Origin of the sequence: Actinosynnema sp. NPDC002837 (assembly GCF_040295345.1) — a bacterium.
Taxonomy (GTDB): Bacteria; Actinomycetota; Actinomycetes; order Mycobacteriales; family Pseudonocardiaceae; genus Actinosynnema.
Genome location: NZ_JBEOVG010000050.1, coordinates 1 through 57,671, shown reverse-complemented (window position 1 = coordinate 57,671; position 57,671 = coordinate 1). Strand labels below are relative to the sequence as shown.

37 protein-coding genes (1 of these 37 running past the window's edge) are annotated in these 57,671 nt (G+C 73.3%); 17 read left to right on the top strand and 20 right to left on the bottom strand.

What is annotated here, in order from left to right:
* The coding region annotated (locus tag ABTZ99_RS28445; RefSeq protein WP_499615435.1) for an SDR family NAD(P)-dependent oxidoreductase crosses the window boundary (this coding region is incomplete at its 3' end): on the bottom strand, nucleotides 1-11,281 show 11,281 of its 18,928 nt. 7,647 nt of the annotated region lie to the left of the window's left edge.
* A gap of 482 nt (nucleotides 11,282-11,763) precedes the next feature.
* On the opposite strand from ABTZ99_RS28445, the gene ABTZ99_RS28440 reads away from it, so the two are divergent.
* The 3 genes from ABTZ99_RS28440 (at nucleotide 11,764) to ABTZ99_RS28430 (ending at nucleotide 13,826) form a co-directional block, all read left to right on the top strand.
* A complete protein-coding gene (locus ABTZ99_RS28440) occupies nucleotides 11,764-12,672 on the top strand; it encodes a hypothetical protein (RefSeq protein WP_498780076.1) in 909 nt (302 codons plus the stop codon).
* Nucleotides 12,673-12,750: 78 nt separating this feature from the next.
* Nucleotides 12,751-13,152, top strand: a complete 402-nt coding sequence (locus tag ABTZ99_RS28435; RefSeq protein WP_498780078.1) for a hypothetical protein — start codon at nucleotides 12,751-12,753, stop codon at nucleotides 13,150-13,152.
* A gap of 125 nt (nucleotides 13,153-13,277) precedes the next feature.
* Nucleotides 13,278-13,826 carry a carboxymuconolactone decarboxylase family protein gene (locus ABTZ99_RS28430; RefSeq protein WP_498780080.1) on the top strand — a complete coding sequence of 183 codons (549 nt, stop codon included), beginning with the start codon at nucleotides 13,278-13,280 and terminating at the stop codon, nucleotides 13,824-13,826.
* Here the strand turns inward: ABTZ99_RS28430 and ABTZ99_RS28425 are convergent.
* From ABTZ99_RS28425 to ABTZ99_RS28400, 6 genes are all read right to left on the bottom strand, one after another.
* A complete protein-coding gene (locus ABTZ99_RS28425) occupies nucleotides 13,808-15,211 on the bottom strand; it encodes an amino acid permease (RefSeq protein ID WP_499615433.1) in 1,404 nt (467 codons plus the stop codon). The two genes, ABTZ99_RS28430 and ABTZ99_RS28425, sit on opposite strands and share 19 nt — an antisense overlap.
* A 105-nt stretch (nucleotides 15,212-15,316) precedes the next feature.
* Entirely contained in the window at nucleotides 15,317-16,237 is a 921-nt protein-coding gene (locus ABTZ99_RS28420) for a hypothetical protein (protein ID WP_498780083.1), read from the bottom strand.
* 32 nt (nucleotides 16,238-16,269) lie between these two features.
* The gene (locus ABTZ99_RS28415; RefSeq protein ID WP_499615430.1) at nucleotides 16,270-17,403 is read right to left on the bottom strand and encodes an NAD(P)/FAD-dependent oxidoreductase; all 1,134 of its coding nucleotides are present in this window, start codon (nucleotides 17,401-17,403) and stop codon (nucleotides 16,270-16,272) included.
* A gap of 84 nt (nucleotides 17,404-17,487) precedes the next feature.
* Complete coding sequence (locus ABTZ99_RS28410; RefSeq protein WP_499615427.1) at nucleotides 17,488-17,949, bottom strand: LIC_13387 family protein; 462 nt, start codon at nucleotides 17,947-17,949, stop codon at nucleotides 17,488-17,490.
* 111 nt (nucleotides 17,950-18,060) lie between these two features.
* Nucleotides 18,061-19,080 carry a S66 peptidase family protein gene (locus ABTZ99_RS28405; RefSeq protein WP_499615424.1) on the bottom strand — a complete coding sequence of 340 codons (1,020 nt, stop codon included), beginning with the start codon at nucleotides 19,078-19,080 and terminating at the stop codon, nucleotides 18,061-18,063.
* Between the two features lie 116 nt (nucleotides 19,081-19,196).
* Nucleotides 19,197-19,772, bottom strand: a complete 576-nt coding sequence (locus ABTZ99_RS28400; protein WP_499615421.1) for a TetR/AcrR family transcriptional regulator — start codon at nucleotides 19,770-19,772, stop codon at nucleotides 19,197-19,199.
* Nucleotides 19,773-19,898: 126 nt separating this feature from the next.
* Here ABTZ99_RS28400 and ABTZ99_RS28395 point away from each other — a divergent pair, with 126 nt between their 5' ends.
* The 5 genes from ABTZ99_RS28395 to ABTZ99_RS28375 all read left to right on the top strand — a co-directional run bounded on the left by ABTZ99_RS28395 (nucleotide 19,899) and on the right by ABTZ99_RS28375 (nucleotide 25,548).
* The gene (locus ABTZ99_RS28395) at nucleotides 19,899-21,143 is read left to right on the top strand and encodes a hypothetical protein (protein ID WP_499615419.1); all 1,245 of its coding nucleotides are present in this window, start codon (nucleotides 19,899-19,901) and stop codon (nucleotides 21,141-21,143) included.
* Nucleotides 21,144-21,514: 371 nt separating this feature from the next.
* A complete protein-coding gene (locus ABTZ99_RS28390) occupies nucleotides 21,515-22,675 on the top strand; it encodes a glycoside hydrolase family 3 N-terminal domain-containing protein (RefSeq protein ID WP_499615437.1) in 1,161 nt (386 codons plus the stop codon).
* A gap of 59 nt (nucleotides 22,676-22,734) precedes the next feature.
* The gene (locus ABTZ99_RS28385) at nucleotides 22,735-23,496 is read left to right on the top strand and encodes an SGNH/GDSL hydrolase family protein (protein WP_498780092.1); all 762 of its coding nucleotides are present in this window, start codon (nucleotides 22,735-22,737) and stop codon (nucleotides 23,494-23,496) included.
* Between the two features lie 82 nt (nucleotides 23,497-23,578).
* Nucleotides 23,579-24,784, top strand: coding sequence for a hypothetical protein (locus ABTZ99_RS28380; protein ID WP_499615417.1), 1,206 nt, complete (start codon nucleotides 23,579-23,581; stop codon nucleotides 24,782-24,784).
* A 47-nt stretch (nucleotides 24,785-24,831) separates the two neighbouring features.
* Nucleotides 24,832-25,548 carry a gamma carbonic anhydrase family protein gene (locus tag ABTZ99_RS28375; protein WP_499615414.1) on the top strand — a complete coding sequence of 239 codons (717 nt, stop codon included), beginning with the start codon at nucleotides 24,832-24,834 and terminating at the stop codon, nucleotides 25,546-25,548.
* 172 nt (nucleotides 25,549-25,720) lie between these two features.
* On the opposite strand, the gene ABTZ99_RS28370 is transcribed toward ABTZ99_RS28375, so the two are convergent.
* The 5 genes from ABTZ99_RS28370 to ABTZ99_RS28350 all read right to left on the bottom strand — a co-directional run bounded on the left by ABTZ99_RS28370 (nucleotide 25,721) and on the right by ABTZ99_RS28350 (nucleotide 35,646).
* A complete protein-coding gene (locus ABTZ99_RS28370; protein ID WP_499615411.1) occupies nucleotides 25,721-26,695 on the bottom strand; it encodes a S1 family peptidase in 975 nt (324 codons plus the stop codon).
* Nucleotides 26,679-28,004: a hypothetical protein gene (locus ABTZ99_RS28365; protein WP_499615408.1), complete on the bottom strand. Its 1,326-nt coding sequence runs from the start codon at nucleotides 28,002-28,004 to the stop codon at nucleotides 26,679-26,681. Before ABTZ99_RS28365 ends, ABTZ99_RS28370 begins: the two co-directional genes overlap by 17 nt.
* A complete protein-coding gene (locus ABTZ99_RS28360) occupies nucleotides 28,001-33,145 on the bottom strand; it encodes a peptidoglycan-binding protein (protein ID WP_499615406.1) in 5,145 nt (1,714 codons plus the stop codon). The genes ABTZ99_RS28365 and ABTZ99_RS28360 overlap by 4 nt, the downstream gene beginning before the upstream one ends.
* Nucleotides 33,142-35,112, bottom strand: coding sequence for a CHAT domain-containing protein (locus tag ABTZ99_RS28355; protein ID WP_498780101.1), 1,971 nt, complete (start codon nucleotides 35,110-35,112; stop codon nucleotides 33,142-33,144). Before ABTZ99_RS28355 ends, ABTZ99_RS28360 begins: the two co-directional genes overlap by 4 nt.
* 165 nt (nucleotides 35,113-35,277) lie before the next feature.
* Nucleotides 35,278-35,646, bottom strand: a complete 369-nt coding sequence (locus ABTZ99_RS28350; RefSeq protein ID WP_499615403.1) for a hypothetical protein — start codon at nucleotides 35,644-35,646, stop codon at nucleotides 35,278-35,280.
* 156 nt (nucleotides 35,647-35,802) lie between these two features.
* Here ABTZ99_RS28350 and ABTZ99_RS28345 point away from each other — a divergent pair, with 156 nt between their 5' ends.
* Nucleotides 35,803-41,040 (top strand): NACHT domain-containing protein, encoded by a 5,238-nt coding sequence (locus ABTZ99_RS28345; RefSeq protein WP_499615400.1) that lies wholly within the window; start codon nucleotides 35,803-35,805, stop codon nucleotides 41,038-41,040.
* Here the strand turns inward: ABTZ99_RS28345 and ABTZ99_RS28340 are convergent.
* The 4 genes from ABTZ99_RS28340 to ABTZ99_RS28325 are packed head-to-tail and all read right to left on the bottom strand — an operon-like array spanning nucleotide 41,031 to nucleotide 46,211.
* Nucleotides 41,031-42,260, bottom strand: coding sequence for a cupin domain-containing protein (locus tag ABTZ99_RS28340; protein WP_498780106.1), 1,230 nt, complete (start codon nucleotides 42,258-42,260; stop codon nucleotides 41,031-41,033). The two genes, ABTZ99_RS28345 and ABTZ99_RS28340, sit on opposite strands and share 10 nt — an antisense overlap.
* A 24-nt stretch (nucleotides 42,261-42,284) precedes the next feature.
* A complete protein-coding gene (locus ABTZ99_RS28335) occupies nucleotides 42,285-43,421 on the bottom strand; it encodes a cupin domain-containing protein (protein ID WP_498780107.1) in 1,137 nt (378 codons plus the stop codon).
* A 5-nt stretch (nucleotides 43,422-43,426) separates the two neighbouring features.
* Nucleotides 43,427-45,220, bottom strand: coding sequence for a GMC family oxidoreductase (locus ABTZ99_RS28330; RefSeq protein WP_499615397.1), 1,794 nt, complete (start codon nucleotides 45,218-45,220; stop codon nucleotides 43,427-43,429).
* 4 nt (nucleotides 45,221-45,224) lie between these two features.
* Nucleotides 45,225-46,211 (bottom strand): gluconate 2-dehydrogenase subunit 3 family protein, encoded by a 987-nt coding sequence (locus ABTZ99_RS28325; protein WP_499615395.1) that lies wholly within the window; start codon nucleotides 46,209-46,211, stop codon nucleotides 45,225-45,227.
* A gap of 266 nt (nucleotides 46,212-46,477) precedes the next feature.
* Between ABTZ99_RS28325 and ABTZ99_RS28320 the strand changes: the two genes are divergently transcribed.
* Both ABTZ99_RS28320 and ABTZ99_RS28315 read left to right on the top strand, forming a co-directional pair.
* Complete coding sequence (locus tag ABTZ99_RS28320) at nucleotides 46,478-47,578, top strand: serine/threonine-protein kinase (RefSeq protein ID WP_498780112.1); 1,101 nt, start codon at nucleotides 46,478-46,480, stop codon at nucleotides 47,576-47,578.
* Between the two features lie 35 nt (nucleotides 47,579-47,613).
* The gene (locus tag ABTZ99_RS28315; RefSeq protein WP_499615393.1) at nucleotides 47,614-48,714 is read left to right on the top strand and encodes a hypothetical protein; all 1,101 of its coding nucleotides are present in this window, start codon (nucleotides 47,614-47,616) and stop codon (nucleotides 48,712-48,714) included.
* A 6-nt stretch (nucleotides 48,715-48,720) separates the two neighbouring features.
* Here the strand turns inward: ABTZ99_RS28315 and ABTZ99_RS28310 are convergent, their stop codons facing one another.
* Complete coding sequence (locus ABTZ99_RS28310) at nucleotides 48,721-49,224, bottom strand: inclusion body family protein (protein ID WP_498780117.1); 504 nt, start codon at nucleotides 49,222-49,224, stop codon at nucleotides 48,721-48,723.
* Nucleotides 49,225-49,488: 264 nt separating this feature from the next.
* Complete coding sequence (locus ABTZ99_RS28305; RefSeq protein WP_499615391.1) at nucleotides 49,489-50,094, bottom strand: TetR/AcrR family transcriptional regulator; 606 nt, start codon at nucleotides 50,092-50,094, stop codon at nucleotides 49,489-49,491.
* Nucleotides 50,095-50,158: 64 nt separating this feature from the next.
* Here ABTZ99_RS28305 and ABTZ99_RS28300 point away from each other — a divergent pair, with 64 nt between their 5' ends.
* Nucleotides 50,159-51,058, top strand: coding sequence for an oxidoreductase (locus tag ABTZ99_RS28300; RefSeq protein WP_499615389.1), 900 nt, complete (start codon nucleotides 50,159-50,161; stop codon nucleotides 51,056-51,058).
* Here ABTZ99_RS28300 and ABTZ99_RS28295 read toward each other — a convergent pair.
* Both ABTZ99_RS28295 and ABTZ99_RS28290 read right to left on the bottom strand, forming a co-directional pair.
* Entirely contained in the window at nucleotides 51,055-51,675 is a 621-nt protein-coding gene (locus ABTZ99_RS28295) for a GyrI-like domain-containing protein (protein ID WP_498780121.1), read from the bottom strand. The genes ABTZ99_RS28300 and ABTZ99_RS28295 overlap by 4 nt on opposite strands.
* Nucleotides 51,672-52,235, bottom strand: a complete 564-nt coding sequence (locus ABTZ99_RS28290) for a PadR family transcriptional regulator (protein ID WP_499615387.1) — start codon at nucleotides 52,233-52,235, stop codon at nucleotides 51,672-51,674. Before ABTZ99_RS28290 ends, ABTZ99_RS28295 begins: the two co-directional genes overlap by 4 nt.
* Nucleotides 52,236-52,355: 120 nt before the next feature.
* Between ABTZ99_RS28290 and ABTZ99_RS28285 the strand changes: the two genes are divergently transcribed.
* The 5 genes from ABTZ99_RS28285 to ABTZ99_RS28265 all read left to right on the top strand — a co-directional run bounded on the left by ABTZ99_RS28285 (nucleotide 52,356) and on the right by ABTZ99_RS28265 (nucleotide 57,398).
* Entirely contained in the window at nucleotides 52,356-53,153 is a 798-nt protein-coding gene (locus ABTZ99_RS28285) for a hypothetical protein (protein ID WP_499615384.1), read from the top strand.
* A complete protein-coding gene (locus tag ABTZ99_RS28280) occupies nucleotides 53,141-53,578 on the top strand; it encodes a PPOX class F420-dependent oxidoreductase (RefSeq protein WP_498780126.1) in 438 nt (145 codons plus the stop codon). Before ABTZ99_RS28285 ends, ABTZ99_RS28280 begins: the two co-directional genes overlap by 13 nt.
* 88 nt (nucleotides 53,579-53,666) lie before the next feature.
* Nucleotides 53,667-54,500 carry a vWA domain-containing protein gene (locus ABTZ99_RS28275; RefSeq protein ID WP_498780127.1) on the top strand — a complete coding sequence of 278 codons (834 nt, stop codon included), beginning with the start codon at nucleotides 53,667-53,669 and terminating at the stop codon, nucleotides 54,498-54,500.
* A gap of 8 nt (nucleotides 54,501-54,508) precedes the next feature.
* Nucleotides 54,509-55,294, top strand: coding sequence for a protein phosphatase 2C domain-containing protein (locus tag ABTZ99_RS28270; RefSeq protein ID WP_499615380.1), 786 nt, complete (start codon nucleotides 54,509-54,511; stop codon nucleotides 55,292-55,294).
* Nucleotides 55,257-57,398, top strand: coding sequence for a protein kinase family protein (locus ABTZ99_RS28265; RefSeq protein ID WP_499615378.1), 2,142 nt, complete (start codon nucleotides 55,257-55,259; stop codon nucleotides 57,396-57,398). The genes ABTZ99_RS28270 and ABTZ99_RS28265 overlap by 38 nt, the downstream gene beginning before the upstream one ends.
* The last annotated feature ends 273 nt before the right edge of the window (nucleotides 57,399-57,671 follow it).

Sequence of the window (57,671 nt, the reverse complement as noted above, 5' to 3'; positions counted from 1 at the left end):
TCAGCACCACGTCCACCCGCGGGAACCGCTGCTCGAACTCCAACGTCCGCGACGACGCGATGTGGTCATCGGCCACACCCAAGCCACGCAACACGTCCCACTTGCCCGGACTCGCCGTCGCGAACACCTCCGCGCCCAGGTGCCGCGCCAGCTGGATCGCGGCCGTGCCGACACCACCCGCGCCGGAGTGGATCAACACCCGATCGCCCGGCCGGACGCGGCCGAGGTCCACCAGCCCGTGCCACGCGGTCAGGAACGCCACCGGCACCGCTGCGGCCTGCGCGAAGGACCAGCCGTCCGGGACCGGCGCGAGCACCCGCCCGTCGGCGACCGCCCGCGGCCCGAACGTGCCGGACGCGAGACCGAGCACCCGGTCGCCCACCCGCCACCGCGTGACGCCCGGCCCGACTTCGAGGACCGTCCCGGCCGCCTCGCCGCCCAACAGCGCCGGGTCCGGGTACATCCCCAACGCGACGAGCACGTCCCGGAAGTTCACCCCCGCCGCACGCACCCCGAGCCGCACCTGGCCCGGCTCCAACGGCACCTCGGCCACCTCGGCGAACGTGAGGTCGTCCAGGCTGCCGGTACCCGACTCGACCAGCCGCCACGGACCGTCGACCGACGCCGGCCGCGACGTGGACGACACCTGGCGGGGCGCCAGGACCGCGTCACCGCGGATCGCCAGCTCCACCTCGTCGCCCGCCACGGCCGCCGCCTCCGCCGCCCGCGCCACCGTCGCGTCGCCGTCCAGCTCCACCGCCACGAACCGGCCGGGGTGCTCGGCCGCGGCGCTGCGGACCAACCCCCGGACCGCCGCCCCCGCCGGGTCGTCCGCCCGGGTCGGCACCACCAGGCGCGTCCGGTCGTCGGTCGCCAGGAACTCCTGCACCAGGCCGAGCGCCCGTCGGGTGAGGTCGTGCACGGACTCGGGGTCGGCCGAACCGGTGAGCAGCGGCGCGAGGCGGACGGGCACGGGGGCGGACTCCACCACCGGCACCCATTCGGTGCGCAGCAGCGTGGTCGCCGATGCGGCTGCGGGTCGCACGGTCAGCGCGTCGATCGTGGCCACCGGTGCGCCCGCGAGGTCGGTCACCCTGACCGCGTAGGTGTCGGAGCCGGTGCGGGACAGGTGGACGCGGGCGGCCGAGACGCCCGTCGTGTGCACGGCGATGCCGGTGAACGAGAAGGGCAGGCGGAGGCGGTCGTCCGGGTGCAGCAGGATCACCGGTTGCAGCGCGGCGTCGAGCAGTGCCGGGTGCAGGCCGAACCTGGCGCCGTCCGGCACCTGGATCTCGGCGAACAGCTCGTCGTCACCGCGCCACAACGCCCGCACGCCTCGGAACGCCGGGCCGTACGCGTAACCGAGGTCGGCGAGGTAGTCGTAGAAGCCGTCCGGGTCGACCTGTTCTCCCGTGGGCTCCCACGCCGAAGTGGACGCGGCCTGCGCGCGGTCGAGCGTGCCGGAGGCGTGGCGGACCCACTCGCCGTCGACGCGGGAGTGCACGGTGACCGGTCGGCGATCCGCGTGGTCGGGCGCGCCCACGGACACCTGGACGTGCGCCGGGCGTTCGGTCACGGTGAGCGGCACGTGCAGCACGAGGTCCGCGACGACCGGGCAGCCCAGCGCCCGTCCCGCTTCGCCGGCCAGTTCCGCGAACGCCGTGCCGGGCAGCAGCACGGCCCCGTTGACGGCGTGGTCGGCCAGCCACGGGTGCGTCCGGGTCGAGAGGCGGCCGGTGAGCACCGCACCCTGGTCGTCCGGCAGGTCCACCGACGCGTCCAGCAAGGGGTGGCCCAGCGTGGGCCCGCCGGTGCCCGGCAGGAGCCAGTAGCGCGTGCGCTGGAACGGGTAGGTCGGCAGCGCGATCCGCCCCGCGGTCGGCTTGGGCAGCGGGTAGCCGTGCACGACCAGGGTGGCCAGGGCGCCGCGGAAGTCGCTCCGCTCGCGCCGGAGCGTGCCGGTGGCGACCCTGACGTCCAACGTGGGCACCAGCACCGGATGCGGGCTCACCTCGATGAACACGTCATGCCCGGCCTGCGTCAGCGCATCGACCGCTCGGTCGAACCGCACCGGTTCACGCAGGTTCCGGTACCAGTAGGCGGCATCGACGGTCTCCACCAAGCCGTCCGCCACTGTGGAGTAGAACGGGATCCGGGCCGGTGCGGGGTCGATGACGGCCAGGTCGGCGAGCAGTCGTTCCCGGACCGCCTCGACCTGGGCCGAGTGCGCCGCGTAGTCCACCGGGATCCGCCGGGCGTGCACGCCCTCCCGCTCGCACAGCTCCAGCAGCTCGTCCAACGCACCGGGCTCGCCCGACACCACCACCGCGGACGCCGAGTTCACCACCGCGACGCTCAGCCTGGCACCCCACCCCGACAACAGCTCCGAGTCCGGCGGCAACGACACCGACACCATCCCGCCTCGACCGCTGATCGCGACCAAAGCCTTGCTGCGCAACGCAACCACCCGCGCCGCGTCCTCCAACGACAGCGCCCCGGCCACATACGCCGCCGCGATCTCACCCTGCGAATGCCCCACCACGGCGTCCGGCTCGACGCCGCGAGACCGCCACAACGCCGCCAGCGAGACCATCATCGCGAACAACGCGGGCTGCACCACGTCCACGCGATCCAACGACCCGCCGCTCAACACCTCGACCAACGACCACTCGACGTGCGGCGCCAACGCCCGCTCACACGCGTCCACCGCCTCCCGGAACACCGGCTCGGACGCGTAGAGGTCACGCCCCATCCCGACCCACTGCGCACCTTGGCCGGGGAACACGAACACCGACTTGCCCAACACCGACGCCGAGCCCGTCACCAACCCCGGATGCTCCCGACCCTCCGCCAACGCACCCAGACCAGCCGGGTCCAACACCACCGCACGGTGATCGAACCGCGCCCGACCAGCCAGGACGCGTCCGATCTCGTCGTGGTCCCCGGGGTGTTCGGCGACGAAGTCCCGCAGCCGCCGAGCCTGGTCGCGCAGCGCCTCCGGCGTCTTGGCCGACAGCAGCCACAGCTGCTCGGCCTCCACCGGCCGCGCGTCCTCCGGAGCCTGCTCGATGATCGTGTGCGCGTTCGTGCCGCTGATGCCGAACGCGGACACCGCCGCCCGCCGAGGGCGTTCGGCGTCGGGCCAGGCGACGGACTCGGTCAGCAGCCGGACGTTCCCGGCCTCCCAGTCCACGTGCGGCGTCGGCTCGTCCACGTGCAGCGTCTTCGGCAGCACGCCGTGCCGCAGAGCCATCACCATCTTGATCACGCCGGCCGCGCCCGCCGCCGCCTGCGTGTGACCGATGTTCGACTTCACCGACCCCAGCCACAAGGGTTCGGACCGATCCCGGCCGTAGGTCGCCAGGAGCGCCTGCGCCTCGATCGGATCACCCAGCGTGGTGCCCGTGCCGTGCGCCTCCACCGCGTCCACATCGGACGGTGACAGCCCGGCGTTCGCCAAGGCCTGCCGGATCACCTGCTCCTGGGACGGCCCGTTCGGCGCGGTCAACCCGTTCGACGCGCCGTCCTGGTTGACGGCGGTCCCCCGCACGACGGCCAGCACGTGGTGGCCGTTGCGCCGGGCGTCGGACAGTCGTTCCACCAGCAGCAGGCCCGCGCCCTCGGCCCACCCGGCGCCGTCGGCGGCGGCGGCGAAGGACTTGCTGCGGCCGTCCGGCGCGCTCGCGCCCTGCCGGGACATCTCGGTGAACAACGACGGCGTGGCGTTGACCGTGACCCCGCCGGCCAGCGCGAGATCGCACTCGCCCGACCGCAGCGCCTGCGCGGCCAGGTGCAGCGCGACCAGCGACGACGAGCACCCGGTGTCCAGCGACAGCGCCGCGCCGACCAGGCCGAGCAGGTAGGAGAGCCGGCCGGAGCCGATGCTGGTCGCCGTCCCGGTGACCTGGTAGCCCTCCAGGTCGTCCGGGATCGACCCGGCGGCGTACCCGGTGGACCAGATGCCGGTGAACACGCCCGTCCGACTGCCCTGCAACGACGTCGGGTCGATCCCCGCGTGCTCGAACGCCTCCCACGCCGTCTCCAACAACACCCGCTGCTGCGGATCCATCGCCAACGCCTCACGCGGCGAGATCCCGAAGAACCCCGCGTCGAACCCGCCCGCGTCGGTCAGGAACCCGCCGTGCCGGGTGGACGACGTGCGCGGCCGGGCCGACGTGGGGTCGAACAGGCCGTCCAGGTCCCAGCCCCGGTCCCCGGGGAACCCGCCGATGGCGTCGACGCCCTCGGACACCAACCGCCACAGGTCGTCCGGCGACTCGACGCCACCGGGGAACCGGCAGCCCATGCCGACGATCGCGATCGGCTCGTCGGTCGCCGCCGCGGCCGTGGTGGCACGAGCCGCGCGCTCACCGCGCAGGTGTGCGGCGAGCCGTTCGGGCGTGGGGTGGTCGAAGACCACGGTGGACGGCAGCCGCCTGCCCAGGGCGGTGGTGAGGCGGTTGCGCAGTTCGACGGCGGTCAGCGAGTCGAAGCCGAGTTCCCGGAACGCCCGCCGGGTGTCGACGGCCTCCGGCGAGGCGTGGCCCAGCACGGCCGCCGTGTGGGTGGTGACCACGTCGAGCACGTCGAGCACGTCGACGTCGGACGTCACGCCCGGCTCGACCGGTTCCTCCCGGCCCTGGGCCTCGGGCAGGTCGGCGAGCAGCCTGCTCGGCCGCGCGCGGGTGTAGGCGGGGGCGAACTCCGCCCAGTCGACCGGGGTGACCACGGCGTGCGGCACGTCCTGGTCGAGCACGTCGCGCAACGCCGCCAGCGCACGCCCGGACGGCATCTCGCCCAGGCCGAGCAGCCGCCGCTGCCGCTGCACGGACTCCAGCGAGGCCATGCCGCCCTCGGCCCAGATGCCCCAGGCCACCGACGTGGTCGCCCGGCCCTCGGCGCGGTGCCGGGCGGCGAGGGCGTCGAGGAACGCGTTGCCCGCCGCGTAGGCCGCGCCGTGCCCGTCGCCCCAGACGCCGGCCGTCGACGAGAACAGCACGAACGCGTCGAGGTCGGGCAGCAGGTCGGCCAGGTGCGTCGCGCCGGCGACCTTGGCGGTGATCACGTCGGCGAAACCGGCCACGTCGTCGTCGGCCAGCCGACCGGACCTGATCACGCCTGCCGCGTGGAACACCGACCGCACGTCGCCGACCTCGTCCAGCAACGCCGCCAGCGCCGCCCGGTCCGCCACGTCGCACGCGGCCACCGTGACCCGCGTGCCGGCGGCGGCCAGCTCGTCGCGCAGCCCGGTCGCGCCGGGGGCGTCCGGCCCGCCGCGGCTGACCAGCACCACGTGCTCGGCGCCCTGGCCGGCGAGCCAGCGGGCCACCTGAGCGCCGAGCGCGCCCGTGCCGCCGGTGATCAGGGTGGTGCCCTCGGGCCGCCACGCCCGGACCGCCGGGGTGGGCCGGGCCCGGCGCAGCCTGCGCGCGAAGACGCCCTCGGCGCGGATCGACACCTGGTCTTCCCGTCCGACGATCGCGGCGAGCAGGCGGCGCACGCCCGACGCGTCCGGGGTCGCCGGGACGTCGACGAGCCCGCCCCACCGGTCGGGGAACTCCAGCGCGGCCGACGTGCCCAGTCCCCACACCAGCGCCTGTCGCGGGCGATCGTCGAACGCGCCGCTCGTCACGCACCACAGCGGGGCGTCGAGGTCCCGCACGGCGGCCAACGTCCGCGCCAGGCCGACCGGCACGGCCGGGTGGTCCGGGTGCGGCGACTCGTCCAGCGCCAGGAACGACAGCACGCCGTCGACCCGCTGCGCCGTCTCGACCACCTCGACGCCGCTGTCCCGCAACGCCTCCACCGCCGCGTCGACCCACGGGTGCCCGCCGTCGGGCCGCAGCACCAGCCACCGCCCGGCCGGAGCCGAGGTGGGCGTGACGGGCGTCCACGTGACCTCGTACCGCCACGGGTCCGCGGTGGGCGCGGTGGACGTGAGCCAGTACGGCTCGTGCTGGAAGGCGTAGGTCGGCACGTCCGCGCGACCGGCCGGCGGCAGCGCGGGAGTCCAGTCGACGTCCACGCCCGCGACGAACAGCCGGCCGGCCGCCGCGAGGAACTCCCCGGGCCCGCCCCGGTCTCGGCGCAGCGTGCCGGTGGCGACCGTGACGTCCAGGGTGGGCACCAGCACCGGGTGCGGGCTGACCTCTACGAACACGTCGTGCCCGGCGTCCGTCAACGCCTGGACGGCACGGTCGAACCGCACCGGCTCCCGCAGGTTCCGGTACCAGTACCCGGCATCGACGGTCCCGACCAGCCCTTCGGTCACCGTGGAGTAGAACGGGATCCGCGCCGGCCGCGGGCCGATGTCCGCGAGGTCGGCGAGCAACCGCTCCCGAACCGCCTCCACCTGTGCCGAGTGCGCCGCGTAGTCCACCGGGATCCGCCGGGCGTGCACGCCCTCCCGTTCACACAGCTCCAGCAGCTCGTCCAACGCGCCCGGTTCACCCGACACGACCACCGTGGACGCCGAGTTCACCACGGCGACCGTCAGCCGATCACCCCAGTGTGACAACAACCCGGAATCCGGCGGCAACGACACCGACACCATGCCGCCGAGACCGGAGATCGCGACCAAAGCCTTGCTGCGCAACGCAACCACCCGCGCCGCGTCCTCCAACGACAGCGCCCCGGCGACCTGCGCCGCCGCGATCTCACCCTGCGAGTGCCCCACCACCGCGGCCGGCTCGACACCGAACGACCGCCACAGCGCGGCCAACGACACCATCACCGCGAACAACGCGGGCTGCACCACATCCACCCGGTCCAGCGCCCCGCCGTTCAACACCTCGACCAACGACCAGTCGACGTGCGGCGCGAGCGCCCTCTCGCACGCGTCGACCGCATCCCGGAACACCGGCTCCGACGCATACAGGTCACGGCCCATGCCGACCCACTGCGCGCCCTGACCCGGGAACACGAACACCAGGTCGCCGGTGGTGGCCGGCGGGGCGGGCGGTGGCGGGGCAGCGAGCAGTTCGGCCCGATCCGCGCCGACCAGCACGGCGCGGTGGCGGAACCGGGCACGGGTGGCCAGCTCACCGGCGATCGCGGCGACCGGCACGTCCGGGTGCGTGAGCGCGTGCTCGCGCAGCCGTTCGACCTGGGCGTGCAGTGCCGCCTCGGTCTTCGCGCTCACCAGCCACGGCACCGTCCGGACTTCGCCGACCCGCGGCACGACGGCGTCCGGCGCCTGCTGGAGCACGAGGTGGGCGTTCGTGCCGCTGATCCCGAACGCCGAGACGGCCGCGCGCCGGGGACGTTCGGTGTCGGGCCAGGTGGCGGACTCGGTGAGGAGCCGGATGTCGCCTGCCGTCCAGTCCACGTGCGGCGTCGGCTCGTCCACGTGCAACGTCCGCGGCAGCACACCGTGCCGCAAGGCCATCACCATCTTGATCACACCCGCGACACCCGCCGCGGCTTGCGTGTGGCCGATGTTCGACTTCACCGAACCCAACCACAACGGCACCGAACGATCCTGACCATAAGTCGCCAGAAGCGCCTGCGCCTCGATCGGATCACCCAACGTGGTGCCGGTCCCGTGCGCCTCCACCGCGTCCACATCGGACGGTGCCAGCCCGGCGTTCGCCAGTGCCTGCCGGATCACGCGTTCCTGAGACGGCCCGTTCGGCGCGGTCAACCCGTTCGACGCACCGTCCTGGTTCACCGCCGAACCGGCCACCACCGCCAACACCCGATGACCACGCCGACGCGCGTCCGACAACCGCTCCAACAGCACCAGACCCGCGCCCTCGCCCCAGCTCGTGCCGTCGGCGGAAGCGGAGAACGGCTTGCTGCGGCCGTCCGGCGCGAGCCCGCGCTGCCGCGAGAACTCGGTGAAGATGACCGGCGTCGCCATCACCGTCACGCCACCGGCCAACGCCAGGTCGCACTCGCCGGCCCGCAGCGCCTGCGCCGCCAGGTGGATCGCCACCAGGGACGACGAGCACGCGGTGTCGATCGACAGCGCCGGTCCGCGCAGACCCAGGTGGTAGGCGACGCGGCCGGACGTCACGCTCGTCGCCGTGCCGGTGACCAGGTAGCCCTCGACGTCCTCGGGCACCGGCGCGCCGACCGCGTACCCGGAGGACCAGATGCCGGTGAACACGCCGGTGCGGCTGCCGTGCAACGAGGTCGGGTCGATGCCCGCGTGCTCGAACGTCTCCCACGCCGTCTCCAGCACCAGGCGCTGCTGCGGGTCCATCGCCACGGCCTCGCGCGGCGAGATCCCGAAGAACGCGGCGTCGAACCCGCCCGCGTCGGCCAGGAACCCGCCCTTGGCCACGGCGCTCGTGCCGCCGCTGCGCAGCTCCGGGTCGTGCAGCCGGGCGAGGTCCCAGCCGCGGTCGGCCGGGAAGTCGCCGATCGCGTCCACCTCGGCGGTGACCAGGCGCCACAGGTCGTCCGGCGACGCCACGCCGCCGGGGAACCGGCACCCCATCCCCACGATGACGATCGGGTCGTCGTCCACCGCCGCCACGACGTCCGGCACGTCCGCGACACCGTCACCCAGGTGCGCCACCAGTTCCGCGGGCGTCGGGTAGTCGTAGATCAGGCCGGACGGCAGCCGCAGGCCGAGCGCGCTGTTGATGCGGTCGCGCAGCGCGACACCCATCACGGAGTCGAAACCCAGGTCCTTGAACGTCAGCGTCGGGTCGATCTCGGCCGCGTCGGCGTGCCCGAGGACCGCGGCGATGGCGGCGGTGACCTGGTCGGCCGGATCGGCGGTCGGTCCGGCCGGCGCTTCGGGCGTGACGTCGCCGAGCCAGTGCCGCCGGCGTTGGAACGCGTAGGTCGGCAGGTCGGCAGGCTCCACCCCCGCCGGGAACGCGGGCGTGAAGTCGACGTGCCCGCCCGCCACGAACACCCGGCCCAACGCGGCCAGGAACTCCGCCCGGCCGCCCTCGTCGCGGCGGAGGGTGCCGGTGGCCACCGGGACGTCCAGGGTCGGCGCCAGCACCGGGTGCGGGCTCACCTCGACGAGCACGTCGTGGCCGTCGGCGGCCAGCGCGGCGGTGGCCAGGTCGAAGCGGACCGGCTCGCGCAGGTTGCGGTACCAGTAGTCGGCGTCGAGGCCGGCGGTGTCGAGCGGCCCGCCGGTGACCGCCGAGTAGAACGGCACGTCGCCGCGCCGCGGTCGCACGTCGGCGAGGTCGTCCAGCAGCCGTCGCCGAATGGCGGACACCTGCGCCGAATGGGCGGCGTAATCCACCGGAATGGCGCGCGCCCGAATGCCGGCCGCCTCGCACGCCGCCGACAACTCGGCCAGCGCGGCGGGCGTGCCGGACACCACGACCGAGCCGGGCGCATTTACCACCGCAACTGTCAACTGACCATTCCACCGCGCCACGAATTGCTCGGCCTCATCGACCGGAAGTGTGACGGAAATCATTCCGCCCTGTCCGGCCAATGAGACCAGCGCGCGGCTGCGCAATGCCACGACGCGCGCCGCGTCGGCCAACGACAATGCGCCGGCCACGTGCGCGGCGGCGATTTCGCCTTGGGAATGGCCGACCACCGCGTCCGGTTCCACGCCGTGGGAGCGCCACAGCGCGGCCAGCGACACCATCACCGAGAAGAGCGCCGGCTGCACCACGTCGACCCGGTCCAGCGCGTCGCCGTGCAGGACGTCCACCAGCGACCAGTCGGTGTGGGGCGCGAGCGCGGCGGCGCAGGCGTCGATGCGCTCGCGGAACACCGGCTCGGTCGCGTACAGCTCGCGGCCCATGCCGACCCACTGCGCGCCCTGACCGGGGAAGACGAACGCGGTCCGGCCCAGGTCGGCGGCCCGGCCGGTGACCAGGTCCGGCGCCGGGCGGCCCTCGGCGAGCGCATTGAGCGGTGCTCGGCCGAGGAGCACGGCGCGGTGCGCGAAATGCGTGCGGGTGGTCGCCAACGCGTGGCCGACCTCGGCGGACGTCAGGTCGGGGTGGGCGGCGAGGTGGTCGCGCAATCGCCCGGCCTGCGCCCGCAGCGCCTGCTCGGTGCGGCCCGACAGCACCCACGGCACCACGCCCGACGCCGGTCCGGACTCGGCCCGCTCCCGGTCCGGGGGTTGGGCGAGGACCACGTGCGCGTTCGTGCCGCCCATGCCGAAGGCCGACACGCCCGCGATCAACGGCCGGTCGGCGCGCGGCCACGGGGTCAGCTCGGTCTGGACCCGCAGCTTCAGCGCGTCGAACGGGATGTCGGGGTTGGGCGTGACGTGGTTCAGGCTGGCGGGCAGGGCGCGGTGGCGGATGCTCAGCACGGTCTTGAGCAGGCCGACGATGCCCGCCGCCCCCTCCAGGTGGCCGACGTTGGTCTTCGCCGAGCCGACGAGCAGCTCGGTGGTGCGCCCGGCGTGCGCGGCGCCGAGGCCCGCGGCTTCGACCGGGTCGCCGACCGGGGTGCCGGTGCCGTGCAGCTCGACGTACTGCACGTCGTCGGGGCGGACGTCCGCGCCGGCCAGGGCGTCGGCGATGACCTGGGCCTGGGCGTCGGCGCTCGGCGTGGTCAGGCTGCGGGTCGGTCCGTCGTTGTTCACCGCGCTGCCGAGGATCACCGCGTGCACCGGGTCGCCGTCCGCGAGCGCCCTGGCCAGCGGCTTGAGCACGACCACGCCGCCGCCCTCGCCGCGGGCGAACCCGTTGGCGCGGGCGTCGAAGGTGTGGCTGCGACCGTCCGGTGACAGCCCGCCGAACTCGATCCCGCTCGTCTCGCGACCGGCGGCGAGGTTGAGGTTCACCCCGCCCGCCAGGGCGAGCGCCGTCTCGCCGCGCCGCAGGCTCTCGACCGCCAGGTGCACCGCGACCAGCGCGGACGACTGCGCCGCGTCCACGGTCAGGCTCGGCCCGCGCACGCCGAGGAAGTGCGACACGCGGTTGGCGATGACGCCCCGGTTCGTGCCGGTCATCGTGTGCGGGGTGACGTGGGCCGGGTAGCTCAGCGTGGTGTAGTCGTCCCAGGTCGCGCCGATGAACACGCCCGTGCGGCCACCGGTGAGCGTGCCGGGGACGATCCGCGCGTCCTCCAGGGCTTCCCACGCCAGCTCCAGGGCCAGCCGCTGCTGCGGGTCCATCGCGGCGGCCTCGCGGGGCGAGACGCCGAAGAAGGCCGCGTCGAAGGCGTCGACCCGGTCCAGGAAGCCCGCGGGCAGGTCGCCCGCCCGGCCGGGCGGCGGCGGGGTGATCGCGTCCAGGCCGTCGCGCAGCAGCCGCCAGAACGCCGCGGTGTCCGGCGCGCCGGGCAACCGGCAGGACATTCCGACGATCGCGATCCGGTCGTCCCCACGAGACATTTCCCCACCCATCGGGTCACCCTGTTCCGCTCGCGAGAATTCGAGACGGTTCCCGGACGAAAGCAATGCGGCCCGCGACCACCGCAACGTCGCGCAGTTGTTCCCCGGCGGCGGAGAAAGGACGACCCGAACGTACCTCGGTTCCGCACGGCCCGGCTACCGGCGCATAGCGCTTCCGTCGACCACGCATCGGGTTTCCGATCGTGCCACTGGCACCGGCGACGCGATTCGGCTTCAATGCCGCCGCGCTCGCCGACAAGGCGCGCGCCATCACTCATCCTGGTATCAGCGGTACTGGCATTCGCGATGACCCGGTGGTTCCGCCGGGTGTTTCCCGCCCGCCGGACGGCCCCGTCGCGCCGTGGTCGCCCGCCGCGCGACGGCGGCGCAGGACAGCAGCATGGAAGTTGTCGGACCGGCGCGCGGCCAAGGACATTGAGTCGACCGAAGAGAGCTCCGCCACCGCAGCGAGGTGAACGCCCATGGCCCACCGGCCCGTCATCGGGACCGACCGGATCACCAGACCGGGACGGCTGATCGTCGGCAGCGTCATCGCCGGCGTGCTGCTGTCCGTGCTGTGGTCCTACGAGTTCGTCGACCACGTGATCGGCGCGAACGTCGCCAACGCGCTGCTCGGCGAGGACGCCGCGAGCGCCTCGATCGCGGGCACCGCCGCCGGCCTGGTGTTCGCGTTCGTCTCAGGGCTCGCGGGCACGTTCACCGCGTGCAACATCGCCATGGCGGCGTCGATCGGACCGATGAGCGAAGCCGGCGGGGCCTCCCAGGGCACGCTGCGGTCACTGCTGCGGCCGTTGGGCTTCTTCACCGCGGGCATGGTCGGCGTGTCGGCGGTCTACGGCGCGGTCGGCGTGCTCATCGGGCCGGGCCTGCCGCAGCTGTCGGGCGCGATGATCGGCGACATGCCCGTGCGGCTGGTGCAGTCGGCCGTGGTGTTCGGTCTCGTCGGCCTGGCGATGGCCTACCTCGGGCTCGCCGCCCTCGGCGTGCTGCCCGACGTGTTCCGCGACCGGCCGGTGGCCCGGGTGGTGGTGCTCGGCGCGCTGGTCGGCGCGTTCCTCATCGGCCGGCCCTACCCGATGTTCATCAAGCTGTTCCGCTCCGCCGTCGACTCCGGCAACCCGCTCTTCGGCGCGGGCACGTTCGTGCTCCAGTCCGTCGGCAACGTCCTGCTCGTCACCATCGTGTTCGCGGCGCTCGCCCTCGGCACCAAGGGCCGGTTCCTGCGGTGGTTCGGCTCCAACAGCCGCCGCTCGACCGTGGTCAGCGCGGCGCTGCTCATCTCGCTCGGTGTGTTCCTGCTCGTGTACTGGGACGTCCGCGTCCCGTCGATCTTCGGGATCGGCTGGTTCCCGACCATGCCCTACAACTGACAAAAGGAGCTGATCGTGTCCGCGACAATCGCTGCCTCGACGACCACGAGGTCTGAGTCCCCCATCCGGAACGGGGCGATGGCCGGACTCGCCGGCGGCCTCGTGTTCGGGCTGTTGATGGCCGGTCTGGGCTCCCTGCCGATGGTCGGCATGCTGATCGGCGTCGAGAACGCCTTCGTCGGCTTCATCGTCCACATGGTGATCTCCGCGATCGCCGGCGCCGGCTTCGGCGTCCTGACCCGCAACCTGGGCATGATGCCGCCCGTCTACATCGCGAGCATGCTCTACGGCGCGGTGCTCTGGATCCTCGGCGCCCTGATCATCATGCCGCTGTGGTTGAGCGTGACCGCCGACCCGATGATGAGCGAGATGGTGTTCGTCGTCGAAGGTCCCCAGTGGGTCAGCCTGTTCGGCCACACGGTCGGCTACGGCCTGACGACGGGCGCCGTGCTGCTCGCGCTGCGCGGCCACGCCAAGTAGTGCCACCGCGCCCGGGTCCCGTCGCACCCATCGCGGCGGGCTCGGGCCGTCCACTGCGGGATCACGCAGTGCCGCCGTTCACCGACCGCCCCCCGAGCGGTCGGTGAACGGCTAGCGTGAACACCATGGCGCACATCGATCTCGGCATGGACGAGACCCTGTTCCCCGGCATCCGGGGCCTGATGCGATTCCGCCCCGAGACGGCCAAGCCGCTCAACGAGTTGGCCGAAGTCCTGCTGCGCTCGCCGAACTCGCTGCCCGCCGGCGAGCGCGAGCTGATCGCGGCCTACGTGTCGAGGTTGAACTCGTGCCGGTTCTGCGGTGACTCGCACTCGGCGTTCGCCGCCGCGCAACTCGACGAGGGCATGGCCCTGGTGGAGCAGGTGCGGGACGACCTCGACACCGCGCCGGTGTCGGAGAAGCTGCGGGCGCTGCTGCGGATCGCGGGCGCGACGCAGCAGTCGGGCCTCAAGGTCACCATCGACCTGGTCGACGCGGCCCGGGCGCACGGCGCCACCGACGTGGAGATCCACGACACCGTGCTGATCGCGGCGGCGTTCTGCATGTTCAACCGGTACGTCGACGGCCTCGGCACGCTCGCGCTGGACGACCCGGAGGGGTACGGCGAAGCGGCCCGGCGGATCGTGGCGCACGGCTACATCGACTCGGTGTAGTCCTCGGCCGGTCGGTCGCGGGCCGACCGGCGCCACCGCACCAGCGGGTAGGACAGCAGCACCAGGGCCACGAACGGCACGCCGACCTGCCACGCCGGGCCGAACGCCTCGGTGAACGCCGTCGCCACCACCACCAGCACCACGTACAGCAGGCTCAGCACCGAGGTCACCGGCGCGCCCGGCAACCGGACCGACGCGGGCGGCAGGCCGCGGCGGGCGCGCCGGAACGCCAGGTGGCTCACGAAGATCAGCATCCACGCCACCATGCCGCTGAACAGCGCGATGCCGAGCAGCACCGGGAACGCCGCGTCCGGCGACAGCGCGGCGGCCACCGCCGCGGCGGCCAGGCCGGCGGTCGACGCGAGCACCGCGTTCACCGGGCTGCCCCGATCGGTCACGGCGGCGAGTGCCTTCGGCGCGTAGCGGTCCAGTGCGAGCGAGTGCATCGTCCTCGACGCCAGGTAGAGCGTGGTGTTCGCGGCGGACAGCGCGGCCGTGAGGATGACGAGGTTCATCAGGCCGGCGGCGGCCGGGACGCCGATCGAGGCGAACAGCGCCACGAACGGGCTCTCCGCCACCCCGTCGACCGCCGCCGCCTCCGTCCACGGCACGATCGCCACGATGATCCCGGTGGCCAGCACGTAGAACAACCCCAGCCGCAGCACCACCCGCCGGGCCGCGCGCGGGATGTCACGGACCGGGCTGCGCGACTCGGCGGCCGTCATCGCCACCGACTCCACCCCGCCGTAGCTGAACGTCGCCACGCTGACCGCCAGCAGCACGCCCGTCAGCCCGTTGGGCATGAACCCGCCGTGGTCCGTCCACGCCGACAGCCCGGCCGCGTCCTGCCCCGGCAGCCCGAACACCACGTAGAGCACGCCGAGCACGAGGAAGACGACCAGCGCCGTCACCTTGACCATCGCGAACCAGTACTCGACCTCGCCGAACAGCCGCACGGCCGCGAAGTTGACGCCCAGGATCGCCACCGAGAACAGGCAGACCGACGCCCACAAGGGCACCTGCGGCCACCAGTACCGGACGTAGAGCCCGGCCGCGACCACCTCGCCGCCGACCGTGATCACCTGGGTCGCCCAGTAGCACCACCGCTGGACGTACCCGACCAACGGCCCGGCGTACCGCGCGCCGACCGCGCCGAACCCGCCCGCCTGCGGGTGCACCACGACCATCTCGGCCACCGCGTAAGCCACCGCGACGGCGGCGAGCGCCCCCACCAGGTAGACCAGCACGACCGCCGGGCCGGCCATCGAGATGGCGAGGCTGGAACCGAGGAACAACCCCGTGCCGATGGTGCCGCCGAGCGAGATCATGCCGATCTGGCGGCTGGTCAGCTGCCGGAGCAGCCCGCCGTTCGCGTGGTCCGCCAAGACGTCCTCCGCCGGTCGCACGGTCCGCGGGCAGCGCGACAGTGCCACCGAACCGGAGGCCGCGCCATCGACCGCGGCATCGCCGCTACGGCTGACCGAAGACCCTCAGCGGGTGTGACGTCGTGGCCGGCCGTCGTCGTCCGTGCTGAGCCACGACCCGTCGCCGCGCGGCTCGACGTCGTAGGCGTCGCGGGACGGGGTGTCGAGCGTGCCGCGCACCTCTCCGGTGCGCACGTCCACGAGGTGGTGCCGGTGCCACTCCTCCTCGTCCTCGGTCTCACCGCCGAGGACGACGATCGCGGTGTCGGCGTCGAGGTAGCCGCCGGCCCACTCCACGTACACCTCCTCGGGGTCGTGGCCGAACGACTCCACCGGCACCCGGACGACGACCTCGCCGTCGGGGTGGGTGTGGAAGGCGACGTCCTCCTGCTCGTGGTGGACGGTCATGAAGTGGCCGCCGTCGGGAGCCAGGTCCACCAGGCTGCGGTCGGACCAGGGGTAGGCGGCCACGTCGAGGCCGTCCGGCACGAGACGACCGCGGTACACCTGCGAACCGTCCTGCCCCTCGCCGACGTCGAGCAGCACGTGCACGCCGTCCGGGTGGGCGAACTGGCTCCCGCCGTGCCCGGCGCAGGCAAGCTCCGCCGCAGCGGTCAGGTCACCCGTCGCGGCGGAGAGGACGACCCACCGGTCCGGCCCGCGTCCCGCCATGGCGTCGGGCAGGTAGAGCCACACCTCCGTGCCGTCGGCCGAGAACCGGCAGTTCGCCGCCGACGCGGCCCGCCGCGCGGAACCGGGGCCGAAACCCCACCGCCACAACGCCTTGCCGGCCCGGTCGACGCACACCACCTCGTCACCGGTCGCGTACACCGCGCGGCCCAGGTCCGGCGCCACGTCGTGGCCGTCCGGCTCGACCCCGGTCGGGAGCTCGAACACGGCGACCGAGTCCGCCACCGCGCCATCGGGGAAGTCGAACGCGTGGATGGCGCCGTCCAGGAATCGGGTCACCACATCGGTCATGGTCACGTTGCGGAGCCTAGTCAACGCCGCGCCGGTCCTCACTGGAGGGTGGCGGGCCGTTCGGCGGCAGCGGATCGTTCGAACCGGAACGGGGCCAGGGCGTCGTCGCGGTCCTCGCCCAGGACCTCGGCCGCCACCAGGTCGCCCGCGTGCAGGCACAGGGTCGCGCCGCTGTGCGAGACCGCGAAGTGGAAGTTCGGCAGTTCGAGCACCCGGCCCAGCACCGGCAGGCCGTCGAACGGGATGGGCCGCTCCCCTACCCGGACGCTCTCCACGGACGCCGCGCGGACGCCGGGGTAGAGCGCACGGCCCGCCTCTACCACCTCCTCCACCGCCGAGGGTTCCACGCTGATCTCGCCGGTGTCGGACGCGCGGGCCGCGTCGTCGACCTCGGGGGTGTGCAGCAAGAGCCGCCCACCGCCGTCCGGGCGCAGGTGGACGTGCGGCGCGTGGACGACCCGTGCCACCGCCACCGCGACCGGCGAGGTGTAGACGAGCACACCGCGGGTGTTGCGCATCGGCAGCGCCAACCCGGCCAGTTCCGCGATCCGCGCGGCTTGCGGCCCGGCGCAGTCCACCACCGCGTCGGCGCGCAGCCGCCGTCCCGAGGCGAGCCCGACCGAGCGCACCGAGTCCGCCACCACCTCCAGGTCCGTCACCGCGTCGTCGCGCACGACCTCCGCGCCGGCGGCCGTCGACAGCAGGTGCCCGATCAGCCGGGTCGGCTCGACCCAGCCCTCGCGCGGGAAGTACGCGATCCCGTCGTCGGGCAGCGCGGCCGGGTCCAGGTCGGGTTCGAGGTCCAACGCCTCGGCCCGGTCGAGCCACCGCGCCTCGTAGCCGTAGTCGAGGACACCGGCGACCTTCCGGCTCAGCTCCGCCCGGTCGGCGGCGGTGGCGGCCCACTCCAGGTTGCCGGTCTCGTGGTACCAGTCGCCGTGCGGCACGTCGGCCGCCAACCGCCGGTGGGCTTGCATGCCCGTCACGCTGAAGTCGTGGTACGAGCGGGGTTGCTTGCCGCAGGAGTTCGTCCACGAGAACGTCGCGCCGGACGTGCCGCCGCCGGGCGCGCCCGCGTCGACCACGGTGACCCGGGCGCCTCTCCTCGTCAGCGAGGCGGCCACCGCCGCGCCGTAGACACCCGCGCCGATGACGACCACGTGCGCGACCATGACGTCCTGCCTCCCGTGCTCGGCCGGAGCTGTTCCCCTTGTGGCACTTCAGGTATAGCACGCGGTCGCGACGCGTTCGGGTGGTCATGCGGGCCGCGCGGAAACTTCCGGCCGGGCCGTGGCGAGGACTCGGCCGAACGCCGCGCAGGCGATCGTGAACAGGACGATGGGCGGCGCGGGCAGCAGCCACACGGACAGGCCGAGCACGACCAGGGATGCCGCCAGGCACAGGCCGCTCAGCGATCGCGACCGCGTGACCAGGTCCGGCGCCGACCGCGCGACGAGCACGCACACCAGGCCACCGAAGACCAGCGCGGCGGCCATGACGAGCGACATGCCCCGGTCGAGGTCGAGCAGGCTGCGCCGGACACCGGCGATCTCCGTGCCGTACTCGCGCATCGCCACGAGGGCGGAACTCGCGGCGGGGTCCTCGGGGCGTGACGCCAGCAGCGCCGCGGTGGCCAGGTGGCCCACACCCGTGACGACCCACGCCCACGCGCCGATCCGGAACACCTTCAACGCCCGGTGCGCCATGGCTCCGACCACCCTCCCCGTTGTCCATACACGACTGTATGTTTTATCCATACAGTCCTGTATGTCAATAGACCACAGCGCGAGTCGGGCCCCGGGGGTGGTCGGTTCACCGCTCCGCAGCGCTCAGCCGACCAGTCCCGTCGTCGCGTGCGGCCCTACCGCCGGTTCGAGCAGCGACAACGTCCGCTGCCGCGCGTCGAGACCGACGCGGATGCCGACCGGCATCGGCAGGTTCGGGCCGGCATGCCCGAACTCGACGTTGCCCAAAACCGGGAGGTCACGGTCGCCGAGGACGTCGAGGACTATCTCGGACAGGGTCGGTGACGCGCCGGGTTCCAGTCCGCTGATCTCGCGCGGAACCCCGATGACCATGCCGGAGATCCGATCGAGGATGCCGCAGTGTCGCATCACCTGCAGGTAGCTCCAGACATGCGAGGCCAGGCCGCCCATCTCCTCCCAGAAGAGCACCGCGCCCTCGAACCACTCGAGCGGCAGCGCGAAACGCGTCGCCTGCGCCAGCACGATGCGATTGATCACCCCGCCGATCAGCCGACCTTCGGCACGGCCAGGACGCCAGCACTCCCACGACGGGCTCGCGGGCAGCGCACCGATCGCCGCGGTACCGGTCAGCAACCTGGAGTAGAGCTCCTCGAGTTCCGCTCGGCGCGCCACGGGCGCGGACTGCCAGTGCCCGCCGAAGCCGGGGACCGCCATGTCGGCGTGGAACCCGACCAGACCCGTGCGCGCGTAGAGCACCAGGTGCAGCAGCGAGAGGTCGCTGTAGCCCAGGATCGGCTTGGGGTCGGCCCTGATCGCCTCGACGTCGATCAGGTCGAGGTAGCCGAGCGCCGTCTGGCCACCGTCACTCGCGATGATCGCGCGCACCTCGGGATCACGCAGAAGCCCGTTGAGCTCCCCGGCGATCTCCGCCGGCGTGGCCGCGCTCCACCAATGGCGCCGCCCTGCTTCGAGCAGAGGTGCCCGGCGCACGCGGAATCCCATCCGTTCGAGCACGACCACCGTCCGCTCGACGTTGGGCTCGTGAGCGGCCGGCAGCGGACCGGACAGCGATGCGATGACCACGAGATCCCCGGGCCTCAGGGCACGCGGTCGAAGCAGTCGGGGCAGTGCGGAACCGGTCATGGCGTGAGTGTCACCAGTGCCCTTGGGACGGTCACGCGATTTTCGCGCGCCTGCAAGGCACCGGGCCGGTGCTGCCGCGGCGAGCACCCACCCGGTGAACCATCCCGCTCAGAGCACTAGCGGACGGCGGCCAGCCGGTCGATGAGGTGCTTCAGGCCCGCCCGCCCGCGCGGACCTTCCACCGCGACCTCGGGCACCACCCCGGCGGCGACGCGGCGCAGCTCCGCCCAGCCGAGGTACGCCGCGTAGGCCAGGACCGCCTGTCGACGTGCCACCGCGGGCGTGAGGCCGAGTTCGGCGTAGATCTCGGCGAGGAACGCGATCCGCCGCTCGATCACCCTGGTCAGCACCGGCGCGATCACGGGGTCGTCGGCGTGCGCCACGAGCGCGGGCTCCAGGCCGGGGACGACCTCCGCGCCGAGCGCCGTCCGCAGCCCTTCGCGGAGCTTCTCCTCCGGGTCGTCGAGCGAGGCGAGCCGGGCGATGAAGTCGGCGGTGGTGCGCTGCTCCCACAGCTCCACCGCCGCCACGAGCAAGGCCTCGCGGTCCTTGAAGTGCCAGTAGAAGCTGCCGCGCGTGATGCCGAGCTCCCCGGCGAGCACGTCGACGGCCACCGCCGCCACCCCGCCCCGGGCCAGGGCGCGCAGCGCCGCCATCGTCCAGTCCTCGCGGGTGACGCGTCCTCTCGCCATGGCCCGAACAGTAGTGTCCGGGCGGTTCGCGGCGCGCAAAAGTTTCACTACAGCGCGGCGAAATTGTCCGACCACCATTCCCGCGCGCCCGGTCGTGGTCCGAATCACACCCGCTAGCATGCGCTGGTGAGCGATTCCGGTTTCGTCCTGCGTCGACGTGACCTGGCGTTGCCCGAGAGGACCGTCCCGCTCACCGAGATAACCGCGCGCACCGGCCGGACACCCCGGTTCGAGTTGTTCCGACTGCTGGTGCGACTGCTGGTCGACCGGGACGGCGTGGTCCTGCTGTCCGGTCCGGTCGACTGGCGTGAGCTGCGTGAACGGCACCCGGACGCGGCCCGGTGGCACGAGGCGTCCCGACCGGCGGACCTGGCCTGCTCGCTGGGACCGCGGTTCTCCTGCGTCCCCTTGGACGACCTGTTCCGCGACCCGCACGAGGATTTCGTCACGATGGACGAGCACGGCGTGGTGGTCACCGCCGCCCGACGCCCGCGACGATTACCCGCGGGACGGCCGCTGTTCATCCGGTTCCCCGCGCACTTCCCGCTTCTCATCGGATCCGACGAAGCCATTCGCCGCCTGGTGCCCGCCGAACTGTCGTCGAACGTGCACCGGGCCCGCGACACCCGCGTCGACTACGCCGCATTCCACCACTTGTGGCACGGCCCACCGCCTGCGGAGTACTTCGACGTCGACAACCTCCTCCGAATCCGCGAGGAGTGGAACAGCCTCTTCCTCGCTTGCGGAATCGGGAAAGCGCTCGGCCGCGCGCACGCGAAAGCCGTCCTCAACGGCGGCGCGCGCGACTTCGTCGGCACGTTGCTCGACGACGCCACTCCCGTCGACGACGAGCACACGATCACCCTCGTGCCGGAACCCACGGACGCGCAGTGCGCCGCGGACATGGCGCCGCTATTGGCGACGATGAACCGCGCGCGGTGGCTGGCCTTCCGCGCCGGCTACCTCTACCGCAGACCCGAGGGCCACTCCGTCCTCGACCTCATGGAGCACGGCGACGCCACTGGCTGGGCTCTGGCCGCCAGGGAGCAGGACTGGGCCTCGGCACGGGCCCTCGCCGAGGCCCAGCTCGCCGACGGCCCGCCGGACGCCCGGCTCGGCGAGGCGTGCGACCGGATCACCCGCGAGGCCCTGGTCGACCCGCCGACCATCCGCGAGGACGACCTGGCGCTGACCGTGGCCCGCGCCCTGGCCCGCACCGGGCGGGACGCGGAGGCAGCCGCCCTGTGCCGCCGCGTGGTGGCCGAGCGCACGGCACGCCTCGGCCCCGACCACCCCGGCACCAGGGACGCGGCCAACGCGCTCGTGCCCGATCACGCGCCGCGATCGAAACGGCGGTGGTGGCCCCTCTGACCGGCGGAAAGCCGACGGCCATAATCATCACCGCGATCCACCGGCCCCGACGAAGATTCATATTCCACCATCACCGCGAAATCGCGGTCGATCTCCCGCGCTGACAAAACGCGGCCCTTCAGGCACGATCCGAGCAACGGATACGATGGCCGTGATGCCTCGTGACGCGGAATGTGACGGCGGCCTCGGTCGCGCCGGGGTTGCGGGCCCGGATGGCCCGCCGCACGATGGGCAACTCACCGCCGAGCGGGCGAGGACGTGGGAGTGAGCACTGTGCACGCGGTAACGCGCCGACCGGGTCGGCGCCCGTCGGACGACGGAGGCGACCGCCGGTGAGGCGCACCGGTGGCCGCGGGCTCGGCACGTCGGCGATGCTGGTGGTCGTGGCGGTCGGCGCGGTGGTCGCCGGGTCGCTCGCCGTGGTGACCTCCGCGCTCAGCGACCGGCCGACGCGACCCGCGGCCCTGTCGACGTCGTCCTCGACCGCGCCGCCGTCACCGTCGCCGTCGTCCACGACGGTCGAGCCGCCGCCCCCGGTGGTGGACCCGTGCGCCGAGAAGATCGCCGCGCTGCCGCTGCGGGCCCGGCTGGCGCAGTCCCTCGTCGTCGGAGTGGACCCGCGCGGGCCCGCCGACGCCCTCACCGTCGTGCGGAACGAGCAGGTGGGCGGGATCTTCATCGGCGGTGACGACGTCGGCCTGCTCAGCGCCGGCGCGCTCGCGCCCGTGCACGCCGCGTCCGCCCTCCCGCTGACCGTCGCCGTGGACGACGAGGGCGGGCGGGTGCAGCGGCTGGAGGCGCTGGACGGCTCGATGCCCAGCGCCCGGCGGATGGCGGCCGACCTGTCGCCGGACGAGGTCCGCGCGGTGGCCCGGGACCGGGGCCTCGCGCTGCGCGAGCGCGGCGTGACCACCGACCTGGCGCCCGTGCTGGACACCAGCGGCCAACCCGACCGCACGGTCATCGGCGACCGCTCGTTCAGCCCGGACCCGAACACCGCGCTGGGGTACGCGCTGGCGTTCGCCGAGGGGTTGCACAACGCGGGCGTCACGCCGGTGGTCAAGCACTTCCCCGGCCACGGCAACACGACGGGCGACTCGCACCTCGGCGCGGTCACCTCGCCCCCGCTGGCCGCGCTGCGCGACACCGACCTCGTCCCGTACCGGCACCTGCCGCGGTTCGGCGACGTGGTGGTGATGCTGGGCCACATCGACGTGCCCGGCCTGACCGGCGGCGTGCCCGCCACCCTCAGCCCGGAGGCGTACGCGCTGCTGCGCGGCGAGTTCGGCTTCACGGGTCCCGCGATGACAGACGACCTGGGCGCGATGCGCGCGGTGACCGACCGGGTCGGCCTGCCCGACGCGGTCACGCAGGCGCTCGCGGCCGGCGCGGACATCGCGCTGTGGTCGTCGGGCGGCCGGGTGGGCGAGGTGCTCGACCACCTGGAAGGCGCGGTCGCCTCGGGCGCCCTGCCGCAGGCCCGCGTGGACGAGGCCGTGCGCCGGGTGCTCGCCGCCAAGCAGGTGTGCTGAGTCACGCCAGGGCGCCTCATATGCTGGCGGTGACGTTCCAGCAGGGGGAGGCACCGGCAGTGCGATACGTGGCCATCGGCGACAGCTTCACCGAAGGGGTCGGCGACGAGCGCCCCGACGGCACGCCAAGGGGTTGGGCCGACCTGGTGGCGGAGGGGCTGGCCGTCGCGCTCGGCGAGACCGTCCACTACGCCAACCTCGCCGTCCGGGGCCGCCTGCTCGAGCCGATCGTCACCGGCCAGCTCGACGCGGCGCTGGCCCTCACGCCCGCGCCCACGCTGATCACCCTCAACGGTGGCGGCAACGACATGATGCGGCCCGGGGTCGACCTGGCCCGGCTGGTCCGGCTGACCGGGCAGGCGGTCGAGCGGTGCGCGTCGGCCGGGGTGCGGTTGGTGCTGCTCAGCGGGGCCGACCCGTCGCAGCGGCTGCCGTTCGGCCGCACCGTCCACCGCCGGGGCGTGCTGCTGACGGCGGCGATCAAGGAGCTGGCCGCGCGGCGCGGCGTGCTGCTCGTGGACGCGTTCAACGACGTCGAGGTCCGCCGGGCCGAGTACTGGTCGCCGGACCGGCTGCACCTCAACGCCGCCGGGCACCGACGGGTCGCGTCCCTGGTGCTCAAGGCCCTCGGGCACGTCACGGAGGCGCACGCGGTCGACCCGGGCCCCGCCGCCCGCCGCAGCCTGCTCGCCGAGACCCGGTACTACCGCGAGCACGTCCTGCCCTGGGTGAACCGCCGGATCCGGGGCATCTCGTCCGGTGACGACGTGCCCGGCAAGCACACCGACTGGGTGCCCGTCGAGGCCAGGCCGCTCGTCTGACCTGCCGTGCGGCCGTGATCCCACCACGAGGTCACGGCCGCCACGTGGGCCGACCCGTTGCGACGAGCGCCCGACTCCCGCCATGATGACGGTTCGTCAGTACTCGACCAACAATGGTGGTGGTCTGGTGAACAAGTACCGGATGGTGGTCGCCGGGCTCGCGGCGGCACTGGTCGCGAGCATCGCGCCTGCCGCGCCCGCGCAGGCGGCGACGACCCTGCCCGCGACGAACTTCCGCCTCAAGGCCACCGCCTACTCGGGGCTGATCGACGACCTGGACGCCGCGCTGCCCAACGTCAGCGTGCCGACCGTCGTCGGCGACGGCAACCGCGCCGCCACCTCGTGCTCCCCCGCCGCGGCCAACCGCGTGGCCGCGTTCTGCTGGAACAGCGGTGACGACGACGTCGCGTACTGGATGCCGCAGGGCATCACGACGACCGCGGACGCGTACGGCGAGGCGACCTACGAGGGTTCCACCGCGGTCCTGGTCAGCTGGTACGACAACGGCACGGACGGGATCGACCGGGGCATCCGGGTCTCCTTCGTCGACTACGCCACGCCGTCCGCGCCGACCTACCGCCACGTGCTGCTGGTCGAGCCGTACGCCACGAGCGCGGGCCAGGCGTCGTTCCGGCCGATCAACCTGCACGCCGGCGGCATGTTCTGGTACGGCCACTACCTGTACGTGGCGTCCACGAGCAGCGGCTTCCGGGTGTTCGACCTGCGGCACCTCTGGCAGACCAGCACCAGCGACGGCTCGGCGATCGGACGTCAGGCCGACGGCAGCTACCAGGCCTACGGCTACAAGTACGTGCTGCCGCAGGTCTTCGCCTACAACCAGTCGACCACCAACGGGCACGCGCCCATCCGGTTCTCGTTCGCCTCGCTGGACCGCACCAGCACCCCGGACAGCGTGGTCGTCGGCGAGTACGCCAACCCCGGCGCGGGCAGCCGCCTGTTCCGCTTCCCCATCGACTACACCACCCGGATGCTCACCACGGCGTCCGACGGCTACGCGCGAGCGAGCGAGGCCTACGAGGTGTCGGTGCAGAGCATGCAGGGCGCGACCGCGGTCAACGGCAAGTTCTACCTCTCCACCAGCGACGGCAGCGGCAACGCGGGCGACCTGGCCACGTTCAAGCCCGGCGGCGCGGTCGTGATGCACTACGACGTGCTGCCGATCGGGCCGGAGGACCTCTCCTACTGGCCCGCCAAGGGGCAGCTCTGGTCGCTGACCGAGTACGCCGGCAGCCGTTCGGTGTTCGCCGTCCGCGCCTCCGCGTATTAGTGCCGCGTCAGGCAACGTTCGCCCTGTAGTAGTGCCTCCGATGGCGGATGGCACAGGTCTCGACGAACGCGACGTCTGAAATCCGCCGGCTTGCCCGCGGTCGGTCGGTCGAGGATCCGCTCATGATCGCTGAAGCGCGAGGGATCCGCATCCGGCATCGCGGGCATGAACCGCAGGTCCACCCCACCGCCTACGTCGCCCCGACGGCCACGCTGGTCGGCGATGTCCGCGTGGGGCCGAGGGCGCGGGTGATGTACGGTGCCGTGCTCGATGCCGAGGGGTCCCGGATCGAGGTCGGGGAGGCGGCGGTGGTCTGCGAGAACGCGGTGCTGCGCGGGTCTGCCGTCGCCGGCGATCAGCCGGTGCTCGTCGGCGACCACGTCTTCGTGGGGCCGCATGCCACGCTGCTGGGCTGCGAGGTCGGCAGGTGCGCCTACGTGGCGACCGCGGCGACGGTCCTCCAGAGCGCACGGTTGGGCGCCGGCTCGGTTGTCGCCGTCGGCGCGCTCGTCCACGCGCGCACCGTCCTGCCGGACGAGTACTTCGTGCCGCCGCACACCGTGGCGCTCGACGCGCCGGTGCGGCTGCTGGCCCCTGGAGATCCGGGCCTGGCCGAGGCCGTCGGCCGGGTGGGCTTCGCGCAGGTGGCGTTCGGTGTCGACGTGGAGTGGACCGACCGGATCAGCCGGTACGAGCGCATCGCGGAGGTGCGCGTCGCCGAGTTCGGCACGCACGCGGACGACGAGGTTCTGGATCTCGGCTAGGCATCGGCGACCGCGAGCTGTGCCGAGGTGACGCACCGGTGCGGGCCACCGCTCCCGGACGGGTGCGGTGGCCGACGGGTCGGGCCGGGAACCCGGATCCGGTCGAGCACCGTCGGGAACCGCGGGCTGGCCGCGGTTCTACCAGCCCGACAACACACCGAACCTCGAACAGCTACTGGGGCCGACGGGCTCCGGGCACGGTCCACAGCCACTTCTCGTAGGAGGCCACCCGGGTGTAGATGCCGCCGTCGCCGCACGGGCGCAGCGACGAGGCGGTGGCCCGGGACGTCGCACCGGCCAGGAACCACTGGTCACCCGCCTGCACGTACGCGGGGCCGCCGCTGTCGCCGTTGCAGCTGTCCCGGTCGAGGAACGGCGCGCCGGCCACGAACTCCGTGGCGGCGTCCGCGCCGTGCCGGGGGTGGTCGCTCGCGATCGGCACGTCCACCATCCGCCGCCGGCCGTAGCCGCCGCTGCTGTGCACGTCGGTGTTGCCGTAACCCGCGAGCCGCACGAACTTCGCGGCGGCGACCTGGTCCGGCGTCGCGATCGGGCGCGGCGTGACCGGGGCGGGGCGCGCGAGCACCAGGACCGCGATGTCCCCGGTCGGCCGGGGCGGGCGGTAGTCGGGGTGCGCGAGCGCGGTCTCGACCTCGATCACCTCGCCGTCCTCGGGGAACTCCACGTCCTTGCCGACGAACACGCGGGCCGCGCACCCGCCGTCCACGCAGTGCCCGGCGGTGACGACGACGTTCGGCGAGACGAGCGTGCCCGAGCAGCACCACGCGTCGGGGCCGCCGATGGCGACGCACTCCGGGAAGTCGGCCGTGGGCACGCCGCCGATGATGTGGGCGTGGTCGTCGACCAGGGCGCGCATGTTGGCCAGGTACACCGGGTCGGTGAAGATGCTGTCGGACGGCGGTTCCGCGGCGACGGCCGACCTGGTCAGGGGCGACACGCCGCGGCGCAGCAGCGAGCGGGCCAGGCGGTAGCCCTCGGCGCGGTCGCCGTTGACGAAGCCGTCGACCTGGTTGGCGAGCGCGTGGTACACCAGCACGAACCGCTGCTCGTCCTCGCCCGCGACCAGCCGGGCGAGCTGCGCCACGGCGGCCATGGGGTCCTGCGGTCGTTCAGTCGTGGTGGTCATCGTGGGCCTTTCGGATCATCGTGTCGATCAGGTCGTAGAGCTCCGCGCCGGCGGCCCGGTCGTCCACCACCGGTCCCCCCTCGCCGACGTCGGCGCGCGAGCCGTCCCCGACGGCCTTCGCGACCTTGTCGAGGATCAGGTCCTGGGCGTTGACGCGGTCGGGCGGCGGCGGGGCGAACAGGGCGGGTTCGCGGTCGAACGCCAGCCGGGCGGCCGCGATCAGGCACCGGACGTCGCTGGTCTCCGGCCGTTGGTGGTCCACCAGACCGTCGGCGGCGGTGACGGCGTGCCGCTGCTGGTCGGCGGTGAACGCGATCACCTCGCGCAGCGGGCGGTCGCCCAGCCCCGGGTACGGCCCGTCCAGCAGTGCCGTCGTCATCGGGGCGACGTCGTCCTCGAACCGCCCGCACGGCGTCCCCGCCGCCGGGAAACCCGTCTCCGCCAACGCCCGCGCGGTCAGCGCGAGCCGCACGGCCGCGGGCGGGTGGACCAGGACCGGTCCGTCGATCTCGGCGGCCGTCCGGGCGTCGTCCACGACGAGCAGGTCGGCCAGCGCGGACGCGAACGCCGGTCCGGCCGCCAGCACCCCGTACAGGTCGGCGAAGACCTCCGGCAGCCACGTGTCCCAGGCGTCGCGCCGGGCTTCGGGCAGGGTCCGCAACACCGGCCTGGTCAGCGCGCGGACCGTGCCGAGCAGGCCGAAGTCGCGTTCCACCGCGTGCCCGACCTCGTGCCCGATCACCACCGCGTCCGGCAGGTGCACGAGCTGGTACCACGGCAGGCCGATGATCGGGATCGGCAGCCGCGTCACCACGCCGAGGAAGTCCGCGGTGTCCAAGGCGTCCGGCACGTCCTCGACCACGAACGGCGTCTCCCGCAGGTGCGTGAACGGGCTGAACTCGCCGCTGAGGTGCACCAGCGGGGCCTCCCGGTCGCGGCCGGCCGCCGCCGGGTCGTAGCACCGCCAGGCGAACTCGTCCACGGCGGTCAGGAACGGCCGGTACCACTCCACGTACCGCAGGTTCAGCTTCGAGCGGTAGAAGTCCCACAGCCGGTGCACCTCCAGCATCCGCAGCTGGAGCCGGCGGCACTCCCGCAGGACGTCGGCGCCATCGGCCGCGACCGCGTCCAGCTCCGCGCCGATCCGCTCGACGACACCGCCGAGCCGGTCGGTGAGCCGGACCACCTGGGTGTGGTGCTTGCGCAGGACCCGGCCCGACGCGGTCTCGGCGCGCCACCGGGCGAAGTCCGCGTCGATGCCCGCGAGCTTGTGCCTGAGCTCGGCGACCTTGCGGTCGGTCGTGGTCATGGCCGTCCTCCCGGTCGTGGCACGAGCCGCAACCACGGCAGGTGCGTGTGCAGGGCGACGCCGGCCGTGGGCAGCACCCGGTCGAGGCCGGTGGCGTGCCGTGCGGGCGAACGCAGCCCGCCCGCCACGTCCGCCAACGACCGGCCCGCCGCGATCGCGCCGATCACGGCGTCGCACAGGTCGTGCTCGCCGTCGCCGGCCAGACCGGCGCCCAGCACGCCCGCGCACCGGCCGAGGGCGAACAGGTCAGTCGCGAACGCGTTGCGCAGCACCAGGTACGAGATCGCGTCGTCCGAGCCCCACGGCCGGTTCACGTCGAGCACCACGAGCGGCCGGAACTCGTCGCGCGGCACGGCGGCGAGCACTCGGTTGAGCGCCGTCACCGGGATCTCCTCGGCGGTCGGCGTGGCGTTGAACGCCTCCGTCGCCCAGCCACCGGCGAGGAACGTGAGCGCGACGCCGCCGCCGGACTCGCGCAGCCCGCCCGCCAGGTGCACCACCGCCGGCGTCCGTCCACTGTGGACCGCACGGGTCACGGCCCCGGCGAGCAGGTCCAGCGTGGGGTTCTCGACCGACTCCACGTCGAACCCGTGACTGCCGTACAGGTGGGCCAGGTCGACGCCCGAGTTCAGGTGCCCGCGCGCGGAGTTGATCTGCGACGACCGGCTCGGCTGGGCCAGCACCGCCAGCGGCTTGACCGGCTCGGCGAGGTCGCGCTGCAACCGGTCCAGCAGCTCGGCGCCGAGGTCGGCGTCCGGGGTGAGGCCCCGTGCCTCCTGGTACCGCCGCAACGCGCTCCTGGTGTGCGGGCCGAGGTCGCCGTCGGCCGCCAGGTCCGCGTCCGCCACCCGGTTGAGGCCGACCTGGACGAACCTGATCTCGTCGCGGTAGGCGGCCTCCCGCGACACGGCCCGGTGGAAGGTGGCGACGGCGCGGTCGAGCACGAGCAGCCGCCGCACGTCCGGCCGCAGCGCCAGTTCCCACGGCACCGCGCCGAGCCTGCGGTCCTCGACGTCGCACCTGAGGTCGAACGGGCCGGCCGGCGCCCGCAGCGCCGGACCGGGCAGGAGCAGCGACCCGAGCCCGGCGCAGGTGGCCTGCCAGTCCTCCCGGAGCCGTTCGACGAGCGGCCCGGAGCCGGCCCGGCCCGCACCGAGGATCGCGTCCACCAAGGCGTTGTCGTGGCGGATGGTGGTGTCCACGTCGGGCGGGACGGACGTCTGCACGACCAGCGCCCGGTCCTCGACGGCCAGCCGCACGCGCCCGCGCGCGCTGCGCAACGTCGTGCTGATCCGCCCTCGGGTGAAGCGGGACGCGACCGCCGCACGGCGCGCGTCACCGAGCGCGGCGAACGCCGCACCGGCGCGGACCAGCTCCGGTTCCGGCGCCCGGCTGGACTTCTCCGCGATCACGCTGCCCGCGTAGTGCGACCTCGCGTGCCACTGCGTCTCCCGCTCGTCGGCGGAGGCCAGCAGCGGCGCGGCCCGGCGCAACGCCGCCTCCGCCCGGTCCGGCTCGTCCAGCGCGATCAGGGCTTCCGCGCGCTCGACGAGGAAGGCCGCGCACAGCATCGGGTGGCCGCCGAACTCCCGGAGGAACGCCTCCACGTCACCTCGCGCGGGCAGGCCCAGCCGGTCCACGGCGCGCGACCACTCCCGGAGCGCGAACCACGAGCCACCGGTGGGCCTCGCCCCGGCCAGCTTCCGCTCCGCCGCCGCCCGATCGCCGGTCAGCCGGTCCACCTCCGCCGACGCCAGGTCCAGCAGGGCGCGGTCCGTCGCGCGCAACCGGTCCGTCTCCAGCCGCACCAGCGACGCGACCTCGCGCCAGGCGTCCCGCGCCCGGTCGTCGTGCGGATCGGGCACGCGGCGCAGTTCCTCCAGCACGACCAGGCGCGCGGACGCGGGCGTGATCTCGCGCAGCCGCGCCACCAGCTCGTCCAGCAACCACCGGAACCCGTCGGGCAGGTCGATCGCCAGGCCTTCCACGGCGGCACGAGCCACCAGGCACGGCGGGCGGGCACGCCGGTGGAGCTCGCCGATCACGGCGGCGACCGCGTCCAGCGCCTCGTGCGGCCGTGCGGCCAGCCCCAGCAGCTCGACCCGGGCCAGCTCCGCACCGCACCAGGCGTCGCTGCCCCGGGCGGCCTGCTCGACGGCCTCGGCCAGGTGGTGCTCGGCCAGGGTGAGGTTGCCGACCTCCCGCATGAGCAGCACCGCGGAGTGCGTGTGGCAGCGGGCGACGGCCGCGCGGTCACCCTCGCGACGCCACCGCGACCGCGCGGTTTCCAGCGCGTGCAAGGCCTTCCCGTAGTGCGCCACCATGCCCTCGGCGAGCCCGGTCAGCTCACGGGCGAGCGCGGAGCCGCGGGCCAGGTGTTCGGCGCGGTGCGCGAGGTCGAGCGCGAGCAGCGGCCTGCGTGCGGCCAGGGCCACCCTCGCGCCGGCGGCCTGCCCTTCCCGGTCGCCGTCGCGCGCGGCGACCCGGCGCGCGTGGAAGGCCGCCCACTCCAGCCGGTTCGCGCCGAGGCCGAGCTCGACCGCGAGCAGGCCGCAGCGGCGCTGCTGCTCGGCGTTCAACGGCCCGCCGCGCCGGGCCAGGTTCAATTCGCGGATCGCTTCCGCCAGGCGCCCGAAGTGCCGGTACGCCCTCACGATCCGCAGTCGGATCGGCGGTTCCCACCGGCGGGCGCCGACGCGGACCGCCGCCTCCGCCGCACGCCGGTACTCCTCGGGCGCCTGCCGGTCGCCGAGGATCATCCGCACGTCGCCGAGCAGGATGCGCAGCCGCACGTCGTCCTTCGTGCCCCACGACCGCGGCAACGCCCGCGTCAGCTCCTCCTCGGCGGTGGCCACGTCGCCGGACTTCAGCGCGAGCGCGGCGCGCACGTACCCGAGCCGCCAGTCGGGCACGACGTCCGCGCCGAAGTCGTCCCGGTCGCGCACGACGGCCGAGAAGTTCTCCTCGGCCCGGCTCCACAGCTGGTCCGCCGCTTCGGCACCGCCCTGCCTGGCCAGCTGCGTGAGCGCCGCGGCCAGCTCGTACCGGGCCTCGACCACGGTCTCCCGGGTCACGATCGGCCGGTGCTCGTCCCACGGGCGCGGGTCGGCGTCGGCGTCGACGTAGTCGGGCCCCAGCACCTCCTCGGCCAACGCGGCCCGCCGGTGCGCCTCACCCAGCTCCACCTGGTCCAAGGCCGCGCGCCAGTAGTCCACCGCGGCGGGGCCCTCCAGCCGGAACCGGTGGTAGACCGCCTCCCGGGTCCACCGGTCCCACCGCTCGGGGTCGGCCTCCGCCTTGCGCTCGAAGAACGCCACGGCGTCGGCGTGCAGCCGGTCGTGGACGGCGTGCGACCGGATCAGGCGGCGCATCGGCTCGGCCACGGCGTCGGCGAACCGCAGCGAGTCCGGCTCGCCCGGCACCGGCACGACCCAGGGCGTGGTGCCCGCGAACCTCGTCAGCCGAGGCCACAACCGCTCGACGTCCACGTCGGCGGTGACGGGGAACAACGACGCCGGCTCACCGCCCGGCACCACGTCCTCGCCCGGGTCGTCGAGGTCCAGGTCGCCGGACGCGGCGGCGCGCAGGTGCGGCCCGAGCACCTCGCGCGCGAAGTCGAGGCTCAACGTCCGCGCCACCATCCCGTACCGCAGCAGCCACCGCAGGCCCGGGTCGGCGATCGGCCGCAGCACCTGGAGCACGAGCGCGGTCAGGTCCGCCCGGTACTCCCGGATCTCGGCCGGCGTGATGTCGGGCCGCTGCTGCACCAGGTCGGCCAGGCGCGCCAGCACCACCGGCTCTCCCCCGGCCTTCGCCACGATCGCGTGCCGCAGGTCGGCGCGCGTGATGCGGCGCAGGTCGGCCAGGTAGCGCGTCGCGTCGTCGGCGGCGAACGGCGCCAGGTGCCGATCGACCGCGGGCGGCAGCACCGGCACCGCGAGCGGGTAGCGGCCGGCCAGCACGATCCGCATCGCCGGGCAGTCGCGGTACAGCCGCAACAGCTGCCGGAGCAGGCCTGCCAGCTCCTCGCGCGACCGGTTCGCGGACACCCGGTCCAACGCGTCGAGCACCATCACGGCGGGCCTGTCCGCCATCGCCTCGTTGAACGTGCGCACGAAGTCCTTGAGCACGTCCACCCCGAGCCGGTCGCGCTCGTCGCACAGCCGCCTGCTCGCCGCGGCCGCCCGACCGGGGTCCGCGACCTGGCGCCGCGAGAGGACCCCGGTCCACGCGTACCGCTCCAGGAACTCGGTGAACGGCGCCGCCGGCAGCTGCTGGTCGAGCCGCGCCGCCGCCTCCACCAGCAGCAGCCACGGGTACCGCGCGACGTTGACCGGGTCCAGCACGTCGAAGTCGCCCAGCACGCACGGCACGCGCCGCGGCACCAGCACCCGGGACACCAGCCAGCGCAGCTCCATCGTCTTGCCGCGCCCGGACGGGCCGTGCAGCACCACCATCCGGGGACCGTCACCCCGGACGAGCCGCTGGTAGGTCGCCTTGGCGCCGGCCGTCTCGAGGAACGTGGCCGACTGGAGGTACTCGGTCGACCACAACCCGCGGGTGCGCAGGTACGCGGCCCGGTCGTGGCGCAGCGCGATCAGCTCGGGGCCGATCAGCCGCACCCGGTCCTCGGCGCCGAGCACGTCGATCAGCTCCTGGCACAACGCCAGGTCGTGCCGGTGGTCGGCCTTGGCGTACAGCCGGACGAACAGCTCGGCGGCGGCGCGGTGGTCGAGGAGTACCAGCTGTTCGAGCAGGTCGACGGGCTTGTGCGCGGCCCGGTAGTGCCGCGCCAGGCGGCCGACCAGCGACCGCAGCTCCTCGGGCACGGCACGCGGGTCGGCGCCGTCGGGCCACCAGCCGTTCCAGTAGCGCGCCTTCGCGCCGGGCCGCAGCCGGTAGGCCTCCCGGGTGCCCTGGATCGGCTCGACCTCCGGCGCGGTGACGACCGCGTCGAACGGCGGCGCGCCGTCGACGTCGGCGACGAGCACCTTGTCGTACAGCTCCCGGTCGAACGAGCGGACCGCGGCGCACCGCCGCAGCACGTCCCACTGGTCCGCCGGTCGCAGCGACGCCAGGACGTCCTCCAGGGAGTCACCCCGAGCCAGGCGTCGCAACAGCTCGGCGTCGATCGGCTTCATCGCATCCGCCTCACGATGTTCTCCAGGTCGCCGAGCACGGCGGGGCTCCACTTGCCGGTGGCGACGCCCTTGCCGATGGCCTCGATCAGCTGCACGTGCGGGTCGCCGATCGACCGGCCGACCGCCAGCACCACGTCCTCGGCCAGCGCGGAGAACTCCTCGGCCTCGATGCGGTCCAGGTCGACCCGCGTGCCGCCGCCCAGCTCCGGCCAGTGCGTGGCGAACTGCTCGTTCGTCATCACCACCACGAGGCTCAGGTTCGGCAGCTCGCCGTCGGCGACGTGCCGGATCAGGTGGTCGTACAGCTGCTGCCGGAACGCCGAGTCCAGCACGTTCCCGACGTGGTCGAAGACCAGCAACAACGGCTCCGGTTGCGCCGCGCGGCCCAGGCACGCCCGGAACGACTCGAACGTCGCCGCGACGTGGTGCGACGTGCCGCCGGTCAGCCGCGGCCACCGCGCCGGTTCCGGCGTAGGCACGGGCGGGTCCGGCGGCAGCCTGCCCTCGGCGAGGTGGACCACGTCGTGGTTGAACCGGTCGAACGCCGACGCCACCCCCTCGGGCAGGTTGGGCAGGTCCTCCGCCACGTCCCGGATCGCGTACAGCACCTCCAGGAAGTCGAACCTGGCGGGCCGGTCGCCGAGCACCTCGACCGGGTTCGGCCGGTCGAAGCTGACGTACTTGACCCGCCGCCCGCGCACCGCGCACCGCCGCCGCAGCCAGTTCAGCAGCCGCGTCTTGCCCACCTGGGACTCGCCGACGACGAGCAGCAGCGGTTCGAGCGGCTCGCCGACGCCCGGGTCGACGCCCTTGAGCAGCTTGTGGCGCTCGTGGACCCGGTTGACGAACGCGCCGACCTCCTTCTCGAACTGCTGCTCGATCCGCACCGCACGCGCGCCGGTCGCGGACAGGTCCGGGAGCACGTCGTCGGGGCGCACGCGCAGCGTGAGGCTCGGCAGGATCCAGTCCCGGGCGCCGTCGGACACGCCGGTGTCGGCGTACACGGCCTCGCGCGCCGTCGCCACGGCCCGGTCGACCGGCGCGTTGGCCAGCAGGGCGCGGTAGAGCGAGCCGCCGAACAGCGCTGCCGCCGTGCCCCGGATGTCGCCCTGCATGCCGACGACGGCGGCGGCCCCGCTGTCGAGGAACACGTCGGTCAGCGCCACCGCGTCCGCCGTCTCGCCGGAGCGGCAGGCGTTCAGGATCGCCAGCCGCGGCGCGGGACGGCTCAGCAGGTCGCCGATGTAGGTCGGGGTGAGCAACCACGCCTCACGGCCGGGCGGGACGATCCGCAACGCCGGCTGACCCGTGCTCGCCTTGCGCGTGCCGTGCCCGATGAAGTGCAGCACGTGCGGCACGACCCGCCGGTAGGCCGACTTGAGGTCCGATTCGGTCGGCCGGGACAGGAACTCCGCCTCGATCCGGCCCGGCGCGCCGCCCACGACCCTCTTGATCTCCCGGATCTCCGCGCGGGAACCGATGTCGTCGTCGTCATCGCCGCGCACGACCAGCACCCGGATCGGCAGCGACTCGGCGATCGGGTCGTCGCCCGGCACGCGCCGGTGCAGCCGGATGAACGGCTGGTCGGGCTGGACGAACAGGGCGTGCGCGGACCTGGCCGATTCCCACGGCAGGCGGCGCAGTGCCGGCGGCAGGCACAGGAAGGTGCGCTTCACCCCTGGCCGGGACCAGTGCTCGCGCACGTTCGGCGGCAGGAGCAGCCGACCGAGGTGCAGGCCGAGGTCGGCGAACGCCTGCGACTCCGGGTTCGCGTGGAGGAAGCCGACGATCGCGTCCGACGCCGTGGCGCCGGTCGACGGCACGGGCAGCGACGCGGCGGCCAGGTCCGCCGGCACGGTGTCCGACGCCGTCGGCTCCGCCGGCCACACTCCGTCGTCACCGAGGTAGAGGTCCACCCGGTGATCGGCTCCCTGGCCGGGCTGCGTGATCTCGATCAACGCGTCCACAGGGGCTCACCCACTCGTTCCGGACACGGCGTCCTCCCCACCGGCCGCCTATACCTGGAGTCGGCCCTGGACCAGGTGGGGTTACGAGCTGTCACCCGATAGCGCTAATGCGTACCGCCGTCGAGCGCACCGGGTAGCCGAGCGCGCACGACCTCGCTGGACGGCTCAGGCCTGCCTGGCCAGGAGGATCGCGCCGAACACGACGAAGCTGACGAAGAACGTCGGCAGCGAGGCCAGCACCAACCAGCCGAACGCCAACCACTTGTGCCCGAAGAACCGGCGGATCAGCCAGGCCGAGACCAGGCAGGGCACCACCAGTCGGCCGACCACCATCCCGAGCCCGTACCCGGACGCGGGCAGTCCCTCGAGCACGACCACCGCGACCAGCACGGCGACCACCCAGACCAAGGACGCGAGCAGGCTGCGGCCGAACGACGTGCCGGAGGGCGTCGGGCGGGCGGGCGCGGGAGGGGCGGGCGCGCGAACGGGTTCCTGCGGCGAGGTCGGGAAGGCGGCGTTGCGGTCGAACTCCATGGTTCACCCCGAGGTGCGGTCCGGCTGGTCGTGCCGTTGGGCGGAGCGGGTGCGACCAGCGCAGACGGCGGCGGCAAGGCTACCCCGGCGGACGGTATCCGCGGACCTCGGAACCCGTGGGACCATGCGTTCACCGCGGGCGGGAAGGGGTCGGGGTTGGAGGAGCGCGCTCGGTCCACCGAGGTCAACCGGATCGGCGGTGACGTGCGGGGACCCGCCGTGCTGGCCGGCACGATCCACGGCGGCGTGCACATCACCGTGACCGGCACGGAGGTCGGGCCGGGGTCGTCGGCCGAGCCGGCGTCGTCGGGACTGCCCGCACCGGTCCGGTTCCTGCTGCGGGCGCAGGTCGACACCGCCCGGGAGATGCCGTACCGATTACCCGGCCCGCGCCGGTCGTCGCTGGTGACGGTGCACGTGCGCCAGGACCTGGGCAGCGGCGTGGACGAGCTCGCGCCGGAGCCACCGCGACCGGCGCCGATCGTGGACGGCCGCGGGCAGGTCGTCGAGCCGCCGAGCCCTCCGATCACCCGCCTGGCCGTGCGCGCGCCGACCCGGACCGTCTGGGAGGCGTTGGACCGCGACGACCACGTGGTGATCACCGGTGGTCCCGGGCAGGGCAAGTCCACGCTGTCGCTGCGGCTGGCCGCCGACGTCGCCGAGCAGTGGCTCTCCCACGACGGCGAACCCGCGCCGATGGCGGAACGGGTGATGCCCCTGCGGTTGACGGCCCGGGAGCTGGCCGGCCGGCTCGGCCGACCGTTCCCGGAGGCGGTCGCGGAGAGCGCCGGCGTGGAGTACGGCGCCCTGCTCGCCTCTCCCCTGGACCCGCGCGCCCTGGAGGGGCGGATCGCGGGCTGCCGCTGGCTGCTGCTGGTGGACGGCTTGGACGAGGTCGCCGACACCACCGAGCGGGACCGCCTGGTCACCGTGCTGGCCGCGTGGACCGCCGAGCCCTCCTCGCCCTACCGGGTCGTGGTCACCACCCGGCCGATCGAGGGCGCGGCCCTGGCGCCGCTGCAGCGCATCGGCGCCGCCCGCTACGAGCTGCAACCGTTCGACGAACGCGCGCTGCGGCAGTTCGCCCGCAACTGGTTCGGCGACCGGGACCGCGCCTACCGGTTCGTGCGCCAGATCCGCGCCGCCCACCTGGACGAGCTGGCGCGCGTGCCGCTGCTGGCGACGATCGCCGCGATCATCTTCGAGCAGCCGGGCAACCGCCCGTTGCCGGACAACCAGTACGAGCTGTACGAGGCGTACCTGAAGCACCTGCGCACCGCGCACACGGCCGAGCCCGGCCCGTTCGACCCGGTGCGCGACGCGCTGCTGGAGCACCTCGGCCGCGTGCGGCTGGAGGCCGACACCTCCCTCGTCGTCGCCGCGCACGACTGGGCCGCACGCCACCTGCCCGACCTCGCGGGCGCGTGGCAGGACGACCTGATCACCTACCTCGCCGCCGTGGGTCCGCTCAGCCGCCGCGGCGAGGACCTCCGGTTCCTGCACCACAGCTTCGCCGAGCACCTCGCCGCCACCGCCAGGGCCAGGCTGCTCCCCGACCGCTTCGACCCCGCGCACGCCGACTTCGCGAGCCTCCTGCACGCCGCCCGCGCCGAGGACCGGGGACGCCACGCCAGGGCCGTGCTGCTGCACCACACCCGCCTGCACCCGGCGGAAGCCGAACGCCTCCTCGAGCACCTGCACGCGGGCGGCTCCGACCAGCACCTCCTGGCCGCCCGCCTGCTCGCCCGGCACCTGCCCGCGGGCCCGGCCGCGGTCGACGGCTTCCTGGGCACCGTGCGGGCGTGGGCGATGACCACCCAGCACCCGGCGCTGAAGATCCTGTCGCAGACCAGCCGTGCCGCCCACCACCCCGGCACCGCCTCGTGGCTGCGCGACCTGATGGACTCGGACGACGCGCCCTGGCCGTCACGGGTCGAGGCGGCGGCGGCGCTCGCGACCAGGCTCCGCGGCGCCGAGTCCGCCGACGCCGCCCGCCTGCTCCGCCGCGTCGTGGACGACTCCGCGATCCCGGTGGAGCACCGGCTCGCCGCGGCCGAGGCGCTGACCGAGTGCGGCCCGGACGGCCACCGCGCCTCCGACCAGGGCCTGCGCGCCATCCTCGCCTCCCCTTCGGCCACGGCCGAGCAACTGCGCAACGCCGCCGTGGTCCTGGCCGGCTTCGACGGCGAGTCGCGCGAGCACGCCGTCGCCGTTCTCACCGACGTGCTGGACGACCCCGACGCCCCCGATCAAGCCCGCGTCCACGCCGCGACGGGGTTGGTCGAGATCGACGTCGAGCACCACGAGCGCGCCGCCGACGTGTTCCGCGAGGTCCTGCGCACCCGCACCGACTTCAGCGCCGGTTTGCGCGACGCGGCGGTGGGCCTGGCGTCCCTGGGCCCGCAGCGCTCCGACGAAGCCGTCGCCGCCTTGACCAGGCTGATCTCCGATCGACGCGGCGGGCGGGTCCCCGCCGCCGAGGCGCTCGCCGAACTGGGTCCACACCACCGCGTGGCGGCCGTCGACCACCTGCTGGCGTTGTCCAGGACCGTCGGCGTCGAGGTCTACACGCGGTCGACCATCGCCCGTTCGCTCGCCGACATGGGGGCGCAGGGTGAGGCCCTGGACCTCCTGCAAGCGATCCTCGCCGACTGGACCACCGACGCCAACGGCAGGTTGTGGGCCGCGCAGGAGCTCGCCGACCTGGGCCCGGAGCACCGAGAGGAGGCCGCGGCCACGCTGCGCGCCGTCACCACCCACCCCACGGCCTCCTTCTACGACAGGTTGTCGGCGGGCGCCAAGCTGGCGGCGTTGGGCGAGCCCCATCGGGCGCCGGCGGTGGCCTCCCTGCGCGCGACGCTGACGGACCGCGCCACCGACGCCCGGATCCGCATCCAGGCCGGCTCGCACTTGATCGGCCTGGGTCCGGAGTTCCACGACGAGGTGGCCCGCCACCTGTCGGAGATCGCCACCAGCCAGGAAGACCCCGACGCACAACTGATGGCGTGGCGCACGCTGCGACGCCTGGGCACCGGGTTCCACGAGCGGACATCCGCTGCCGTGCTGTCGCTGGTCGCGCCGGAGCAGGCGGCGCTCTGGGCCTCGTACCGCGACTACCCGACCTTCAACCACGTAGACGTCACCGACCGCGACGCGTACGCCGCCGCGATGATCGCCGTGCTGCGTGACCCGGTGTGGGACGGCCGGGCACGGCACAGCGCGGCCTCCGCCCTGATCATGCTGGGACGTCCCTTCCGCAGCCAGGTCGTCGACGGGATCGTGCGCATGATCGAGGGGCGGATCGTGCCGAACTCGTGGTTGCACCTGATGACCAGGGACGCCCGCAAGTTCGGCGCCGGCCTGCGCGCCGAGGTGGCAGCCGCTCTGCGCGCTCTGGCGCACGAACCCGATACGAACGCCGCCACCCTGTGCCAGGTGGCGAACGCCATGGAGGTGTTGGACCACCGGTCCGACCCGGTCGTCGTGGACGGCTTGCGCCGAGTCGTCACCGACGACCTGCTGCCCCTGTCGGACCGCGGTGAGGCAGCGGTGGCCCTGGCCCGTGCCGAGCCGGCCGCGATCGACACCGCGGTCGCCGTGGTGATGAGGGAGAACGCCGACACAGCGGCGACGACGTGGACATCCCGCGTGAGAGCCCTGGCCGAGCTCGGCGCCGACCTCGCGCCCGCCCTCCGGGCCCGCCTGGCCGATGTGGACTCCGACCGCCACCGGCGGCTGTCCGCCGCCGACCTGCTGGCCGACCTGCACCCCGGCTCGCGCGACGAGGCGCTCGCGGAGATCCGCGAGCAAGCCGCCGACGCCTGCCTGGAGTTCCAGTGGTGCACGGATGCGGTGCGGCTGCTCGCCGAACACGACCCGACCACGCTCGACGCCGCGGTCGCCTTCCACGCCCGGGTGCTCGACGACGAGGCGCAACCGGTGCGCGACCGCGCCGAGGCCGCGTGGCAGCTGATGGTGCTGGCACCGGCGCGGGCCCAGGTGGCCTTCTCCTCGTTGCGGAGGTTGGCCACGAGCCCGGAGTTCACCGTCGAGGAACGTGCTGACGCCCTCGAATGGCTCGTGCACCGCGTACCGCACGATCGTGAAGTGGCCAGGTTCGCACAGGCGGTCGTCGACGATCCGTCGGCCCGCCCGAAGCAACGACGTCAGTTGATCCCCGCGCTGTCGGGCAGGGACCAACTCCGCGCCGAACGCGACCTCCTGGCCGACCACACCGCGTCTCCGGCCCAGCGGGCCGGTGACCTCAGCGAGTGGACCGGGCCCGCGCTCGCCACCGAGGCGGCGGCGGTGCTCCGCGACGTGATCACCGCGGTGGAGACGATGCCGGCGGACCGGATCAGAGCCGCCGCGGCGCTCGCCGGGCTCTCACCCCGCATGGTTCCCGAAGCGGTCCGGGTGCTCGAACAGACGACGTGGCCCCGGAACGTTCGCTTCAACGTTCGTCAAGCACTCATGCGCTTGAAGGGGGCAGGACGCCAGCACCTGCTGGCCGAGGACGACACCGCGGCCCGCGACACTGCCGAAGCCGCGCGCGAGCGGGCCGGCGCCGCCCGCCGGATCAATGTCCTGACCGGCGACACCCCCGAACGGCTGGTCCCGGTGCTCCACGACTTCGCGGAGGACGGCAGGCTGTCGGACTCCGACCGCCTGCACGCGCTCTACGCGTTGAGGCGGTCAGGTGGTCTGCGGCGGTTGCGAGCCGTGCGGGACGACGAGCGGATGTCGCCCGCGATCCGGTGGCAGGCCGCGATGCTGATCCGGCACCACTCCGTGGACGACCGCGCCGCCGCTGTTCGCGTCCTGCACGGCATCGCCACCGATCCCGCCTGTCGGCCCACCCTGCGGTGGCAGGCGGCCGACGACCTCCTGAGGTTCGGTGAACGGGGCCGCGAACTCGGCGCCGTGTGCCTGTGGGAGATCGCCACGGACGATGCGCTGCCGACTCTCCCTCGCGTCGACGCCGCCCGTGTGCTCGGCAAGGCACGGCCGGACCTGCGGGCACAGGTCGTGCCGCTGTTGAGGCAGCTCCGCTCCGCCGAGAACCCGTTGGTCCGCATCCAGGTGTTCGAGGCCATCGGCGTGTTCGACCCGGCCGAGGGCGCGATCGCGTTGCGCGACATGGCGCGGGACCGCGCGCTCCGTCCCGGTGCCCGGCTGCGTGCCGCCGAGGCCGCCGCCGACCTGCGCCGTGACCACCGCGAGTCCGCCGCCGTCGTCGCCCGCGAGATCGCGCACGACCCGGCCGTCCCGCGCCACCTCCGGGTGAAAGCGGCACGGGCGTTGGCGCGGTGGAGCGAGCTGTGCCGCCCCGAGGCGCGGGCGTTGTTGGTGGAGCTCGGCGTCACGAACCCGGTGGCCGGTGGTCAGTCGTAGCCGCCGAACATGAACAGCGAGATCTGGTGGTCCGACGGGTTGGCCAGGCCGTGCAGGTTGCCGCCCTTCAGCAGCGCCAGGTGGCCCGCCCGCAGCAGGCGCACCTCGAAGCACCGGTCGCGGGCGTCGGGCTCGGCCCAGTCGCCGATCACCATCCAGCCCTCGCCCTCCAGCATCAGGAACGCCTCGGAGTTGTCCCGGTGCCGGTGCAGGCCGATGCCGCACCCGGCGTCCAGCACGTGCAGGTCCATGTACTCGACGGCCAGGAACGGCTCCTCGCCCGCGCCCTTGCGGCCGAAGCCGTCCAGGTTGTACGGCTCCAGCTTCCGCCCCAGCTCGCCCGAGCCGGTGAACCGGAAGTAGTTCGACAGCAGGTTGCGGTACTCCAGGAACCCGATGCCGCCGTGCGGGTTCGGGCTCCGGCCCACCTCCAGGAACGCGTCCCACCCGCGCACCACCATCTGGAACGCGAGCGTCACGGGCCCGACCTCGGCCGAACGGTCCGCGCTGCGCCACCGCAGCACGACCCGCAGCGGGCGGACGGGGTGCAGCAGGTGGTCGGGCGCGACCTCGCGGACGTCCCGGCCGTCCAACCCGGCACGGCCGAACGCGTCCGGCGCGCCACGCGCGAGGTCCGGGCGTGCTTGCAGGATCCCCAGCTTGAGCGACTGCCTGCCGCGCGTGCCGACCCGCGACTCCAGGTCGTCACCGCGGTAGCCCCACAGCTCCACGGCGTAACGCCCGCTGTCCGGGTCGTAAGGGGCTTCCACCTCGGCCCGGCCACCGCCCTCGACCTCCACCTCCACCAGCACCCGGTCGCCGAGCGAACCGCCGTGCGCCCGAGCCAGCGCGCTGTCCGGCCCGGCCCGGTAGGACAGGTGCAGGAACGGCCCGGTCCAGTCGCCGGCCAACGCCCACCCGCGCACCGCCCTGGTGTCGCCCAACCGGAAGTCGGCGACGTTCTGCTTCTGGAAGTCGGTCTTGAAGTCCTGCGCCGCAGGGTCGAGGACGTCGGTGTTCGGGCTGCTCGGCCCGTACAGCTCCAGCCACTCGTGCGGCAGCACGTACTGCAACGACGGCGTGGCGTAGCACTCCAGCTCGGCGGCGAGCCGGGTCTCCTGCACCACCGTGAGCAGCCGTTCCAGCGGGTTGTCCGACGAGTAGTCCGGCGTCGCACCGGGCTCGACGCGGCGCACGGCGTCACCTTGGGGAATCCGCACGGGGGTCACCTCCCATTCAGGGGTTCAGGGCTGGTAGAGGAACGCCACGAACTTCAACGGCTCGTCGCCGTCCGCGCGGATGCCGTGGATGCCGCCGCTCTTGGTGAACAGCGTGCTGCCCGGACCCACGGCCACCTCGCGGCACTGCTTGCGGCCGATGCCGTACACGTGCCGCTCGACGACCGGCTGGCCCGCCGCGGCCGGGTCGTCGTCCACCCCCAGGTAGGCCCGACCGCGGCCGGACACGACGTAGTACAGCTCCTCGGAGCCGATGTGGCGGTGCGTGCCCTCCACCACTCCCGGCGGGATCGTCACCTCGTGGAAGAACACCAGGTCGCCGCCCAGCTCGCGTTGCACGAGCCAGCGCATGTCCAGCACGTTGCCGTCGCCCGCCTCCGGGTTGTCCGCGTCCATCATCGCGTTGCGGTAGCGCACCGGCGGCACCTGCGCCGAGTCGGGGATGAACCACGCGCGCTGGTAGTCGAGCAGGTAGTTCAGGTCGCGCACGGTGTTCCGGTCCGAGGAGGGCGACGGGTCGCGCGGCTCCTGGTGCGAGCGCAGGAAGTTGTTGTCCCACTGGACGTCCGGCACCGGGTGGCCGGTGGGCGTGGTCATCGCCACCTCGCTGAACGCCACCTCCAGCCGGCGCAGCGCCTTGATGTCGACCAACGCCGACGACAGCGACGGCGGACGCGTGATCGGGGCGTTCGCGCCCATCAGCGGCAGCACCCGGTAGTCGTGGTGGGTGTGCTCGGGCGGCTCCAGCGTGTCCCACATCTCCACCGCGTACGCGTCCACCGCCTTGTCGTAGCGCAAGGTCACGGTCGCGTCGGCGGTGAGCGCGGCGTCGTCCGGCAGCAGGCGCACCCACGCGTTCACCGAGGCGCCGAGGCGGCGTCCGCGTTCCCGCACCAGTTCGGTGAGCCGTCCGGCGCGGTACTCCAGGCGCAGCACGCTGCACAGCCGCGTGCCGTCGAGGTAGACGCTGCCCTTCATGGCGGTGATGTCCGGGCCGTTGCGGACCTCGTCCACGTCGTAGCGGTACCGGGGACTGCGCGAGGCGTGCAGGTAGCGCGAGTGGTAGATCCGGTCGGGGAAGAACACGACCCGGAAGATCTCGTTCTCCGGCTGGGTGAAGATGTCGTCGAACGCGGGGTCCATGGCCGTCACACCCTCGTGGTGAGCAGGTCGCCGACGCGGAAGGCGTTGGCCTGGATCGTCAGGGTGGGGTTCGCGCCGCCGGAGGTCGGCATGAACGACCCGTCGGTGACGTAGAGGTTGTCGAACCGCCACGCGCGGCAGTCCGGGTCGAGCACCGAGTCGGCCGGGTCCGTGCCGAACCGCGCGCCGCCCAGCACGTGGTTGGCGATGCGCCGCACGTCGTTGCCGACGTGGCCGTGCCCGATCACCTGCACGCCGTCGCCGCCGGCGGCGAGGATGCGGCGGCACTGCTCGGCCAGCACGTCCATCACCGCCCGGTCGTGGGCGTGCCAGCCCTTGTCGATGTGGGCGACGGGCCGGTTCCACTTGTCGCGCACGGTCGGGTGCAGCGTGATCCGGTTGGTGGGCAGTGGCAGCTGGTTGGCCATGAACGCCACCGACAGCTGCCGGCCGAAGTTCTCGGTCAGGTAGCCGTCGAACGCGTCACCGCGCATGTCCAGGTCGTACAGGTAGCCCTTCCACATCGTGTCCATGTCGTTGGCGGCCCACGTGCGCGCCATGCTGATCGGCAGCGCCGAGTCCGACGTGTTGTTGTAGATCGCGCCGCCCGCCCACAGGTTGTTGGCGCGCACGAACTCCGGCGCGGCGCACGCGTCGGTGGCCCAGTCCGAGTCGAGCGTGCGGGACTTGTCGTGGCGGCCGGGCACGCGGGCCGACGCGCCGCCGAAGCAGTGCGTCAGGAAGTAGCGGCCGAGCAGGTCGTTGCCGTTGATCCGGGCGGCGAAACCGGCGTCCAGCGCGGCGGACAGCTGCAACAGCCGCACCGACTCGATCGCGCTGCACGCCACCACCACGACCGCGCCGCTCACCGTGCGCTCGCGGCCGAGCGGGTCGCGGTAGTGCACGGCGGTCACCCGCGAGCCCGTCGCGGACAGGTGCGTCACGGCGCAGTTCGCGCGCAACGAGAACCCCGGCTCGGTCGAGATCGGGTGCAGCAGCGAGACCCACGTGTTGGACTTCAGGCCCAGCGGGTCGCCGTAGCGGTTCACGAACGCGGTCTTGATCGACTCGCGGTCCAGCGGCACCGTGCGCCCGCTCGGCACGTGGTCCTCCGTGATGACCGCCAACGGCGTGCGGTAGCGGCGGTAGCCGAGCGCGTCCATCCCGGTGGCGACGTGCGAGCTGATGCTGTTGGGCTCCAGCGGTTTCTGGTAGTGGTCCACGCTCACGGGCTTGAGCTGACCGTCGCGCGTGCCGTTGATGCCGACCAGGTCCTCGGCGCGGCAGTACCACGGCTCCAGCTCGTCGTAGCCGAACGGCCAGTCGCGCGCCTCCCTGGCGACGTCGCCGTTCCCGTCGTCGCGCAGGTCCGAACGCCCCTGGTTCACCGTGCGCAGCCGGAAGTCGTCGGGCGCGAAGCGCAGCGACACACCGCCGTACAGCTGCGTGCCGCCGCCCACGACCTGCGCCGTGTACCCCTCGATGGTGACCTTGTCCCGGCCGTCGACGTCGCGGTAGACGTGCGGCTCGTCGTTCAGGTCCGGCTCGACGTGGCTGGAGTAGAACGACGCGCCGGTGTTCGCCACGCCCTGGACGCGGAGCACCTTCTCCGCGCCGGTGGCGAACTCCTCGTCCCGCTTGAAGTCCGACAGGCCGTCGGGGCTGGTGTGCTGGGCGTGGAACAGCGGCCCCTTCTCCAGCACCAGCACGCGCTTGCCGGCCCGCACCAGCGTGTGGGCGATCGGCGCGCCTCCCGCGCCGCTGCCGATGATCACCGCGTCGAACGTCTCGTCGGCCATGGTCTCATCCCCGGTAGTCGGTGTTGCGGCCCAGCGGCGCTTCGAGCGCCGAGCGCCAGTCGAACTCGAAGCGCTCGGCGAGGTAGGCCCACGCCGCCGCGCCGTTGTTGCCGCCGTGCTTGGGGTGCGCGAAGGCGCCGGTCATCGCGTGGCGGCGGAGCAGGACCAGGAAGTGGCGCGGCTCGCCGTACCGCCCGGTGTCCCAGCCGGGGACGGCGTTCGCGGCCAGCTCGTCGTAGAGGTCCATGAACGCCTGCCTGCCCAGCTCGGCGGGCTCGCGGCCGGGGAAGCGGGCGCGCAGCACGCCGTCGACCAGCCGCAGGCACGTCTTGTAGTCGTCGAGGTTGTGCCGCTCCTCGCGGGCCAGCAGCTTGTCGATGAAGTTGACCACGCCGACCGACTCGTCCAGCAGGAACGCCAGCGGGAACTGCCGGTCGCGCTCGGAGCGGCTGAGCCGGTGGTAGAAGTCGCCCAGGAACCGCCGGTTCTCGGCGAGCTGGAACGGCAGCACCTGCGTGACCAGGCGTTCCAGCAGGCGCAGTTCCCAGCGGTCGAAGCTGATCGGCACGGCGCAGCCGTGGGTGAAGAACCGCGACCACTCCCGGCCGTCGTCGGTGCGCTGCCGCTGCGGGTTCACGGGGTCGAGCACGGACCGACCGTCCACGGCGAACCGGTAGCGGTGCACCTGTCCCTTGCCCACGCGCACGGTGACCGCCCACAGGCCCGTCGGCTCGTCCAGGAACCGGACCGGGCGCAGCGGCACGGGCGTGTGCAGGTCGCCGAACGTGCCCACCACGCCGACCTCGCGCGCCTGGTCGTCGCGGTGCGCGAAGGTGACGTCGTTGAAGCGGTAGGACGTCTCCGCCGACGAACCGTCCCAGTGCGTGTCGACCACCGGGAGGTGGAACGGCTCGGCCACGTCGCCCGCGTCGCGGGCGAGGAAGCGCGTGGTGTGGTTGAGCACGTACTGGTCGTCTCGGGCAACCCGCACGACGGGCATGGTCTTCACCCACCTGATGAGCACACGGGCCCCTGGCCCGGTCGCGATCGGACGGCGCGGAGCAGAACGCGGCGCGCACTGGGGACGTCGCGCCGGGCCGGGCCGCGGTTAGCCGGGAGCCCTCGGATTCAGCGCTCCGGGTGAAAATCCCGGCTCCGCCGTAACGAATGACTTTCACGACTCGTCCGGGTCGCCCGGTTTTGTCGGTGGGCTCCGCCATGATGTCGGTCGACCGGATCTTCGGGGAGGGAGTCGCGGTGCGGACGCTGATGAGCGGCACGGCCTGGGCGGACTACGGGCAGCTCTACGTGGCGGGCGGCGAGGGTTCGTTCGGGATGGACGAGTGCTTCGGCGGCCAGGCCAACGGGTTGTGCGGTGGCGCGGTCCCCGGCACGTTGTTCCTGATGACCGGCACGAACGTCGGCGAGGTGGACTTCACCGTGGAGTCGCACGACCAGGCGCCGCCGGTGGGCGAGGAGTGGGAGGACGTGGTCGAGGTGTCCTTCCGCCCCTCTGGGGCCACGGCGCTCTACAGCTGGGCGTACGAGAACTCCTGGCCGTTGGACGGGTTGACGCCGGGCGACTACCGCGTCCGCTACTGCGCGGTGGGGATGGACGACGCGCGCGCCGCGGATCCGCCGAGCCCGTCGCGCGAGCGCTACCTGCTCCAGTTCTGGCCGGCGCCGCCCGAGCCGGACCGGGTCGTCCGGCGGACCAGCGAGCACGCCGCCTACTGGCACCGCTACGCCGCTCGGCAGCCACCGCCACCGACCGCCGAGGAGAAGGCCGAGGCGTTGCGCCGGGCGCGCGAGGAACAGGACCGCGCCGCCGCGCGGGCACGACTGGAGGCGGAGGAACGGCGGTGGGGCGGGCGGCTGCCCCCGGAAGGGCTGCGCCGGCTGCGCGGGATCCCGCTGCTGGTGGTGGGGCTGGACCGCCCGTTGGGCGAGGCGATCGCCGAGGCCGGTCCGGCGGTCCAGCGGGACGTGGCCCGCTGGGCGGCCCGGCGTGCGTTCACCGAGGCCCGGCTGGCCGAGGTCGACTGGATCGCGCCCGCCCTGGCCGCGATGGACCGGGGCGAGCCCTTGCCGCCACCGTTCGCCGACGGGGCGCCCGCCGAGCTCGTGGACTCCCTGCTCGCCGACGGGCGGATCACGCCGGAGGTGACGACCTCGTTGGACGGCAAGCGCGACGTCCTGCAACAGGCGATGGCCCTGCCCGCGCTCTTCGCCGCGCACGGGGAAGATCCGTTGCGGGCCGCGCTGGAGGCGCTGTGGGCGGGCGTCCTGACGTTCGGCCACGGTCGCCACGGCGCCCTGTTCGCCGAGCTGCGCGAGTCCTTCCCCGACCTCGCCTGAACCGGACCGACCACTTCGAGGAAAGGAGTTCACCGGTGCGGACGCTGGTGAGCGGCGCTTGGGTGCACTACAGCCAGGTCTTCGTCGAGAGCGGCGACGTGACGGGCAGCCCGGCGGGCTTCGGCGGCCAGGTCAACGGGTTGTGCGGCGCCGCCATCCCCGGTGCGCTGGCCGTGGTCACCGGCCTGCACACCGGTGACGTCGACTTCACCGTGGAGCTGCACGACCGGCCGCCGCCGCTGGACGACGACTGGGAGGACGTGGTCGAGGTGTCGTTCCGCCCCGCCGGGCCCGCGAACCTGGTCGCCTTGGGCGGCGAGCAGTGGTGGCCGTTGGAAGGGCTGGTCGAGACCGACTACCGGGTCCGGTACTGCGCGACCGGGATGGACGAGGGCCACCTCATGATCTACCGGGAGGACGACGAGCCGTCGACCGAGCGCTACGTGCTCCAGTTCTGGCCCGCCCCGCCCGAGCCGGACCGGATCGTCAAGCAGACCAGCGCCCAAGCCGCCTACCGGCACCAGCACGCCCGTGAACAGCCGCCTCCCCCGACCCCCGAGGAGAAGGCCGAAAGCGAGCGCAGGGCGCGGGAAGAACGCGAACGGGCCTCCGCACGGGCACGTCTGGAGGCGGAGGAACGCGAGTGGGGCGGGCGGCTGCCCGGCGAGCGGTTGAGACGACTGCGTGGCACGGCGCTGAGCCTCGCGTCGGTCGATCGGTCCCTGGTGGACGCGCTCGCCGGGGCGGAGCCGGCGGTCCAGCGGCAGGTGGCCCGCTGGGCGATCGGGCGTGCGTTCGCCGAAGCGGGGCTCGCCGAGGTCGACTGGATCGCACCCGCCCTGGCCGCGATGGACCGCGGCGAGCCCTTGCCACCGCCGTTCGTGGACACCTTCCAGCCGTGGGACCGCATGATGGCCGACCCGCGGGTCCCCCAGACGGTGGTGACCACGCTGGACGGCCGCCACGACAACTTCAGCCAACAGGCGATGGCCCTGCCCGCCATCTTCGCCGAACAGGAGTCGGACCCGATGGTGGCCGCTTTCGACGCGGTCTGGTCGAGTGTGGCCACCTACGGACCCGGCCGGTACGACGTGCTGTTGCGGGAACTCCGCGAGGCCTTCCCCGCCATTTCGTGACGTGCGTCAGTCCTGAATGCTGATGAACGGGTCCCAGTAGTAGTAACCCAGCTTCGCACCCGTGTGGTCGAGGATCATGAAGCTGAAGTGGTAGGTGACCGACCCCGTTTCCAGGACGGTGCACTGCCAGTAGAAGCTGTTGATTTTCTGGGTGGTCGGGTCCAACGGGTCGTGGCTGTTCGGCAACGGCTCGTTGACGACCACCGATTTCGGCTCGGGCGTGTCGATCAGGTTCGCCCCCGACGAGGCGTCGAACTTGTAGAGGACGCTCGTGTACTTGGAGTTCAGGGACAACGTCGTCTCACGCCACCTGATGATGTCGTCCGGCGACGCCTTGACGGTCAACTCGCTGCCCGGAGAGCCGATGATGTGGTCCTGCCGCGCGGTCATGTAGATCAGGTCGCTGCTGTCGGGAATCGCCGTCGGCCGGTCCGGGTCGGAGTTCTTGCCGTAATTCTCGATAATGGTTTCGGCGTCGATGACGATGAGCACGTTGATGAAATCCGACATACCCCAGTTCCTCCTGTCGCCCACCGGTAGATCCGTTGCCAACAGTTCCGCACCCGCGCCTCGGGCGTCAATCGTCCGTACCAGTGATGCCATTCGACTCGCGCCGCCCGCGCCCGACCAACCGGAATATTCGAATTCTCGACGCCGTGGACTGCGCGCGTCACCCCGTTGCGCCAGGGAAATGCTACGGAAAGTAGAGCCACCCGCACGTGAAGCCGGAAAAGGAGCATTGGACGACTCGACCGCACGCGCGACGGGCGGGCGTTACCCGAGCGGGCGGGCGCCCCGCAGGAATTGGTCGACGGCGGTCTCCACGAGGCCGTCGAGCAGCTCGGGCTTGACGATGTTGCCGTTGATGATCGTGGCGATGCCCTGGAGGGTCGCGAACAGCACGATCCCGATCCGCTCGGGGTCGCCCGCTTCGAGCGCGCCCTGTGCCTGCCCTTGTCGGATCAGGTCGTCCATCAGCCGGAACGGCGCCTCGGCCGCCTCGACGATCCGCTCCGCACCCGGCCGGTGCTTGCTGCTGTACATCAGTTCGAGGAGCGCGGCGTTCTCGGTGGCGAACCGGGTGTAGGCCGTCATCGTCGCCCGCACGCGGGCCGGGAACTCCTCGGCCGCCTCCGCCAACGCCGTGCGCAACCCGGCGTCCAAGCGGGCGAACCCGGACACGGCCAGGGCGTCGAGCAGCGCTTGGCGGTCCGGGAAGTGGCGACGCGGTGCGGCGTGGCTGACGCCGATCTCCCTGGCCAGGTCGCGCAGCGACAGCTGGTCCGCGCCGTGCTCGCGCAAGCCGCGCTCGGCCGCGTCGAGCAGCGCGGTGCGCAGGTTCCCGTGGTGGTAGGGCCGCTCCGGGGTCGCTTCGGGCACCGGGCCACCCTAGCGAAAGGTGTTTCCGTTGACAACATAGTTGTCAGTGCCTACTTTGTAGCTCATGACAACATTCAGCGCCTCGGACGTCCCTCCCCTGCCCGGCCGCACCGCCGTCGTCACCGGAGCGAACAGCGGGATCGGTCGCGTCGCCGCCCGCGTGCTCGCCGCCAAAGGGGCACGGGTCGTGCTGGCCGTGCGCGACCCCGAGAAGGGCCGGGAGGCCGCCGCCACCATGGCCGGGCGGGTGGAGGTCCGGCGGCTCGACCTCGCCGACCTCTCCTCGGTCCGCGCGTTCGCCGACGACCTCACCGACCCCGTCGACCTGCTGATCAACAACGCGGGCGTGATGATCCCGCCGCTCACCCGCACGGCCGACGGTTTCGAGCTGCAGTTCGGGACCAACCACCTCGGCCACTTCGCGCTCACGAACCTGCTGCTGCCGCGGATCCGGGGCCGCGTCGTCACCGTCTCGTCCAACGCCCACAAGGTGGGCTCGATCGACTTCGACGACCTGAACCGGGAACGCAAGCCGTACCGGGCGATGTCGGCCTACGCGCAGTCCAAGCTCGCGAACCTGCTGTTCACCTCGGAGCTGCAACGGCGGCTCACCGCGGCCGGCTCACCGGTGATCGCGACCGCCGCGCACCCCGGCCTGGCGACCACGAACCTGCTGAAGCCCGACGGTCGGCGACGCGTGCGCGAACTGGCGCAGAGGGCCGCGACCGGCCTGCTCGCCCAGAGCGAGGACGACGGCGCCCTGCCGACGCTCTACGCGGCCGTGGCCGCCATCCCGGGCGACAGCTACGCGGGCCCGAGCGGTTTCCTGGAGGGACGCGGCGCACCGAAGCTGGTCGGCCGCTCGGCGAGGGCGCGGGACGCCGGGACGGCACGCCGCCTGTGGGAGGTCTCCGAGAAGCTGACCGGAGCCGTCTTCCCCTGGCCCTCCGAGCACCCCGCCTAGCCGGGTCGAACAGGTTGGCGCAGCACCGTCCTGAGCTTCTCGGGCGCGGTCTTGCGGGGGTCGCCGACGTAGACCTCGTGGTGCAGCCCGGTCATCCGCAGCCCGTTGGCCTGGAGCCACTCGTCGTGGAGCCTGGCCAACACCGGCCCTTCGTCGTCGTAGGACCCGATGTGCAGGACCTGGGCGCTGGTCCCCTCGTGCAGGACCTCCCGGCGCAGACCGTCGACGGCGGGGAGCTCCTTCTTCGCCGACGCGACCCGCTTGGCGTCCTCGATCGCCTCCTCGGTGATCCAGTCCGGTTGGCTGATGAGCATCCGCCAGTGCCAGGAGTCCTTGGCGCGCGCGGTGAAGACCGCCGGGTCGTCCGCCCACCACAGCCCTTCCAGCGGCGCGACGACGAGGTCGCGGCCCTCGCGCTTGCTCGCGAACTTGATCGTGTAGGCGACGGAGTAGAGCGCTTGGACGGCGTCGGCGTACTCGGCGCTGGTGTTGGGGTCGCCGCGACCGTCGACGGCGATGAACTGCTGCTCGGGCACGTCGACGAGCGCCCAGTCGGTGTTCTTGGGCGCGTAGAGCTGCTTGAGCTCCCGCTTGACGTCGTAGCGGTCCGGGCTCATCGTCCGCCGTCCTCCTGGTCGGGTGAATCGGTCAGTTCGGCCTGGTAGGCGGCCAGCCAGTGCTGTTCGGCCGTCAACTGGGCCAGCGAGTAGTCGAAGATCGCGCGGGCGAAGCGGGGCGCGTGCGGCTGGGCGGCGACGGCCGCGCGGAGCTCGGCGATCTTCTCCGCCACCGAGGCGGCACGGCGGGCCAGGGCCGCGCGGAGCCGTTCGGGCGGGATGACGGGCTGGTTCGCCAGCCCGACGAGGACGCGCGGGAACACCGGCCGCAGCTCGGCCACCGCCGCTTCGGCCGCCCGCGCGCACGCCCGGCGCCCCTCCTCGGTCGGGCCGAAGACCTTGCGGGCCCTGCCCCGGCCGGACGCCCGCGGGTCGACCTCCGCCACCAGGCCGCGGTCGCGCAGCTTGCCCAGCAGGTAGTAGATGGAGCTGAACCCGATCTCGGTCCACTCCCTCATGCCGCGGGCGGTGATCACCTCTTCCAGCTCGTAGCCGTGCCGGGGTCGTTCGACCAGCAGACCCAGCAGGGTCAGTTCGGCGGGGGTCAGCTCCGAGGGCACCCACCTATTCTAGTACTAGAATAAGGCCTGCGGAACCCGACGGTCGCGTTCACCGAGCACCACCGCCGGCCCCGGAGACAAACTGGACGGACGACCTCGTGGCACGGGAGGGATGCCCCGGTGAAGACCCGAACGACCGCCGTGCTCGCCGTGTGCGTCGCCGCCGGTCTCGTCGCGAGCCTGGTGCTCCTGCGGCGGTCCGGCCCGGACGCGCCGTCGTCCTCGTCCGACACGCCGACGACCCGGGCGGACGTGCGGGTCGGCGTCCGGATCAGCGATCGCGAGGCCGAGCAGGGGTGGTTCCTGATGGCGTCGCAGGACGTGGCCCGGCGGACGCCGCCCGAGGACGTCTCGGACTGCCGCGCCTTGCACGCCTGGGCGTTGCGGGAGGGCGCGCTCCCCGTCGGCGACGCCGCGCACACCGTCACCTTCTCGGCGGACCGCCGCACCACGATCGAGAGCACCTACATGCGGGTCGTGCCGGACCCGACGCCCTACCCCGGTGAGCACGCGCCCGTGGTCCGGCTCGTGTGCCTGCCCCGCCCCGGCGCCACGCCCCCGTTCCCGGAACCGGCCGAGGCGCGCTTCCGCGTCAACAGCGGCTCCGGGCCGGTGACCTTCGAGGAACGGCACCAGGTCGAGCCGGGCGCCGACGCCGGGTTCGACGTCGTGCTCGACCTGACCGGCACGACCGGCCCGTTCGCCTACCGCGTCGAGGTCGGCGTCGCCGAGGGCGGCGATTTCCGCATGGTCCCGGTCAACGGCGGCGACGACGTGTTCTTCGCGACCGAGGACGGCGGCGGCATGGGGTACCGGCCCGCGACGACCACGTGGACGATGAGCCCCACCCGCACCCGGACCGACTGCCCGGCGGTGACCGATCCGGGCCCGAACCAGGAGCCCGCGTGCACGAACTGAACGAGCAGGTCAAGGCACGGCTGCTGGCGCCGACCTTCTGGCACGTGGCCACGCTGAACCCGGACGGCTCGCCGCAGGTGACGCCCATGTGGGTCGACCTCGTCGGCGACCACGTCGTGTTCAACACCGCGCTCGGCCGCGTGAAGGAGGAGAACCTGCGCCGCGACCCGCGGCTGTCCCTGTCCTGCGTGAGCACCGAGAACCCGTACGACCGGATGGAGATCCGGGGTCGCGCGGTCCGGTTCGTCGTGGGCGACGAGGCCGAGCGCGGCATGGACCTGTTGGCGCGCAAGTACCTCGGGACCGAGCGGTTCGAGTGGCGGATCCCCGGCGAACGGCGGGTGATGGTGCTGGTCGAGCCCACCCGCGTGCGGCACACCGTCGGCGTCGAACCGTTCCGGCGCGGCATCCTGCCGGAGGGCTGAGTGGTGACACCCGGACGTGCCCGCCTTCGATAGCGCTAGCCTTTCGGGTGATCCGCACACCGTGCCGTGGGAGAGCTGGACACCCTTCGTGACCTACACAGCCGAGATCAGCCGCGCCAACCCGTCCTGCTTCGTGTTCCTGGTCGACCAGTCGGCGTCGATGAACGACCCGATCGGCGGCGGGAGGCAGCGCAAGGCCGACGTGGTCGCCGACGCGCTCAACCGGCTGCTCGCCGAGCTGAGCGTGAAGTGCGCCAAGGAGGAAGGCGTCCGCGACTACTTCCACGTCGCCGTCATCGGCTACGGGCACGCGGTCGGCTCCGCGTTCACCGGCCCGCTCGCGGGGCGCGACCTCGTGCCGCTCAGCCAGGTCGCGGAGAAGCCGGCGCGGGTGGAGAAGCGGACCAAGAAGGTGCCGGACGGCGCGGGTGGCCTGGTCGAGACGACGACCCGCTTCCCGGTCTGGGTCGACCCGGTCGCCCACGGCGCCACGCCGATGTGCCGCGCGCTGGCCTCGGCCGAGTCGCTGGTGTCGGACTGGGTGTCCCGGCACCCGGACGGCTTCCCGCCGATCGTGCTCAACCTGACCGACGGCGAGTCCACCGACGGCGACCCGGCCGGCGCCGCGTGGGGCGTGCAGACGCACGTCACCGCGGACGGCGCGGCGCTGCTGTTCAACCTGCACGTCTCCGCCGCCGACGCGGTGCCGGTGACGTTCCCCGACACCGACGGCGCGCTGCCGGACGCCTACGCGCGCACCCTGTTCGGCATGTCCAGCCTGCTGCCGCCCCACATGCGCTTCTACGCGCTCCAGCAGGGCGTGCCGGCCGGCGACCTGGCGCGCGGGTTCGTCTACAACGCCGACATCACCTCGCTCGTGCAGTTCCTGGACATCGGGACCCGTGCGACGGACCTGCGCTGAGCAGCGGCATGGTCACCTCTTCCCTCCGCGTGCCCAAGCAGGGCAACACAGCGCGGGAATGCGAGGACGCCGCTCACGTCGAGGCGGCGCCGGACGGACCCGTGCTGGCGGCCGTGGCCGACGGCGCGTCGGAGAGCCTGCTCGCGGGCGAGTGGGCCGACCTGCTGACGCGGACCACCACCGACGCCGCGCGGGACGACGACTGCGCGCTGCGGGACGTGGACCGGTTCGCCGCGGCGCTGGTGCGCGCCGGGGAGGCGTGGGGCGAGTGGCTCGCGGACTACGTGGCCGCGCGCGAGGCCGACGACCGCCCGATCGCCTGGTACGAGCAGCCCAAGCTGGACCGCGGCCCGCACGCCGCGGTGCTCGCCGCGCGGTTCGACACCGAGCCGTCCGGGTCGACCCGGTGGGATGTCGCCGCGTTGGGTGACAGCTGCCTGTTCCACACCCGCGACGACCGGCTGCTGCGCGCGTTCCCGATGGAGTCGGCGGAGGCGTTCGACAACGCGCCGGGCCTGGTCAACGCGTTCCAGCGCGACCACGAGCTGCTGGCCCGGCACGTGCGGACGGCGTCGGGCACGGCGGAACGCGGCGACGGGTTCTTCCTCTGCACGGACGCGCTCGCGGCCTGGTTCCTGCGGGCGGCGGACCGAGGTGACCGACCGTGGCAGCTGCTGGCGAAGTTCACGCGATCCAGTGATCTCGACGGGCTCACGGCCTGGTTGGCGACCGCACGGGCGGAGGGGTTGATGCGCAATGACGACGTCACCGTCGTCCACGTCGACCTCGGGTGACGGGCCCGCCCGCGCGTGGCCGTCGGGCGCGACCTACGTCGAGGCGTTGCAGGACACCGCGTTGTGCTTCCGCGGCACGGACCTCGCCGGGGCCGACGTGCGGGTCGACGCGTTGGGCCGCCCGCGCGCGATCTCCGGCAACTTCGCCGGCGTCTTCTCGGTCACGGCCACCGACGGCACCCGGTACGCGATCAAGTGCTTCACCCGCGAGGCGCCGGAGCAGGCGGCCCGCTACCGCGCCGTCGGCGAGCACCTGGCACGCCTGGACGACGACTGGACGGTCGGCTTCGACTACCTCGACCCGGGCATCCTCGTCGAGGGCGTCTGGCGCCCCGTGCTGCGGATGGAGTGGGTGGAGGCGGTCAACCTCCTGCGCTGGATCGACCGGCACGTCGAGGACTCCGCGGCCGTCTCGCGCGTCGCCGAGCGGTTCGCCGACCTGGTCGACCGGCTCGCCGCGGCGGGCGTCGGGCACGGCGACCTCCAGCACGGCAACCTCCTGATCACCGCCGACGGCTCGATCAAGCTGGTCGACTACGACGGCGTGTACGTGCCCGCGCTCGCCGGGCTGCCCGCCGCCGAGACCGGGCACCGCAACTACCAGTCGCCCGACCGCACCGCGGCCGAGTTCGGCCCGGAGGTCGACCGGTTCTCGTCCTGGGTGGTCTACCTGTCGCTGGTGGCCCTGGCGACCGACCCCTCGCTGTGGCGGCAACTGCGCGACGAGGACGCCGAGCACCTGCTGCTCGCCGAGTCCGACTTCGTCGACCCGGCGGGCTCGTTCCGGCTCGCCACGCTGACCGGTCACCCCGACGCGCGCTTGCGCGGGCTCGCCGAACGCTTCCAGGAGATCCTGCTCCACCACCGCGCCGCTCCCCCGCCGCTCGAACGGCTCGGCGACGTGGAGCCATCGGGCGGGAATTTCGCAGCCGTGGAGCCAGTCGGCCCCGGCCTGCCCTCGTGGCTGGCGGAACGCCTCGAACCGCACCTGCCCGCGCCGCCACCCGCGGTGCGGTTCGGCCGTCGCCCGGCCTCGCTGGCCGCACTGACGTGGGTGCTCGCGGTGCTGCTGCCGTTCGGCGGGGCGGCGGCGATCCTGGTGGACGAGGCGCTCGCGGTCGCGGACGTGTCCGCGGTGCTGGCGTGGGCGGCGGCCACCGCGGCGGGTTACCGGCGTCAGCCCGAGTCCACCCGCGCCCGTGCCGCGCGGGCCGAGCGCAACCGGCTCGCCGACGCCCGCCTGGCCGCCGCCGCCCACGCCACGCGGGTCGATCGGGAGGCCCGGCAGGTCGCCGAGGCGAGTGAGCGGGCCAAGGCGGAGCAGGACCGGCGGCGCCGGGACCTGCAGCAGTGGCACGACGAACGCCTCCGCGCGCACCAGCGGACCGTGAAGGAGCACCTGGACCGGATCGACCGCGACCGGCAGGGATCGGCGGCCCGGATGCACCTGGAGGAGCAGCGGTTGCTGGTCCGGCGGCAGAAGGCGCACCTGCGCGCGGAGCTGGCGAAGTTCCGCCTCGCGACCGCCGGCGTCGAGGGCGTCGGGCCCCAGCAGATCGCCAACCTCGAAGCGGTCGGCATCCGCACCGCGGCCGATTTCGTCGGCGTCCGCTACGAGGCGGACGGCCTCGACCGGGTGGCGATCTTCGTCCTGGTCGACGGTCGCGCCGTGAGCGCCGCGCGGGTCGGCGAGGTGTCCGCGGTGCTCATCGACCAGTGGCGGGAACGGCGGACCGCCGAGGTCGAGGCCGATCGACCCACCACGCTGACCCCGGTGGAGCAGCGGGCACTGCGGATCCGGTTCGCCGCGGAACGGGCCCGGCTCGACACCGAGCACCGGCAGGTGCTGGCCGAGGCCGAGACGAGGGTCGCCGAGCTGCGGGCCGAGCTGCGCGCCGGACAGGTCGCCCTCGCCGACGAGATGAGGACCGCCAACACGACGACCGCGCACACCCGCGTGGACCACGACCGGTCGGTGGCCGAAGCCGCCGTGCGCCTCGAACGTGCCGAGCGGGCCGCCGCCGAGGGCGTCACGCGCGCCGACGCGTTCCGGCCCATCACCTACCGCCGGTACCTCCGCTTCCTCCTCACCGGCCGGAACTGACGCCTCCGCCACCGCGTCACGGGTCGGCGACCCGTGACCGCCGCGCGCGTCCGGCGAGCGCCAAGTGAGACCGCGAACTGAACCGAGACGCCGAGATTCATTGACACGTTTCGGCGGTCTGCTCGAAACTTTAGGAAGACCGCACCGATCGTCGTTCGGTGTTCTCGTCTCCACACCTCGTCTCAAAGGAGAGCCCTGGTGATCATCAGTTCAGGCCGCTTGAGAGTCCGCGCGGCGGTGCTCATGTTGGCGATAGCGACGTTGGCGCTGGCC

Excerpts from the sequence above, each read along its gene's own strand:
- ABTZ99_RS28440 (WP_498780076.1), top strand. The coding sequence starts at position 11,764 with ATGGCCCACCGGCCCGTCATCGGGACCGACCGGATCACCAGACCGGGA.
- ABTZ99_RS28435 (WP_498780078.1), top strand. The coding sequence starts at position 12,751 with ATGGCCGGACTCGCCGGCGGCCTCGTGTTCGGGCTGTTGATGGCCGGT.
- ABTZ99_RS28430 (WP_498780080.1), top strand. The coding sequence starts at position 13,278 with ATGGCGCACATCGATCTCGGCATGGACGAGACCCTGTTCCCCGGCATC.
- ABTZ99_RS28415 (WP_499615430.1), bottom strand. The coding sequence starts at position 17,403 with ATGGTCGCGCACGTGGTCGTCATCGGCGCGGGTGTCTACGGCGCGGCG.
- ABTZ99_RS28405 (WP_499615424.1), bottom strand. The coding sequence starts at position 19,080 with ATGACCGGTTCCGCACTGCCCCGACTGCTTCGACCGCGTGCCCTGAGG.
- ABTZ99_RS28400 (WP_499615421.1), bottom strand. The coding sequence starts at position 19,772 with ATGGCGAGAGGACGCGTCACCCGCGAGGACTGGACGATGGCGGCGCTG.
- ABTZ99_RS28390 (WP_499615437.1), top strand. The coding sequence starts at position 21,515 with ATGCTGGTGGTCGTGGCGGTCGGCGCGGTGGTCGCCGGGTCGCTCGCC.
- ABTZ99_RS28380 (WP_499615417.1), top strand. The coding sequence starts at position 23,579 with ATGATGACGGTTCGTCAGTACTCGACCAACAATGGTGGTGGTCTGGTG.
- ABTZ99_RS28375 (WP_499615414.1), top strand. The coding sequence starts at position 24,832 with ATGGCACAGGTCTCGACGAACGCGACGTCTGAAATCCGCCGGCTTGCC.
- ABTZ99_RS28370 (WP_499615411.1), bottom strand. The coding sequence starts at position 26,695 with ATGACCACCACGACTGAACGACCGCAGGACCCCATGGCCGCCGTGGCG.
- ABTZ99_RS28365 (WP_499615408.1), bottom strand. The coding sequence starts at position 28,004 with ATGACCACGACCGACCGCAAGGTCGCCGAGCTCAGGCACAAGCTCGCG.
- ABTZ99_RS28360 (WP_499615406.1), bottom strand. The coding sequence starts at position 33,145 with ATGAAGCCGATCGACGCCGAGCTGTTGCGACGCCTGGCTCGGGGTGAC.
- ABTZ99_RS28350 (WP_499615403.1), bottom strand. The coding sequence starts at position 35,646 with ATGGAGTTCGACCGCAACGCCGCCTTCCCGACCTCGCCGCAGGAACCC.
- ABTZ99_RS28335 (WP_498780107.1), bottom strand. The coding sequence starts at position 43,421 with ATGGACCCCGCGTTCGACGACATCTTCACCCAGCCGGAGAACGAGATC.
- ABTZ99_RS28330 (WP_499615397.1), bottom strand. The coding sequence starts at position 45,220 with ATGGCCGACGAGACGTTCGACGCGGTGATCATCGGCAGCGGCGCGGGA.
- ABTZ99_RS28310 (WP_498780117.1), bottom strand. The coding sequence starts at position 49,224 with ATGTCGGATTTCATCAACGTGCTCATCGTCATCGACGCCGAAACCATT.
- ABTZ99_RS28300 (WP_499615389.1), top strand. The coding sequence starts at position 50,159 with ATGACAACATTCAGCGCCTCGGACGTCCCTCCCCTGCCCGGCCGCACC.
- ABTZ99_RS28295 (WP_498780121.1), bottom strand. The coding sequence starts at position 51,675 with ATGAGCCCGGACCGCTACGACGTCAAGCGGGAGCTCAAGCAGCTCTAC.
- ABTZ99_RS28270 (WP_499615380.1), top strand. The coding sequence starts at position 54,509 with ATGGTCACCTCTTCCCTCCGCGTGCCCAAGCAGGGCAACACAGCGCGG.
- ABTZ99_RS28265 (WP_499615378.1), top strand. The coding sequence starts at position 55,257 with ATGACGACGTCACCGTCGTCCACGTCGACCTCGGGTGACGGGCCCGCC.